45 protein-coding genes are annotated in these 57,671 nt (G+C 44.9%); 34 read left to right on the top strand and 11 right to left on the bottom strand.

Features of this window, described 5'->3' with window-relative positions; translation table 11 throughout:
- Positions 1–218 precede the first annotated feature (218 nt).
- A complete protein-coding gene (gene queF / locus ACRD7A_RS16565) occupies positions 219–659 on the top strand; it encodes a preQ(1) synthase (RefSeq protein ID WP_430812321.1) in 441 nt (146 codons plus the stop codon).
- 358 nt (positions 660–1,017) lie between these two features.
- On the opposite strand, the gene ACRD7A_RS16560 is transcribed toward queF, so the two are convergent.
- The 4 genes from ACRD7A_RS16560 to ACRD7A_RS16545 all read right to left on the bottom strand — a co-directional run bounded on the left by ACRD7A_RS16560 (position 1,018) and on the right by ACRD7A_RS16545 (position 6,560).
- On the bottom strand, positions 1,018–3,315 hold the full coding sequence (locus ACRD7A_RS16560; RefSeq protein WP_430812320.1) for a DUF8693 domain-containing protein: 2,298 nt from the start codon (positions 3,313–3,315) through the stop codon (positions 1,018–1,020).
- Positions 3,316–3,496: 181 nt separating this feature from the next.
- The gene (locus ACRD7A_RS16555; protein WP_430812319.1) at positions 3,497–4,222 is read right to left on the bottom strand and encodes a class I SAM-dependent methyltransferase; all 726 of its coding nucleotides are present in this window, start codon (positions 4,220–4,222) and stop codon (positions 3,497–3,499) included.
- Between the two features lie 726 nt (positions 4,223–4,948).
- Positions 4,949–5,605, bottom strand: a complete 657-nt coding sequence (rpe, locus tag ACRD7A_RS16550; protein WP_430812318.1) for a ribulose-phosphate 3-epimerase — start codon at positions 5,603–5,605, stop codon at positions 4,949–4,951.
- 88 nt (positions 5,606–5,693) lie between these two features.
- Complete coding sequence (locus ACRD7A_RS16545; protein ID WP_430812317.1) at positions 5,694–6,560, bottom strand: sigma-70 family RNA polymerase sigma factor; 867 nt, start codon at positions 6,558–6,560, stop codon at positions 5,694–5,696.
- A 302-nt stretch (positions 6,561–6,862) separates the two neighbouring features.
- On the opposite strand from ACRD7A_RS16545, the gene rho reads away from it, so the two are divergent.
- The 5 genes from rho to ACRD7A_RS16520 all read left to right on the top strand — a co-directional run bounded on the left by rho (position 6,863) and on the right by ACRD7A_RS16520 (position 14,298).
- Positions 6,863–8,587 carry a transcription termination factor Rho gene (rho, locus tag ACRD7A_RS16540; RefSeq protein WP_430812316.1) on the top strand — a complete coding sequence of 575 codons (1,725 nt, stop codon included), beginning with the start codon at positions 6,863–6,865 and terminating at the stop codon, positions 8,585–8,587.
- Between the two features lie 363 nt (positions 8,588–8,950).
- Positions 8,951–9,502, top strand: coding sequence for a DJ-1 family glyoxalase III (locus ACRD7A_RS16535; protein ID WP_430812315.1), 552 nt, complete (start codon positions 8,951–8,953; stop codon positions 9,500–9,502).
- Between the two features lie 52 nt (positions 9,503–9,554).
- Positions 9,555–12,038 (top strand): ligand-binding sensor domain-containing protein, encoded by a 2,484-nt coding sequence (locus tag ACRD7A_RS16530; protein WP_430812314.1) that lies wholly within the window; start codon positions 9,555–9,557, stop codon positions 12,036–12,038.
- Between the two features lie 364 nt (positions 12,039–12,402).
- Positions 12,403–12,888: a hypothetical protein gene (locus tag ACRD7A_RS16525; RefSeq protein WP_430812313.1), complete on the top strand. Its 486-nt coding sequence runs from the start codon at positions 12,403–12,405 to the stop codon at positions 12,886–12,888.
- A gap of 447 nt (positions 12,889–13,335) precedes the next feature.
- Positions 13,336–14,298 carry an ornithine cyclodeaminase family protein gene (locus ACRD7A_RS16520; RefSeq protein WP_430812312.1) on the top strand — a complete coding sequence of 321 codons (963 nt, stop codon included), beginning with the start codon at positions 13,336–13,338 and terminating at the stop codon, positions 14,296–14,298.
- 269 nt (positions 14,299–14,567) lie between these two features.
- Here ACRD7A_RS16520 and bamJ (ACRD7A_RS16515) read toward each other — a convergent pair whose 3' ends face one another.
- Positions 14,568–15,389 (bottom strand): BamJ family beta-barrel-assembly machinery protein, encoded by an 822-nt coding sequence (bamJ, locus tag ACRD7A_RS16515; RefSeq protein ID WP_430812311.1) that lies wholly within the window; start codon positions 15,387–15,389, stop codon positions 14,568–14,570.
- A gap of 31 nt (positions 15,390–15,420) precedes the next feature.
- Positions 15,421–16,005, bottom strand: coding sequence for a BamJ family beta-barrel-assembly machinery protein (gene bamJ / locus ACRD7A_RS16510; RefSeq protein ID WP_430812310.1), 585 nt, complete (start codon positions 16,003–16,005; stop codon positions 15,421–15,423).
- A gap of 268 nt (positions 16,006–16,273) precedes the next feature.
- Here bamJ (ACRD7A_RS16510) and era point away from each other — a divergent pair, with 268 nt between their 5' ends.
- From era to ACRD7A_RS16490, 4 genes are all read left to right on the top strand, one after another.
- Entirely contained in the window at positions 16,274–17,158 is an 885-nt protein-coding gene (era, locus tag ACRD7A_RS16505; RefSeq protein WP_430812309.1) for a GTPase Era, read from the top strand.
- Between the two features lie 91 nt (positions 17,159–17,249).
- Positions 17,250–18,554, top strand: coding sequence for a ribosome biogenesis GTPase Der (der, locus tag ACRD7A_RS16500; protein WP_430812308.1), 1,305 nt, complete (start codon positions 17,250–17,252; stop codon positions 18,552–18,554).
- A gap of 217 nt (positions 18,555–18,771) precedes the next feature.
- Positions 18,772–20,814 (top strand): putative porin, encoded by a 2,043-nt coding sequence (locus ACRD7A_RS16495; RefSeq protein ID WP_430812307.1) that lies wholly within the window; start codon positions 18,772–18,774, stop codon positions 20,812–20,814.
- 67 nt (positions 20,815–20,881) lie between these two features.
- On the top strand, positions 20,882–22,294 hold the full coding sequence (locus ACRD7A_RS16490) for an MltF family protein (protein ID WP_430812306.1): 1,413 nt from the start codon (positions 20,882–20,884) through the stop codon (positions 22,292–22,294).
- On the opposite strand, the gene ACRD7A_RS16485 is transcribed toward ACRD7A_RS16490, so the two are convergent.
- The 3 genes from ACRD7A_RS16485 to ACRD7A_RS16475 form a co-directional block, all read right to left on the bottom strand.
- Positions 22,242–22,922 (bottom strand): NUDIX hydrolase, encoded by a 681-nt coding sequence (locus ACRD7A_RS16485; RefSeq protein WP_430812305.1) that lies wholly within the window; start codon positions 22,920–22,922, stop codon positions 22,242–22,244. The two genes, ACRD7A_RS16490 and ACRD7A_RS16485, sit on opposite strands and share 53 nt — an antisense overlap.
- A gap of 384 nt (positions 22,923–23,306) precedes the next feature.
- Positions 23,307–24,551 (bottom strand): ABC transporter permease, encoded by a 1,245-nt coding sequence (locus ACRD7A_RS16480; RefSeq protein WP_430812304.1) that lies wholly within the window; start codon positions 24,549–24,551, stop codon positions 23,307–23,309.
- A 121-nt stretch (positions 24,552–24,672) separates the two neighbouring features.
- Entirely contained in the window at positions 24,673–25,872 is a 1,200-nt protein-coding gene (locus ACRD7A_RS16475; protein WP_430812303.1) for a pyridoxal phosphate-dependent aminotransferase, read from the bottom strand.
- Positions 25,873–26,039: 167 nt separating this feature from the next.
- On the opposite strand from ACRD7A_RS16475, the gene ACRD7A_RS16470 reads away from it, so the two are divergent.
- The 4 genes from ACRD7A_RS16470 to pgl all read left to right on the top strand — a co-directional run bounded on the left by ACRD7A_RS16470 (position 26,040) and on the right by pgl (position 31,965).
- Positions 26,040–26,801 (top strand): DUF481 domain-containing protein, encoded by a 762-nt coding sequence (locus ACRD7A_RS16470; RefSeq protein WP_430812302.1) that lies wholly within the window; start codon positions 26,040–26,042, stop codon positions 26,799–26,801.
- A 177-nt stretch (positions 26,802–26,978) separates the two neighbouring features.
- Positions 26,979–29,612 (top strand): DUF5686 and carboxypeptidase regulatory-like domain-containing protein, encoded by a 2,634-nt coding sequence (locus tag ACRD7A_RS16465; RefSeq protein WP_430812301.1) that lies wholly within the window; start codon positions 26,979–26,981, stop codon positions 29,610–29,612.
- An 88-nt stretch (positions 29,613–29,700) separates the two neighbouring features.
- A complete protein-coding gene (gene zwf / locus ACRD7A_RS16460; RefSeq protein ID WP_430812300.1) occupies positions 29,701–31,230 on the top strand; it encodes a glucose-6-phosphate dehydrogenase in 1,530 nt (509 codons plus the stop codon).
- A gap of 27 nt (positions 31,231–31,257) precedes the next feature.
- Entirely contained in the window at positions 31,258–31,965 is a 708-nt protein-coding gene (gene pgl, locus ACRD7A_RS16455) for a 6-phosphogluconolactonase (RefSeq protein WP_430812299.1), read from the top strand.
- A gap of 8 nt (positions 31,966–31,973) precedes the next feature.
- Here the strand turns inward: pgl and ACRD7A_RS16450 are convergent, their stop codons facing one another.
- The gene (locus ACRD7A_RS16450; protein ID WP_430812298.1) at positions 31,974–32,300 is read right to left on the bottom strand and encodes a DMT family transporter; all 327 of its coding nucleotides are present in this window, start codon (positions 32,298–32,300) and stop codon (positions 31,974–31,976) included.
- 69 nt (positions 32,301–32,369) lie between these two features.
- Positions 32,370–33,317, bottom strand: a complete 948-nt coding sequence (locus ACRD7A_RS16445) for a ketopantoate reductase family protein (RefSeq protein ID WP_430812297.1) — start codon at positions 33,315–33,317, stop codon at positions 32,370–32,372.
- 225 nt (positions 33,318–33,542) lie between these two features.
- Here ACRD7A_RS16445 and ACRD7A_RS16440 point away from each other — a divergent pair, with 225 nt between their 5' ends.
- The 20 genes from ACRD7A_RS16440 to ACRD7A_RS16345 all read left to right on the top strand — a co-directional run bounded on the left by ACRD7A_RS16440 (position 33,543) and on the right by ACRD7A_RS16345 (position 57,365).
- Positions 33,543–34,256 (top strand): hypothetical protein, encoded by a 714-nt coding sequence (locus ACRD7A_RS16440; RefSeq protein ID WP_430812296.1) that lies wholly within the window; start codon positions 33,543–33,545, stop codon positions 34,254–34,256.
- Positions 34,257–34,354: 98 nt separating this feature from the next.
- Complete coding sequence (locus ACRD7A_RS16435) at positions 34,355–35,776, top strand: PQQ-dependent sugar dehydrogenase (RefSeq protein ID WP_430812295.1); 1,422 nt, start codon at positions 34,355–34,357, stop codon at positions 35,774–35,776.
- 8 nt (positions 35,777–35,784) lie between these two features.
- The gene (locus ACRD7A_RS16430) at positions 35,785–37,821 is read left to right on the top strand and encodes a TonB-dependent receptor (RefSeq protein WP_430812294.1); all 2,037 of its coding nucleotides are present in this window, start codon (positions 35,785–35,787) and stop codon (positions 37,819–37,821) included.
- Positions 37,822–38,066: 245 nt separating this feature from the next.
- Positions 38,067–38,498 carry a SoxR reducing system RseC family protein gene (locus tag ACRD7A_RS16425; RefSeq protein WP_430812293.1) on the top strand — a complete coding sequence of 144 codons (432 nt, stop codon included), beginning with the start codon at positions 38,067–38,069 and terminating at the stop codon, positions 38,496–38,498.
- Positions 38,495–39,355 carry a Fe-S cluster domain-containing protein gene (locus tag ACRD7A_RS16420; protein ID WP_430812292.1) on the top strand — a complete coding sequence of 287 codons (861 nt, stop codon included), beginning with the start codon at positions 38,495–38,497 and terminating at the stop codon, positions 39,353–39,355. Before ACRD7A_RS16425 ends, ACRD7A_RS16420 begins: the two co-directional genes overlap by 4 nt.
- A 110-nt stretch (positions 39,356–39,465) precedes the next feature.
- A complete protein-coding gene (gene rsxC / locus ACRD7A_RS16415; protein ID WP_430812291.1) occupies positions 39,466–40,797 on the top strand; it encodes an electron transport complex subunit RsxC in 1,332 nt (443 codons plus the stop codon).
- An 84-nt stretch (positions 40,798–40,881) separates the two neighbouring features.
- On the top strand, positions 40,882–41,886 hold the full coding sequence (locus ACRD7A_RS16410; protein WP_430812290.1) for an RnfABCDGE type electron transport complex subunit D: 1,005 nt from the start codon (positions 40,882–40,884) through the stop codon (positions 41,884–41,886).
- A gap of 18 nt (positions 41,887–41,904) precedes the next feature.
- Positions 41,905–42,537: an RnfABCDGE type electron transport complex subunit G gene (locus ACRD7A_RS16405; RefSeq protein ID WP_430812289.1), complete on the top strand. Its 633-nt coding sequence runs from the start codon at positions 41,905–41,907 to the stop codon at positions 42,535–42,537.
- The gene (locus tag ACRD7A_RS16400; RefSeq protein ID WP_430812288.1) at positions 42,534–43,121 is read left to right on the top strand and encodes an RnfABCDGE type electron transport complex subunit E; all 588 of its coding nucleotides are present in this window, start codon (positions 42,534–42,536) and stop codon (positions 43,119–43,121) included. Before ACRD7A_RS16405 ends, ACRD7A_RS16400 begins: the two co-directional genes overlap by 4 nt.
- Positions 43,122–43,124: 3 nt before the next feature.
- Positions 43,125–43,697 carry an electron transport complex subunit RsxA gene (rsxA, locus tag ACRD7A_RS16395; RefSeq protein WP_430812287.1) on the top strand — a complete coding sequence of 191 codons (573 nt, stop codon included), beginning with the start codon at positions 43,125–43,127 and terminating at the stop codon, positions 43,695–43,697.
- 268 nt (positions 43,698–43,965) lie between these two features.
- A complete protein-coding gene (locus ACRD7A_RS16390) occupies positions 43,966–44,952 on the top strand; it encodes a lytic transglycosylase domain-containing protein (RefSeq protein WP_430812286.1) in 987 nt (328 codons plus the stop codon).
- Positions 44,953–45,207: 255 nt separating this feature from the next.
- Positions 45,208–48,066 carry an excinuclease ABC subunit UvrA gene (gene uvrA, locus ACRD7A_RS16385; protein ID WP_430812285.1) on the top strand — a complete coding sequence of 953 codons (2,859 nt, stop codon included), beginning with the start codon at positions 45,208–45,210 and terminating at the stop codon, positions 48,064–48,066.
- Between the two features lie 271 nt (positions 48,067–48,337).
- Positions 48,338–48,919 (top strand): TetR/AcrR family transcriptional regulator, encoded by a 582-nt coding sequence (locus tag ACRD7A_RS16380; protein WP_430812284.1) that lies wholly within the window; start codon positions 48,338–48,340, stop codon positions 48,917–48,919.
- Positions 48,920–49,095: 176 nt separating this feature from the next.
- Positions 49,096–50,163 carry a hypothetical protein gene (locus ACRD7A_RS16375; RefSeq protein WP_430812283.1) on the top strand — a complete coding sequence of 356 codons (1,068 nt, stop codon included), beginning with the start codon at positions 49,096–49,098 and terminating at the stop codon, positions 50,161–50,163.
- Complete coding sequence (locus tag ACRD7A_RS16370; RefSeq protein WP_430812282.1) at positions 50,163–51,335, top strand: BamA/TamA family outer membrane protein; 1,173 nt, start codon at positions 50,163–50,165, stop codon at positions 51,333–51,335. Before ACRD7A_RS16375 ends, ACRD7A_RS16370 begins: the two co-directional genes overlap by 1 nt.
- A gap of 31 nt (positions 51,336–51,366) precedes the next feature.
- Entirely contained in the window at positions 51,367–53,760 is a 2,394-nt protein-coding gene (locus ACRD7A_RS16365) for an arylsulfatase (protein ID WP_430812281.1), read from the top strand.
- Between the two features lie 140 nt (positions 53,761–53,900).
- Positions 53,901–54,359 (top strand): hypothetical protein, encoded by a 459-nt coding sequence (locus ACRD7A_RS16360; protein WP_430812280.1) that lies wholly within the window; start codon positions 53,901–53,903, stop codon positions 54,357–54,359.
- A 22-nt stretch (positions 54,360–54,381) separates the two neighbouring features.
- Positions 54,382–55,782, top strand: coding sequence for a DUF1254 domain-containing protein (locus ACRD7A_RS16355; protein ID WP_430812279.1), 1,401 nt, complete (start codon positions 54,382–54,384; stop codon positions 55,780–55,782).
- Between the two features lie 342 nt (positions 55,783–56,124).
- Positions 56,125–56,589: a hypothetical protein gene (locus ACRD7A_RS16350; protein WP_430812278.1), complete on the top strand. Its 465-nt coding sequence runs from the start codon at positions 56,125–56,127 to the stop codon at positions 56,587–56,589.
- Between the two features lie 74 nt (positions 56,590–56,663).
- Complete coding sequence (locus ACRD7A_RS16345) at positions 56,664–57,365, top strand: porin family protein (RefSeq protein WP_430812277.1); 702 nt, start codon at positions 56,664–56,666, stop codon at positions 57,363–57,365.
- Positions 57,366–57,671: the final 306 nt, after the last annotated feature.

Raw genomic sequence — 57,671 nt, 5'->3', positions numbered from 1 at the left:
TTGGGGGGATTGAGGCTTACAAAATTGACTCTATACCTCTCCTGTTTTGTTGCTATAACACTCCCTCTGCGGGTTAAAAATCAACCTTAATATGTGGACAGAACAACTTAGCTTGCAGAGTAAGCTTGAATAAACATCCCACATGCAAAGGTCATTTTCTCAGGATAATCACTATTTTTGTTGTTCATAGCAAAACAAGAAACCAAAATTACATTTTAATGGAACAAAAAGTATTGACGTACAAAGACATTGATGCATCCATCCTAAAGTCTTTGCCCAACCCGACAGGACAGGCCTACGAGATTAAAATTAAAATACCTGAATTTACCTTCCTGGGGGTGAAGAATCAACCCGATTTTGCCGATGTGTTTATCACCTTCTACCCCAAGAAGCGCATCATAGAGCTTAAATCGCTGAAGGAATATGTGTATCACCTGCGTAACATCACCGTATCTTACGAACGCCTGATTAATGTGTTTTACGACCACTTGGTGGAAGCTTACGATCCCGAGCGCATCCGCCTGACCATGGTATGTAACCCGCGTGGTGGCATCAGCTCAAAGCTAACTGTTGACTCAGACTGGAAGGTACGTGGTGGCGATGAGAAATTCAGCGACTGGAAAAATAACCTGGAAGACACCTGGAGCGTGACGATGTAGATGATTAGACTGTTAGAAAATAGACGAGTAGTCGTATAGATCTTAGACTAATAGACGATTAGATAAGAGAGGGTTAGATTATTTGAAAGAAGAATAAAAAAGCTTGAGCAGAATGATAAAGGCGACCCTGGGGTCGCCTTTATTGTTATTGATTGAAAGTATTTTCTTCGAAAGGATTATCCTGAAGGGATTGAGCTGCAGTTGGTTTCGGTGGCGGTGGTGGTGGTTTAGTTTCATCACCATAGGACATCAGCACCAACGAGATATCTGCATCAATTGTGTAATATTCAATTACCGGTTTACTATATGGTCGTTTCTTTAGTCTCATTATCAATGTACGAAGTAAACAATAATTCGTTTAGTTTACAAATACTTTTCGCGTTGTTACCATTCCATTCGCATCTTTAACTTGCACAAGATAAATACCAGAAGTTGTTAGTGCACAAGAATAACTAGATGATGCAGTTGAAGTTTCAACAAGCTTATTGCCCGAAAGCGTATAAACGCTAATAACATTCTCTAACAAAGGCAAGTTCTCAATTAGCAAAGTATTATTAATGCTGCGAATAACAATTGATGAACTTTCATTTAATTCATCTTCTATTCCTGTAGCTTCGGCGGGGGCAAATCGAATTTGAAAACGCCCCTGACAATCACCCTTATCAGCTGAGAATGAATAGGAAGCCTCTTTTTTAAGATCAACAATTACGGGTACATCTCCGGCACCCCTATCCTCAAGATAAACATCCGTAGTTTCATCTATATTCGTTAATTCAATGCGTCTTAAGGTAAAAGTACCGGTAGATGGAACTTGTAGAGAAAGAGGAACGATTACATCACTTTGCTCAATGGGACTCAAACCATAAATGCAATACTTCGCCTCGTCTTCAGCAATATAAGGCTGAACAAAGTTATCCGATGTAGTAAAGTATTTAGTTGTTTTAAACTCGGTAGGGTCAACAAGACCATCTCCAAAAGCAATAACAAGTTCATCCTTGTACACACCGTTAATTGCCGACAACCTAAGACGTGGAAACAAGCGCGACTCAGTAGACTTTAAATAGGAATTATTCACATAGTTTTTACAGTCATCGTCAAATGACACACTCTCGGTACCGGTAACTGATGAAGGAGCTACTTTTACCCAAAAAGCGTGATTAGAGGGAATAAGCGGAGACTCAATATTGGTGCCCGCACCCAAAGGGGCATTATAGGCGCCGTAGTTATCATTTTGATTGTCATAGATCCAGAAAGCATTTTCGACGGCGCCGGATGATCGACCAACATACCGCCAATCAATAGCACAAGTGTAAGGGTTACCTATCAAATTCCACCCTACACTTTTACCTCGCTTAATTTCAATACTTTTGGGTGCCGAATGAATAAGTCCTTTAAAACTCAGTGTCTGTGCATCTCCCGCATAAATATATCCCTTTCCGACCTCCAAGGCAGCGTTTCCCGATTCAGTCAGCCAATCACCGGTCGCATTATCCCAATAATACAATAGAAAACTATTAGGAATTTGATCAAGCGACATACCATTAACCGGAACTGCAGTATAATACAAACGGTTACCACTACTTATTACCTGTTTAACACATACATCTTCTGAAGTAACAGCGCCACTGCCTAAAATGATAAGGTCGGCATTACTATTTAGATCAGAATTTAAGTTCAAACTTCCTGTGATATCAAGCTGTGCATTGTCATTAACAATTAACCGTCCTCCATATTCTATAGTAAGATCGTTAACCACGGCTGTACCACTTAAAGTGGCTGAAAAGGAAACGTTAGAGGGTATAATTACATTCGCATTGGGCTCAAAGGGTTTATCCCAGTTAGCAGGATCACTCCAACTGCTTGAGTTAGTCCCCTTCCACGTACACTGCTGCACCGTAGTAAAGTTCCAGGTGGTTGCATCGCTAAAGCCCGGAAATGACACACTGTCAGTTGCAGACTTTACAAAACCATCATTCATTGTAACATAGTAATCTGTCTTTGCTTCGAATTTCTTATGATCAAGAACAGTTAAAGTGTTCCCTGATACCATAACTTCAACAGGTAAAAAAGACTCAACACTACCATTTGCTCCTTCAACAATTAGACTACCCGTTCCCAACACGATATCCTGATCAAAAGTAATACTCAAAGGCGCATTCATATCCACACCCTGCGAATCATCTGGCGGAGAAAGTGCAGTGATGCTTGGTGGGGGGATAATCGCATCAGTTGTGAAAGCAATCTCCGAAGGTTCTGTTTGCTCAATAGCACTTCCCACATACCCTAAATCTACCGTAACCAAATAGGCTACATAACTAGTATTTTGAGTTAAATTTTCAGCATACAAAAAATAGTCATTTCCTGCTCCTCCACGACCAGGAACTGTGACCTCACCATAAAAACCAACTGGCAATGTTGTCGATTCTGGATCCGTTAAATTAATTACTTCCTGTATTGTTGGCTTAACATCTGTAGCTTCTTTTATAATAAACAATGTCACATATCCTCCCTGCGTCAAATTCGTAGCAAAAGTCGCTGTTGAGGTGCTTTTTTCTACCAAAGAAGGATAATTTGGTGTATATTGAACCTGCCCAAACCCCAAATGACTGAAGAGGCAAAAGACGATGATTATTGTTAATTTGTAAAAGTACTTCATGGTTTTAGGTTTAATCAAGTTAAGCATTTGTGCGCCCCAGGAGATGCACAAGGCATCGAATGAGACCCCAAATAAGTCGAAAGATAATCATTTCGATTGGTTTAACACCTTTTATACCTTATTAGACACCAGCCGTTTTAGCTTGTTTGATGAATACGGCCATTCTTTAGGTAACTTAATCTTATTTTTCGATAAGAGTAAGTCGTGCCAGATAGTCATAATGATCACCTTCGGCTAATACCTCACAAGCAAAGCCATTCTCCCGAGCAACACGTGTCAGCAATACCGGATCGATAAACAGCCACTCGAAGGCCGGTGTTTTATGCTTTCCATATTGCATGGTGTACATCACCTCACCGTAGTACTGTTCCTCATCGGGTGCACAGTAGCTATCCTCATCAATGTATAGGTAACGCAGGTCCGAACTATCTAACAGTATTTGTCCGTTTGTGTTCAATAGAGCGCGTGCCTTGGCAAAGAACACAGGCAGATGATCGATGGCAGCGACAATACCTATCCCATTCATCATCAACAGCAAGGTATCGTATTTCCTATCGGCCGGCAGCTGATAAAAATCTTCGTTAATAACGTTTATGAGTCCCCGTTGCTGTGCCACCTGACAACAGCCCCGCGAGGTATCGAGCAGGGTAACCGCATGTCCTCGCTGCTTCAGTTCCAGGGTATGCGAACCAACGCCTCCGCCGACATCCAGCACGCTTCCTCTGCAATGAAGTAAAGCTTTCTGCTCCAGGGGCGGCATTTCAGCAAAGCTCCTGAACAAATAATCAACAGGCAACACATCGTCCTCCACAATATTAGACTGCACGGTAATTTTCAGATTGCGCTTACCGTTCAAATAATCCAAGGCCGCCTGCCCCAATGGATCCACTAAATTCTTCTCTCCCATAATTCAATTCCTGTGGCACAAAAATAACATAGATAATGATGACGTCCAAGATGTTCGGTTAAAGAGCAAGTATTTTTGTGCAATGTCCGATGATGCAGGCTCCCTGCTCCGTGCTTGCTTCGGGTCCACTGCGGGAATTGTTCGGGACTTATTCGGCTCTGCGACTCTCCTTCGGCTCCTATGGAATCGACAAAATACCGAAGAAGCATCGTTCAAGCAAGCTATTAGCCACGTTTGGGCCCCATCGAAGATCCATTTAAGCCACCTTCAACTCATTAAGTTGCCTGAAATTCCGAAACACTAAGAAACAATCCCCCGAATCGATAAACACCGTAAAATCTAACAAACAGGCCCCCTTCGCCAAGGGGGAACGGTTAATTTATCATCCCTATCATTGATTACTAGCTTATTGCAACTGCAAGTCACATCCTCAACTCACCAGTTTACCAATTTTTCGACTCACCAGTTCTTCAACTTTTAAACTCCTCAACAAACTTTACAGTTCGGCAATTTTTCCGATTTGTCAATTCTGCAAGACCCAATCCCCCGAATCTATAAGCACTGAAAAAAACTTATGGTCCAGCCCCCTTCGCCAAGGGGGAAAGGTTGGTTTATTATTTCAATCATTGACTACTAGTTTGTTATAGTCACATGTCATATCCCCAACTTATCAGTTCCTCAGTTCCCCAATTTTTCAGCTCTTCAACTCATAAACTCTTCAACTAGCTAAAATTCTAGCTCTTTGAGTCCTTTAATCGTGTCTTGTGGATTGGGTGATTTGAATACATAACTACCTGCCACTAACACGTCGGCACCTTTTTTTACCAGTTCTGCAGCATTGGTGTTATCTACACCGCCATCCACCTGAATAAGTGCACGACTGTTCTTTCTTAGCACCAGTTCTTTTAACTGCTCCACTTTATTGAAGGTATTCTTAATAAACTTCTGTCCGCCAAAGCCAGGGTTAACCGACATAAGTAGTACCAAGTCCAATTCTGCAATGATATCTTCCAATACCGACACCGGGGTATGCGGATTCAAGGTCACACCGGCCTTCATATCAGCCGCATGCACGCTTTGCACGGTACGATGCAGGTGGGGACTGGCCTCATAATGTACATTGAATAAATCGGCTCCCGCCTTCTTAAAAGGCTCGATATAGCGCTCGGGCTGCACAATCATCAGGTGCACATCAAAAGGCTTTTGTGCCAGTGGCTTAATAGACTCTAAAACAGGAATACCAAAGGATATATTGGGTACAAAAACACCATCCATAATATCCAGGTGAAACCAATCAGCCTCACTGTTATTAATCATCTCTACATCCTTTTTAAGGTTGCTAAAATCGGCCGCCAACAGCGATGGTGCTATAAAATGTTTCATTTTACTATGCTTCTTGTATGAATAAAAAAATGCGTTGCAAAAATACAACACATTACAGAAACCCTGTGTGATATTTTACACATTTTAATTATTGCCCCAGGAAAGAACGCAGTATCTTACTGCGGTATGTATTCTTTAAACGCTTAATGGCCTTCTCTTTAATCTGTCGTACGCGCTCCCGTGTCAGGTTAAATAATTTACCGATCTCCTCCAGTGAATAGGGCGGTTCACCACTTAAACCATAATACAGCTTAATAATATCCGACTCGCGCGTTGACAAAGTAGCCAGCGAGCGATCAATCTCCTGACGCAGAGAGTCATCAAGCAGATGCGTATCGGGACTCAGCGAGTCATTGGACAGCAACACATCATAAAGGGTATTATCCTCGTCCTTCCTAAGGGGCGCATCCATGGACAGGTGACGCGATGACACTTTCAAAGCCTCTTTCACCTCCTTGGGTGCAATCTCTAAGATACTGGCAATCTCCTCGGCTGTGGGCTCACGCTGAAAATCCTGCTCCAGCCGCGCAAAAGCATTGTTCACTTTATTTATGGAACCAATTTTATTAAGGGGCAAACGCACGATGCGCGCCTGCTCAGCTAAAGCCTGCAAGATGGACTGACGAATCCACCACACGGCATAACTGATAAATTTAAACCCACGTGTTTCATCAAAACGTTGGGCGGCTTTGATCAAGCCCAAGTTACCTTCATTAATTAAATCAGGCAGACTCAGACCCTGATTCTGATACTGCTTCGACACCGACACCACAAAACGCAGATTCGCATTAATTAAGCGCTCCAGCGCCTTATTATCTCCCTTCCGTATCTTCTTTGCCAACAACACTTCCTCCTCGGCCGTCAGCAACTTCACTTTTCCTATCTCATGCAAGTATTTATCAAGGGAGGGCGTTTCACGATTAGTTACCTGTTTGGTAATTTTAAGTTGTCTCATATCGAATCAGTTATGTTTGGTTCTGATTTATTATATCAACGCGGGTGCTAAGTTTTTTGTTCTTAAGGATAATTAAAATTGCCTTTTTTTTTTGTAATGACAAAGTGATTGACAATTAAAAAAATACAGACATTTCATATATTTAATAAAAAAATTTTGCATGTAGGCAAACTTTCCATAGATTTGCAACAACTAATGTTGACACCTGTCAGGTGCTCAATCCTTATTATAACTTTCGAACAGGATCATTCAAAGACAAAATTAATCCAGAAGATATTTCTTAAAATATTGTTGATATAGTTATGTACGATATACTCGAACTGAACAAGAAGCTATTGACCGAGTTGCGTCAAATAGCCAAAGAACTCAATGTAAAACGCGTTGAGTCCTACAAAAAGCAAGACTTGGTATACAAGATTCTTGACGAACAAGCCATCCAGGTATCGGGCGATAAGAAGCCCAAAAAAGAAAAACCAGCCGAAAAGAAACCCCGCAGCAAACGACCACGTACCCAACGCAATGAAGGCCCTGTTGCCTCATCCGTAAAATCAAAGATTGCCGAAGCTGCTGATGCCATCTCCCCCAAAGAAGAGGCTCCGGCAAAAGCCGAAAAGTCACCCGAGACTAAGGAAACACCTAAAAAAGACAAGCAGGAAGCTCGTATAGAAAAAGCGGTGGAAAAACCAACCGTTGAAAAGACAGAGACACCTGTCGCTAAAGAAGAGAAAACAGAGACTCCACGTGAGCAACGTGAACCCCGCCGCCGCGAAGAAAAAGAGAAAGAAAAAGAAAATCAGCCACGCGATAACCGTCAGCAGGATGATAGTAGTAAGCGCCGCTACCAGAATGATAAGGGACGTGACCATAATCGCCGCCAGCAGGATCGCAATGACAAGCAATATGAGTTTGAAGGTATTATCTCTGCATCTGGCGTACTGGAGATTATGCCTGACGGCTATGGCTTCCTGCGTTCATCGGATTACAACTACTTGAATTCACCCGACGATATTTATGTGTCGGCCTCGCAAATTAAGCTTTTCGGCCTGAAGACAGGCGACAGCGTATTGGGCACCATCCGTCCGCCTAAAGAAGGCGAGAAATATTTCCCACTGATTAAGGTGGAGCAGATCAATGGACGTCAGCCTGCCTATGTGCGCGATCGGGTGCCTTTCGATCACCTCACGCCCATCTTCCCCGATGAGAAATTTGACCTGACAACAGGCCCCAAAGCCAACCTGTCATCGCGTGTGGTGGATATGTTTTCGCCCATTGGTAAAGGACAGCGCGGACTGATTGTGGCACAGCCCAAGACCGGTAAAACGGTATTACTAAAAGATGTGGCCAACGCCATTGCCGCCAACCACCCCGAGGTTTATATGATCATTCTGCTGATCGACGAGCGCCCCGAGGAAGTAACTGACATGGCACGCAGCGTTAATGCCGAAGTGGTATCATCAACCTTTGATGAGCCGGCCGAGCGTCATGTGAAAGTGGCCAATATTGTGCTAGAAAAAGCCAAGCGCATGGTAGAATGCGGACATGATGTAGTGGTACTGTTAGACTCTATTACGCGCCTGGCACGTGCCTATAACACTGTATCACCTGCATCGGGCAAGGTACTGTCGGGTGGTGTTGATGCCAATGCCCTGCACCGTCCAAAGCGTTTCTTTGGTGCGGCCCGTAATATCGAGAAAGGTGGATCATTAACCATCATTGCCACAGCATTGACTGAGACGGGATCGAAAATGGACGAGGTGATCTTCGAAGAATTTAAGGGAACGGGTAACATGGAGCTGCAGCTCGACCGTCGCCTGTCTAACAAGCGTATCTTCCCTGCAGTGGATGTCAATCTGTCAAGCACACGTCGTGAAGACCTGTTGATGGATCAGGAGATGATGAACCGCATTTGGATACTGCGTAACTACCTGTCAGATATGACGGCCGTTGAAGCCATGGAATTTCTGCATGACAGAATGCGTAAGACCAAGTCAAACGAAGAATTCCTGATTTCGATGAATGACGGATAAGAATTAATCTAAGATACCACAGAGGCCGCAAGTTACCGGGTTTAATCTCCCGTAGCTTTGCGGCCTTTGTCGTTTTCTTACCCCATAATATTCAATTGCGTTGCAGTTGTTTTTTTTGTTTATTACTCTCATCCTCAATTCATCATGTAATTCCCCTGCAGAGAAAATCTGCGGCTTTCCGGATGACAATGACACCAACGTCCAAGCCCGAAGGGGCGACAGTTGTATAAACATGGCTGACAAGCCGGAAGCGGCTTTAACAATCCGATTACCAATACCTTTTTTTTGCAAGATGAACGATAATTGATTAAGCACCCCATTTTTTATTTCATTAGATTTGTGATTATCAAGTAACACGATATTATGAAGCAAGTTGCCGTATTTTTAGCCGAGGGCTTTGAAGAAGTAGAAGCCCTTACCCCCGTTGATGTATTAAGAAGAGCCGGTATTGAGGTCACCACCGTATCCATTACAGGACAGGCCACTGTGAAGGGTGCCCATGATATACCCGTCGTAGCCGATGCGCTTTTTGAATCCATAAACTTCAACACCTACGATGCCCTGATACTGCCCGGTGGCATGCCCGGCACCAATAATCTGAATGCACATGCAGCATTAAGACAATTAATTATTGACTTTGCCGATCGTAATAAAATATTGGGAGCAATCTGTGCAGCTCCACTCATACTGGGAGAGTTAGGCCTGTTGCAAAATAAAAAAGCAGTTTGCTATCCCGGATTTGAAAAACACCTTAAAGGCGCCACCATCACCAACGATGCTTCTATAATCGACGGCCACATTATAACAGCCAATGGTATTGGTTCAGCCATGCCCTTCGCCCTCAACCTGATCCGTACCCTGTGCTCCCCTGAGCTCGCCAATGAGTTAGCAAAAAAGATGTTAGTAAAAACATAATCCCTACAACGCCATGCGCTACCGCCCTTTATGTCTGCTAATACTGCTTGTGATGCAGTACCCCTTAAACGGTGTTCCCCGGATGAAGTTTCAATCCTACAACCTTAACCATGGCCTATCGGACGGCACCATACACTGCTTTCATCGTACCTCCGATGGCATGATATGGATTGGTACCAATGGCGGCATGGATCTGTTTACGGGACATGAGTTCATTCCCCTCAGCCATTTTGTGAATGATTCGCTTTTTAGCCTTAACACACCGGTAAAATCCATTATCGAAGGGCAAAACCAAACCATATGGCTCGGCACCTGGGGTCAGGGACTCATTCAGGTAGATATAAAAACAGGTACACACAGGAGAATTAAAACATCACAAAACAAAACAGACATCAGTAAGACCTACATCAACATCCTGTCGTCCATTAATAAACAGCTTTGGGCAGGCAGCACAAAGGGTCTTGTGCAAGTGGTCGATACGAGCCTCATCCACTATACCTTTGAAGAGGTGTTAACCAGAGGTGCGCCAGACATACGGGCTATCTTCTCACTGGAGAACCACCTACTTTGCCTCTTTACCCATGCCGGCGAAATTGTGGAGCTAAACGAGCAGAGTGGTACTTATGATAAAAGGGGGGAGATCCCTCTGCCTATTCAAGACATTAACAAAGTGCTCAAAGTCGATAATGCTTACTGGGTGGCCACCCAACAAAACGGACTTCTACGGCTGGATGAAAACTATCAGCTTCAGAAACTTCCCGAGGAACTAACGCTCCTCTCTAGTGCGCAGATCACAGGCATCAGCCATCACCCCGACTATGGTCTCTTCATCGCTACCGAAAGCCAGGGCCTGCACATTATTAACAACACCAATGAATATATCCATATCAAGTCTCCACACCTAGATAACACGTTTAAGAATAAGCTGAAAAGCCTGGTGATTGATCGGGAGGGCATGCTGTGGATAGGTTATTACAAAACTGGCTTTAGCATGGCCAGCTACAAGCACGATGGCATAGAGCACATCCCTGGCGGTGAACTACTGCCCAGCTCCTTTATTACAGGCTTCTGCGAAGATGAATATCATAATATCTGGGTAGGCACTGAAGCGGGCATGGCTCTGTTAAATGAGCAGTATCACAAAGTGGACCCCACGCCCTTTCAAAAGCGAATTCTAAAACTTTTTGAACAGACATCCATCACCACACTCACCGGCAACAAAAAGCTAAACCAAGTGTATGTAGGCACAAAAGGCAAAGGCTTCTACTCCATAGATTTTGCCAAAAACCACATTTTGAACACTAATAGCACAAAAAGTAATCTAAACAGTAACTTTATTCGTCACATACATTGTGTCAGCGACACACTATTGTATATCGCCGCACATAGAGACGGTCTTTATAAATTTAGCAATAATAACTTAGAGAAAATACACTTGTACCATGACAGTGAATATGACCAGCAAGACTTTCTGCATATTCAATCCATCGACGCCAATAGCGTATGGCTGGCCAGCTCCAATAAGGGAATGTGGCGCATCAACACTACAGAAGGAACAGGCGAAATTTTTCCATTGCCTATGGCGGGCAAGTGTTATTATACCTGCTTAACAAGTGATTCAAGCACCTACGTTGCCAGCGACCGGGGGCTTTGGCGCTTTAATGAGGAGCAGGCCACTTTTGAACTTGCCCATTCGATTCTCTCTAAAGCGTCCATATTGAGTATTATTGAAGCCGGACATCACCTGTGGCTCAGCAGCAACCAGGGTCTTTATCGCTATGCTGCCAATGGACACAACCCGGAAAGTGTCAACAGCAGAAATGTACAAGGCAAAGCATTTCAACCAGCTGCAGCCTGCCGGCTGAGCAATGGCCAACTTCTTTTCGGTGGCACCCATGGCTTTAATGTCATTACCCCATCGGACTACCTTACCCAAACTAACAGCCCTCTACTCTTCCTCCATGATCTTAAAGTGGATAATACATCTATCAAGCCGGGCATGGATATTAGTGATAATGATCCGTTAGTGCAACACATTAACTTTACGGATGAACTGATTATTCCTCATCACATTGAACTATTTAGCCTGCGTGTAAACCCTATTGATTACAGCAGTAATGAACCCCCACAAGTGGCTTACCAACTTGAGGATGCGAATGGCAAAGGCAAAATGCATTATACAAATGGTGACATCACCTTTGTAAAGCTGACACCCGGCCACTACCGCCTCAGCATTTATCCACTTGACAGCAGCCTGCAACCAATCGAAACAGCTGGCAGGAATCTGACGATCATTAAACGGGCTAAATGGGATAACAGTCAATGGTTTTATATTCTTCTAATCAGCAGCTTGATCATGCTCATCCTAAGCATCATGGGCATACGTATCCGTCAATTGCTTAAAACACGAAATCTATTGCAGCGCAAAATAACACAGCGAACAGCCATTTTGCTCAGTCAAAAACAGGAACTACAAAGGCGGGATGAAGAACTGGAAAAAACGCTTCAACAAAACAGGCCGCCAGGCGAAAGGTGATGATCCTAGGTTGAATGAACCAGAGCCAAGCAGCTTATAATTTAGAAACAACCTTAAATAGCAATATCCGGCATCACTAAGACAAAAAAATATTACTTTTGTCCGTCTGAATAAAGCGCTGAGTATGCACAGGCAAAATTGACTGACATACTTGCCCAATTGCAATCAATTGACTTTAACAAACTGAACCACATCAAGTCAACAGAGCCGGCTTAGGGTTTTTGTAACATAGCCATGGATGCACACCTTATTAAAACAAAGGTGAATCCACAAAAACATTGAATCACAAGGTTTTATGATTAATCACCCCAGGGCGCAATAAGAAATTTATAATGTAAATCTTACACTTTAACGTATATTACAAATGAAAAAGCACTTTGTAACATTAGCACTATGCGTTGTGGCATTACTAAGCCACGCACAAGGTAATACCCCACATGCCATTGGTATTCGACTGGGAGCAGGCAACACCTTTGGCTCCCAGGTTAGCTATCAGTATAAACTCTCCAACTACAACCGCCTGGAGATTGATTTTGGCTTTAACAGTGCCAATGATGGAAATGGTTTCATCCTTTCGGGTGCCTATCAGTGGTTGTGGGATATCGAGAGTGGTTTTAACTGGTATGCAGGGCCGGCCGTATCTCTAGGCTCCTGGAATTACGACAATGATTATGACGGCAAAGGCGATTCTGGTGCATACTTTGGCCTGGGTGGTCAAATAGGTATTGAATACAACTTTGTGGAAGTACCCATTAACCTGAGTTTGGACACCATGCCCCAGTTTGGATTTGGTCCAACAAACCACAACTTCAACATGGGTTTATCGATTAGTGCACGATACAAATTTTAGACTACACCCCAATTAACCTTAAAACTCGGCAATTCGTCGAGCTTTTTTTTTATATTTTTGATCATTAAAAATGGAGAGATTGTTTATTACAAAACTGGTTATAGTGAAGAAAACATTCAACTATTAGAAGAAACAATCAGAGATTGTATCAAAAGCTAAGTTTGCCTATTCAATTCTAATGTATTCCACCGGGGTTTAAATAACTTAAGGCAGCAGAGACGCTGATATAAGATAAATTAATAAATTGCTCTTTACAAAGTTAAAAAAGCATTTGCGAGATTTCTTAAATTTCAATAAACTTGAAGATTACAAAAGACCTTGATGGTTGCCGTAACGAGGAAGATCTTTTTAATCCACAGAAAACAATTGTTGATTACTGAGTAAACCGCTACCAAAAACCGTTGAAGACATTGAAAAAGAACGATCAATAGCATTTTAACCAGAATTATGCGAATTCTCTCTGCACCAATAATTGAGCAAATAGCCGAACCCACTTTGTGGATTGACATCATGGAATTAGCCCTGAAAGCCTCCTGCGACCGGGACTATTTCACTCCCAAACGAACCCACCACGACATCAACGGCAACAGTCTGCTATTAATGCCATCTGTTGGCCCCGACATATTTACCACCAAGCTACTGACCGTTTTTCCCGGCAATGAGCAACATGGAAAAAATGCCATTAATGGAACAGTGATGCTCAATGATGGAGCCACTGGTGAAGTCATTGCGTTGCTGAATGGTGCCAAGCTAACAGCCATGCGAACTGCCGCTGTTGCCTGTGTGGGCATTCGTCACCTGTCCGATCCATTGGCAACCACACTGGGCATAATTGGTGGTGGTGAGCAAGGCCAACACATTGCCTGGATGGCCTGCCATGAACGCGATCTGGAACGCGTGTATGTATATGACCAATCACCGCAGACCATCAGTAACTTTATAAGTTTCATGGGCGATAAATGCCCCAATGTAGATGTGGCACTGTGTGAAGATGCTCAACAAGTAGTGGTTAACAGCGAGATAGTAGCCACTGCCACAGGTGCTACCGAGCCCATTATTCCAAACCTGGAGGATCTGATACTGGGCAAGTGCTTTATCAGTGTGGGCTCCTACCGCCCTGAAATGAGAGAGCTTCCTGATTCTCTATTTCGCCTGATAGACAGTATATGGATTGATGCCGAGCATGGCATTGACGAGAGCGGCGACCTTATTTATCCACTGAAGAACGAGCTTGTAAAACCGGAGCAGGTAAAACATCTGGCAACACTTATTGAACAGCCCAACGAGTTAGGTTTTCGTGAAACACGATTATTCAAAACCGTGGGTCAGGGTATCTTTGATTTATTTGCGGCCAAGCTGGTTTATGAAAAAGCCCGTGACGAGCATTTGGGAGAAGAAATAGAACTATAGCAAAAGAGCTGAACCGAGTAGGGCAAATACAATTTAGCACATTAGAGCTCCCCATCTATCGATAACCTCCCTGAAGATCATGAGGGTAGGAAGTTGAGCGATCACCCTCCGCTAAAGATAGAAAACCACGAAGTGCGCTCACCGTGCACCACTATGAACGAGAAGGCATCAACCGCAGCCATCAGGAAGCTAACAGCCATAAGCATAAATAAGAAAAGGGATTTGTAATATTTACAAATCCCTTTTCCTTATTTTTATACGCTAAAGCATTACTTTTTCTTCACCACCTCAATTAAATCCAGGTCGAAGATAAGTGTTGAATTAGGGCCAATCTTAGCACCTGATCCACGCTCACCATAGGCCAGGTCGGCAGGAATGTACAAACGCCATTTACTACCTTCAGGCATCAGCTGCAAAGCCTCAGTCCAACCCTTGATAACGCCGGTTACAGCAAACTGCGCCGTATCCTTACGCTCCACCGAGCTGTCAAACACCGTACCATCAATCAATGTGCCGTGGTACTGACACTTCACACGATCGCTTTTGGTAGCCACAGCGCCCTTGCCTTCTTTCAGTACCTCGTACTGAAGACCTGAGGCCGTTGTTTTTACCTCGGCACGCTTGGCATTGTCCTCAAGAAATTTCTGCCCCTCGGCCAGGTTAGCAGCCGCTTTCTCAGCACGCTCTGCCTCTTTTACCTTGCGGTTCTCTTCCATCACCTTGCGCAAGTACATATCGGCATTCATCTCAGTGAAATACGACTTACTATAGGCAAACTCATTCATAAAACCTTTCATAAAAGTGGCTTCATCAATTTCGTTAAACATGCCTTCAAGGTGTTCAAGGTTGGCTTTTTTTACTTCCGCCTTACCCAGGGTTTTTGCTAACTGCACACGCGTTGCGGAGTCTACCTCTAAAGGCCAGTGCTGAAACTGCTTCTTCAGGTTGGCAGCCTGCAAATAACCCAATGCGTAACTCACACTGTCTGTTTGATTGCTAAACTCCATTTTTCCCGTGTTGGGAACTTTTGTGCACGATGCCATTACCAATAAACCTAAGGCAAAAGCAGTTAGTAGATTTGTCACTTTCATTTTTAAACAGTTTTGAATTTATATGTTAGTCTTACTTAATCGCTAACAGCTCCACTTCAAAGATTAGGGTTGTGTGGGGACCGATGTGCTGTCCGGCACCGCGCTCACCATAAGCCAGATCAGAAGGCACAGTAAGGCGCCATTTACTGCCCACCGGCATCATTTGCAAGGCTTCCACCCATCCTTGTATAACACCATTCACAGGGAAAGTAGCAGGCTCGCCCCGCTGCACTGAACTATCAAAAACGCTGCCATCGATAAGCGTACCGTGGTAGTGACACTCTACCTGGTCGGTAGCTGTTGGCTTCTCACCTGTTCCTTCCTTAATTACTTCGTACTGCAAGCCGCTTTCCAGGGTTACAACACCTTCCTTCTTAGCATTCTCAGCTAAAAACTCTTTACCGGCCTGAATAGCTGCCTCGGCCTGCTTGGCTTGTAACTCACCAAAAAACTGCTGCAAGGTTTGGTTCGCTTCGTCGGCTGACATCTGCGTTTCCTTACCTTCAAAAGCAGCCTCCAGCCCTTTTGTAAATTCTGAAAATTCAATTGTTGCGATACCTGAGGCTTTAAGATTTTGCGCCAGGTTCATTCCAAGGGCATAACTAACTTTGTTCATCTAATAATTTTTAATGTAGAATTCTAACTTAAATCAGCTGCGAAAATACATTATTCATATAAAATAGAAAAACAACTACTACAAAGCCTGGGGCAAACGCATTAAGCGACTTCATCATCCTCCCTACTGCCTCATTGCTTTCGTTTAAAAGAAACAATATACCCACTCCATGCCCACCATAATTTTAGGCAGTAAACGAGTGCACTCATGGAGATTTATAAGTTGTTCAATTTATCGTATCTTCGCAGCCAGAAACATAAGAAAAGAAATGACACATAAAGCAGGCTTTGTAAATATTGTTGGAAACCCCAATGTTGGCAAATCAACATTGTCCAACGAATTGGTTGGCGAACGTTTATCGATTATCACCTCCAAGGCTCAAACAACCCGACACCGTATATTCGGCATCGTTAATAAACCCGAGTATCAAATTGTTTTCTCGGATACTCCCGGGGTACTAAAACCCAACTATAAGCTGCAAGAATCGATGCTTAAGTTTTCCAAATCGGCCTTGACAGACGCGGACATTATTTTGTATGTGACCGACACCTTTGAAAAGCCCGATAAGAATGATGATTTCCTAAGCTCGGTACAAAAAACCGACATACCGGTTTTACTGGTGGTTAATAAAATTGATTTAATTGATCAGGCCAAGCTGGACGATCTGATGGACTTCTGGAAGCAACAATTACCCAATGCAGAAGTATTCCCCATGTCGGCCTTGCATAAGTTTAATGTGCAAAACCTAATGGATCGTATCATTGAGCTTTTACCCGACTCTCCCCCCTACTTTGACAAAGAATCATTGACAGATAAATCAGAGCGCTTTTTTGTGGCCGAAATTATTCGTGAGAAGATATTGGTGCAATACAAGAAAGAGATACCCTACTCGGTAGAAGTAGAAGTGGAAGAATTTAAGGAAGAGGGTGATCGCATTGAGATACGTGCCATTATTCATGTGGCCCGCGAATCACAAAAAGGCATCATCATTGGACACAAGGGCGTTAAGTTGAAGTGGGTGGGCATTGAGGCTCGCAAGGATCTGGAAGGATTCTTTAAGAAGAAAGTTCACCTAAGCACCTATGTAAAAGTAAGTAAAGACTGGCGCGACAAGGATAACTTCCTACGGGGGCATGGCTACGAACTGAAATAGATAAATCGGCGCAAGTCGCAAAATAAAGATTGGTGTAAAGCAGGAGTTTAACTACCTTTGCAGCCCCGAAAAAATAAAAAGTAAAATCAACATGGGAAATATCGTTGCAATTGTTGGCCGTCCGAATGTGGGTAAGTCAACACTCTTTAACCGTTTAACAGGTACTCGTCAGGCCATTGTCAATGAGGAGGCCGGTGTTACACGCGACCGCCTGTATGGAAAGGCTTTCTGGAATGGCGTTGATTTTTCGGTGATCGACACCGGGGGCTATGCAACCAACTCCGATGATATATTTGAAGAGGCCATACGCCGACAAGTGCTAATTGCCATTGAAGAGGCAGACATCATCGTGTTTGTGGTGGATGTAACCACAGGCATTACGGATTATGATGAAGGGGTGGCCGATGTACTGCGCCGCTCACAAAAACCCGTTCTACTGGTAGTTAACAAGGTGGATAACAATGAACGCATCACCGAATCGAGCTATTTCTATGCGCTCGGTCTCGAGCATCTGTATCCCATCTCTGCTGTGAATGGAGCCGGCACCGGCGATTTTCTGGATAAATTGGTTGACTTGTTTCCCAAAAAGGAAAACGAGGAGATGCTGGAATTGCCTAAATTTACCATCGTGGGGCGTCCCAACGCCGGTAAATCCTCCATTATCAATGCTTTTATTGGTGAAGAACGCAATATTGTAACACCCATATCAGGCACCACGCGCGATTCCATTTTTACACGTTACAATAAGTTTGGACACGATTTTTATCTGGTTGATACAGCTGGCCTTCGCAAGAAATCACGCGTACATGAAGACCTGGAGTTTTATTCTGTAATGCGCGCCATCCGTGCCATTGAAAACGCTGATGTATGTATGCTGATGATTGATGCTACACGCGGCTTTGAAACACAGGATCAAAAGATATTTAACCTTATTCAACGCAATAAAAAAGGCATTGTAGTGCTGGTTAATAAGTGGGATCTGATTGAGAAAGATACACACACGGTGAAGAAATTTGAAGCAATGGTGCGCGATGCCATGGCGCCTTACACCGATTTCCCAATCATATTTACATCGGCCATTACCAAGCAACGCATTCACAAAGCCATTGAAGCAGCGCTGCAAGTGTACGAAAACAAAGAGACGAAGATTACCACCTCAAAGCTGAACGAAACACTATTGCCTCTTATCGAGAAGTACCCACCCCCATCAACAAAGGGAAAGTACATCAAGATAAAATACATAACGCAGCTACCTACGCAATCGCCCACTTTTGCGTTCTTCTGTAACCTGCCCCAATACATCAAAGATCCCTACAAGCGTTTTCTGGAAAATAAAATCCGCGAAAACTGGAACTTTAATGGTGTGCAGGTGAATATTGTTCTGCGAAAAAAATAAAGAGAAAGGGTGTCTCACAACGCAGTTTGATGCACAAAGTCATACACGATCAAAAGCGGTAACCAACGGTCACCGCTTTTGATTCTTTGACAATGGCGCTGAGCGTTGCAAGACACCCGCGTCTTTTTAGTCCCAAAGCACTTTCACTCATTTGAAAACTTTTTATCTATATTTGCCTTTGGTTTAAAAAGGACCTGTCTGTGTACAATTATCGTAAATGAATTGCTCCTACAATATGGAATTTAAGCTCAATAAAAGCCTTCTACTACTCGTTCTTAATTTACTGATTGCAGCATCAGGACTTGCCCAGCGTACCATTAGCGCCGGCCCAGGTCAGATGAACAGAGGCGGACAGACAGCCAATAATACAGGTGAGACATCGGACGCAGGAGAATTTATAGCCCCCGACGTGCGTACCTGGCGCCTCAAGGACGACTTTACTTTTAGCGATACAGTAGCCGTAGACACCCTTAGTAATGGTTACCAGGTCTACAACCCCATCTTTAAAAAGAGCATTGCACAGGTATGGCTGGGAAATATGAACACGGCTCATCAGTCCATGATTTTTGACGAACAACAGCGTCATTATGGATATATGTTCTACAACTCCTTTTTAGCCTATCTGCCCCAACCTCAAACACTCAACTTTTACAACACCAAAACTCCCTACGTTAACCTAAGCTATCATTTTGGTGGCCCCAAACGGTTTTCAGAAGAAGCTGTAAGCGCCCTTTTTACCCAAAATATTAATCGTAAAACCAACGTAGGTATACAATATCAACTTCGCTCATCAGTGGGCCTGTATCAGGGACAAAAGGCCGAGAACCAGAATTTCAAGTTCTGGAGTAGCTACAACGGACAGCGCTACAATATGCAAATGGCCTTTATCTACGCCTCCATTAACAACCAGGAAAATGGCGGTATTAACCTGAATGTTGACAACACCGACTGGACACAGCTGGATCCCAAGGAAGTGCCCATGCATTTTGCAAAAAACACCAGCCATAAGATCAATAACATACAACTTTTTTACAATCACTCGCTATCCATCGGCAACATCAGTGTGAGAGAAACAGATTCTACCACCACCAAATTGCCGGTAAGCACCGTGTTTCACACCCTGCAATACGATCAGGCAAACCGTCGATATAACATTGATGAGCTGGAGAGTTTTTACATTACCGACACTCCCTTTTACCCAAATATCTACCGCGACTCTTTGCAAACGCGCGACAGCGCTACCTACCGCAACCTTCGCAATACCTTTCAAATAAAATTTAATGAGGAAGCCAACTCTTTGTTGCGTTTTGGCCTGCGTGCCTACCTGGTCAACGATGTGATGATGTATAAGTTTCCGGGGCAAACAAGCTGGCGTGAAGATGAAAACGGGAATGACGTGCCCCATTACCAAACGCGCGACACCACGCTGGTTACCTCAGCCATTGGCGGACAAATATTCAAGAACCTGGGTAAGAACTTCTGGTGGAATGCCGGCGTAAAATTATATTTCCAAGGCTACCGCGCCGGCGACTCAGAAATTACCGGACAGCTCAACTCATCCTTCAGAATAGCCCGTGACACGGCCGGTTTTTTTGCCAATGGCGGCATTTACCTTCGTCAGCCCGAGCTATTTGAAAACCAATACTATTCCAACCACCTGCAATGGTCGGAGGATTTCAAACAGGTGAAAAACGTACGTGTGCAGGCCGGCTTTCGCATCCCCTCACGCCGCTTTGAGCTGAGCGGAGGTGCTAACCTGGTTACTCAGCACATCTACTGGCAGGAAGATGGTACTCCCAACCAAACTAACACGGTATTACAAGTACTAAACGCACGCCTGAAAAAGCATTTTATCTGGGGGCGTGTGCATTGCGTCAATGATGTAATTGCACAATACACAAGCGATGAAACCTATATACCCGTGCCACTATTAGCGCTTTATAACTCCACCTACTACCAGAATACGCTATTTAAAGTATTGCACTTTCAAATAGGCTTTGATGTGCGCTATAATACTGAATATTACGCACCCAAATACATGCCGGCAAACGCTATGTTTGTAAATCAGCTCAATGAAAAAGTAGGTAATTACCCCTTTGTGGATGCCTTTCTTAACCTACAGCTGAAACGGGCTCGTATCTACGTTAAATTCGACCATGTGAATCAGGGTTATCCCCAGGCACCTTATTACACCACTTATCAATATCCGGGCAACCCACGTAGCCTTAAATTTGGCGTATCCTGGAATTTCTATGACTAACAAAACAAGCTAAGTTGTTATTTATCAACATAAAGCATTACCTTTACAGCAAATTAAAACCGGTGTTATGCAACGATTTACTCTGCTATTAATGGTGCTTATTGGCGTTTGGGGATGTCAGCCCAAGGACAAAAAAAAGAGCGCCAAAGCACCCGTGGAAATCGCATCCATCGATTTGGATGACATTATAAAGCGCGGTAAAATACGCGTGGTAACCGATTACAACTCCACCAATTACTTTGTGTACAGAGGACGTCCATTGGGCTATCAGCTGGAACTGCTTCAGGCCTTTAGCAACACTTTAGGGCTGAAATTAGAGATTGTGGTATCGAACAATGTGGATGAGAACTTTAAAGACCTGTTGCAAGGTGAAGTAGATCTGATAGCCACCAACCTTACAATTACGCGCGACAGGAGCCATCGGGTAGCTTTCACCGAGCCCCATTGCGAAACCCGCCAGGTATTGGTGCAACAGACGCATGATAAAAATGGAAACCCTTCAACGACGCCACTCATTCGCAATCAGCTCGATTTGGCTGGAAAAACCATTTATGTGCAGGAAAATTCAGCCTATGTAACCCGATTGAAGAGTCTGGCCAATGAGATTGGAGACACCATTCATGTTGTTGAAATACCCAAGTACGAGGTAGAGCAGCTTATATCCCTGGTGGCAAGTGGTGAAATTCCGTATACGGTGTGCGACGAAAACCTGGCACGTATCAACCTCAATTTCTATAAAAATATTGATGTCGAAACAGCGGTAAGTTTCCCCCAAAAAATAGCCTGGGCAGTGCGTCCCAATGCTACCAACCTAAAAGATGTGGTGGACAACTGGCTCATCAGTTTCAAAAAAACCAATCAATATCAACGTATTTATCGCAAATATTATATTAACAGACGCACTAACTACCTCACCAATTCGCGCTTCCACTCCATTAAAAGTGGTCGTGTATCGGCCTTTGATGCCCTTATTAAGGAGGAGAGTGCCAAGCATAACTTTGATTGGCGTCTGGTGGCCGCACTCATTTATCAGGAGTCACGCTTTTTACCGGAAGTAGAAAGTTGGGCCGGCGCGGTGGGACTCATGCAGCTTATGCCACAAACAGCCGCAACATTTGGTGTAGAAGAGATCACATCGCCCCAGGATAATATACAGGGAGGCCTCAAATTCCTGATATGGCTCGATAAGCGTTTTGCCGATGAGATAACAGACCCTGAAGAGCGCCTTAAATTTGTACTCGCCTCCTACAATGTAGGTCCCGGCCACGTGGAAGATGCTATGCGCCTGGCTCGTAAAAACAATAAAAACCCGTATATATGGGACGATAATGTGGACTACTATCTGCTTAACAAATCAAAGCCCGCATTTTATAACGATCCGGTGGTAAGACATGGCTATTGTCGTGGCGAGGAACCTTATCATTACGTCAATGACATTCTGGAACGTTATACGCATTACAAGAATGTGATTGCCGATTAGCAAAGAGCGGACAAGGCTGCATAAGGGTCAGAAATTCACTGAGCATCATTGCTGTGGCACCCCACACAACGTAATCATCTACCGGATAGAAGGGAGCCTCTACCCGTGTACCGTTGATGGTACGTGTAAAATGACGCACAGTGCCCGGCGACAGCAGATAACGCACCGGGGCTTCTATAACAGCCTCCACTTCGCGCCGGTCGGGAATAAAAGAAGGCACAGTGTGAGTGACACACACCTGTGGATAAACCAAAAAGTTTGAGTTGGGTATATAAAGGGTACTTAACTGACGAACAAAACGCAGGTGATGACGATTCACCCCCACCTCTTCATAGGCTTCCCGCAGGGCCGTATCAAGCATTGAACGATCTCCCTGTTCGAATTTCCCCCCCGGGAAACTCACCTGCCCGCTATGCGCCCCATTGTACTGCGGTCGCTGAATAAGAGGAATCATCCACTCCCCTTCTTTTTTATACAGCAAAATAAGCACACTACTTTTGCGTGCCCCTGATCCATCATACTTCATATTGCCGGTAAAACGTACCGAGGGCGACATAAGCTTTTGCGCAGCTAATCCGGGAAGCGGCTGCTCCAATGCAGCTGCCAGTTGTTCAATCTCCAGCTTCATACATACATTTTTTAAAAGAAACCCGAGGAATCAATTGTTTGTTCCCTAATAATATAAGTATTTCCGACCATTTATACCAGCCAGACTCCCATAAAAAATTGAGCACTAAAAAAGCCGGGCGTTCCCGGCTATTTGTCCCATTTATTAACTTAAACCTTTTTTTAAGTATAGCTTTCCAGAACACAACGATCATGCCAATATCCATAAATCATTAACCAATAGATAACACAGAGAATTACAAGAATGGTATAAATCACAGATACAGTGAATTACCATCACATAGAAGCGACTATTAAAAAATGTATTCTTAACATTAGACAATTTTGAGAAATTTATTAGTGTACGTTTTCGAACATATGGAGTTCTTTATCGAACAATACGCATTTAGTTAAACCGAATGGCCTTAACAGGTAGTATGCGCGACACCAGATATGAAGGCCCAAGCATCATACTCATGGTCACCAGTAATACGCCGGCATTGAGCAAGAGGAGGTGCCAGAAATTAATAGCAATAGGAACTGTAGTAAGATAGTAGTTCTCTGGGTCGAGACTAATCAGTCCGGTGTATTTCTGCACTACACACAGCAGCACACCTATTACATTGCCCCACAGCAAACCCCGACCAATAATAAAACCCGATAAATAGATAAATACCTTGCGCAGCTTCCAGTCTTCAGCGCCAATAGCTTTGAGGATACCAATCATATTGGTACGTTCAAGAATAAGGATCAACAGCCCGGAAATCATGTTAAAACTGGCCACCAGCATAATCAGCACGAGAATAACATAAACGTTGGTATCCAAAAGGTTGAGCCAGCCGAAAATTTGTGGTTGCACCTGTTCGATGGTTCGATTACGAAGCATGGTACCATCGTCCTCTATGCGGGCACTGGTGAGGTAGTAAATTTCATCGTTTACCGCCTGCATCTTATCAAAATCATCCAAGCCTATTTCGTAACCCGATATCTGCTGCTCATCCCATCCATTCAAACGCTGAATATGTTGAATATCAACAAAGGCATACACCTTATCGTATTCGGGAAAATGGGAATTATAAATGCCGGTAATGGTAAACAGACGCTGCCGTATATTATTCTGCACAAAATACATTCGAATCCGATCGCCCACTCCAACATCAAGCATATTGGCCAGTGTGGCCGATAGCAATGCCTCATCCGAACGAGTTGAATCACTGAACTGTGGAAGTCGACCTTCAACCAGGATAGAGCGGATAAACGACCAGTTATAATGGGCATCAACACCCTTTAGCACCACCCCCTGAATGGCCGCTTCTGCCTTGATTATGCCCGGTTTGGTAGCAAACCGCTGAATATATTCGACTCCTTTCAGCGCACTTACCTGCTGTTCAAGCTCCTCATCGGCATGTATTGGGTTAGTATCGGGCGAGTAGTTATAATCATAGCTCATGATTTGAATATGAGAGGCAAACCCGCTTATCTTTTGGCGTATTTCGCGCTTAAAGCCAAAGCCAACAGCCAGAGACAATATCATCACCACCATACCCAGGACAATGCCCAGGGTAGCCACTTTAATCACAGGTCCGGCAAGCTTTTTTCCGGCCAATCCGCCGCTCGCTATTTTTCTTGCTACAAAAAGTTCGAAATTCAATGTGCTGAGTTTTATGCAAAGTTAGAAAAAGTGAGCACATTACCCGCTAAAAATAAAATGGGCAATAAGCAGCTTGTAACTGCCTATTACCCATTTGTAAAATATTTTATATTGTAAACACCTAACAGGTGCGCCCCGGATAAGCTTTCAGGGCAGCCTCGAGTGTTTCAAGGGCATTTGCCAGGTCTTCCTTATTCAACACATAGGCGATGCGTACCTCATCTTTACCGGCACCGGGCGTACTATAAAAACCCGAGGCTGGCGCCATCATCACCGATTGTCCTTTGTAGGAAAAATCGCTTAAAATCCACTGACAAAAAACATCAGAATCATCGATGGGCAGCTTGGCCACCGTATAAAAAGCACCTTTGGGCATAGGGGTGTAAACACCCTCTATTCTATTGAGCCCTTCCACCAGAAAATTACGACGATCGATATACTCCTGATAAACTTCCTCGAAATACTCCCGGGGAGTGTCGAGCGAGGCCTCAGCTGCAATCTGACCAAAGCCCGGAGGACTCAGACGCGCCTGCCCAAACTTAAGCGCTGTTTCCACAATGGCTTTATTTTTGGTTACCAGAGCACCAATGCGCACACCACACTCACTATAACGCTTTGAAACAGAGTCGAACATAACCACGTTATCTTCAATTCCCTTGAGATGCATGGCCGAGATATGCTTCTCTCCATCATAGCAAAACTCACGATATACCTCATCGGAAAAGAGATATAAATCATGCTTTAACACAAGCTGCTTCAGCTGATCCATCTCGTCCTGGGAATAAAGATAGCCGGTTGGATTATTGGGATTACAAATAACAATACCCTTTGTTTTAGGACCTATCAACCTTTCAAACTCTTCGATGGCGGGTAGGGCAAAACCTTCATCAATATATGAACGAATGGGTTTTACCACAAGGCCGGCAGATACAGCAAAACCATTATAGTTGGCATAGAAAGGTTCTGGTATAATTACCTCATCACCAGGGTTAAGGCAGCTTAAAAAGGCAAAGGTAATGGCTTCTGATCCACCCGCTGTTATTAATATCTCATTTTCATCAACCGGTATATCAATGCTACGATACATGCCGGCCAATTTTTTACGATAAGTTTCAATACCAGCCGAATGACTATATTCAACCACCTTCAGATCGATATTACGAATGGCATCAAGCGCCACTTCCGGTGTTTTAATATCGGGCTGGCCAATATTTAAGTGATACACCTTTGTTCCCCTGCTCTTTGCGGCTTCCGCGAAAGGTACGAGCTTGCGAATGGGCGAAGCAGGCATCTGTTGTCCTCTTGTAGAAATATTAGGCATTGTGTAGGTTTTTTTTCGATTGATAAAATTAACTACTCACAAATGTAAATTTTAAGCGGTAGAAAATTCATGATTTTATGCATTTTTAATAATCCACTTACGGGCAAGTATAGGCCATATTTTCTTATGTCAGGAGAAAACCTATTTTTGTGCAAAAATTGCTTTGTATGTACAAAAAACTACTTACGCTTTTGCTTGTTTCCTGTATCAGCACACTTGCGATGACACAAATTGTAAGCATTGACAAGCGCCGCACCAAAAATCCCAACAAGGGCTTTCAGGGGGATGTTAATGTAGGCCTTAATTTTGTGCATACTACTACTGATATGACTCAACTCATGTCGCGCCTTAAGCTGCAGTATAACGACAACGATAATACTTACTTATTTTCAACCGATGTAAGCTTTAGTAAGGTCGATGACAAACGCAACATGAACAATGGCGGCCTTATGTTTAAATATAACTATTGGGTGCCCGACAAAATTATTATTGCCGAGGCCTTTTACCAATATCAGTACAACCGGGTAAAACAACTAAAGCACCGTCACGTATTTGGCGGTGGACCACGTTTTAACATAGCCGATAAAGATAAATTCTCATTATTTATAGTAGCCTACACCATTTACCTAAATGAACTGTTTGAGACCAGTGATTACCAACGTCGCAAAAGCCTGGTTAAATTTAGCTCCATGCTCTCAACCGATTGGAAAATGGCTCCCAATGCCTCTATATCGCACAGCACCTATTACGAACCGGACTATTCCGATCCGGCTGATTTCCGCATCTGGAGCGAGACACGCTTCAATGTAAAGATTACGAAGAAGTTTGCTTTTGCGCTTTACGTGCGGCTGGACTATGATAATTTGGTACCGCCCGAGGTGGATCCCTTGTTTTACACCATCAACAATTCATTCAGCCTGAGCTTCTAAAAAAACTTCACGCCCTTCTGTAACCTTTATTGACTTCAGTTCGCCTTACAATGAAATTATTATTCATTGGGTGCTATTTTATTAATAGCGTTCGATAAAATATATAATTTAGTTAAACCTATTAACTGAACATGTATTCAGTTATTCAACTTAAACCAAACCTGTAATGCTAATCCTATGAGCAAAAGTTATCTTGTTGGGCTCCTGTTAATGCTTCCGTCCTTAATATTTGCCCAAGGCGTAAAAGGAACCGTGACAGACGAAGCCGGAAATACCATACCCTTTGCTACCATCTACCTAAAAGAAACCACTAGCGGTACAACTACCAATGAACTGGGTGAATACGAAATTCAATTGCCCGCTGGCAAGTATACGATCATCTTTCAAGGTCTGGGTTTTCAAAAAACAGAGCTAATGGTTAATATTAACAACACATACATTACCAACAACATTATTCTTAAAAAACAAGCGTACCGAATTAAAGAAGTACGGGTCTATTCCGGCGGTGAGGATCCGGCCTATCCCATTATGCGAAAAGCAATAAGCCTTGCCCCTTATTACCAACGCCAAACGGAGCAATACAGTGCGGAAGTATACCTCAAGGGCAGTTTACTGATGAAGAAAATACCCAAACTGATTGAGAAAATGATGAATGCTGAGTTAGAAGATAACGAACTCATCATTGAGGAAGGCAAAACCTACACCATGGAATCGCTAAATGAGATCGCCTTTACAGCTCCCGACTCCTACAACCACACTGTCATTTCATCGCGTTCTACCTTCCCGGATCCTGAAGAAGAACATGTGATAGCTTACATCACCTACAGCTTTTACGAACCCCATCAGGATATGGCCATTTCACCGCTGGCACCCAATGCCTTTTCGCATTACAAATATGTTTATGAAGGCTTTTTCTATGAAGGCGATGTGGCTGTCAACAAAATTAAGGTTGTGCCCAAACGCAAGAGTCAGCAAACCTACAGCGGGTATATTTACATCGTTGATAAGCTGTGGAACATTCATTCTATTGATGTAACTAACAAGGCTTTTTTCGGCACTATAAACATTAAGCAAGTATATGCACCGGTCAAAGAGCGCTCGTGGCTGCCCATCAGTCACCATTTCCATCTAAAAGCATCAATAATGGGTGTGAAGGCTGATTTTCGCTATGCCGGATCAGTCAAGTACGATGATATAAAACTCAATACGCAACTACCCGTACCATCCTCCCTTATGAAGCAATATGCAGCGGAAGAAGCCGCTGAACAACAGGCCAGGCAGCACGAAGAAATGACCCGCCAGCAAAAGAAGATGGAAGAGCTATTGGCTAAGGAAGAGTTATCGAACCGCGATATGATAAAACTCTCGCGCCTGATCGAAAAAGAATCGCGCAAAGAAGAAGCGGCTAAAGAGGAAACACTTGAAATAAAAAACACCTACAAGGTAACACACAAGAAAGATAGCATTAAGCGAGATTCGAGCTACTGGGAAAGCATGCGCCCCATCCCTCTTACCCGTGATGAATTGCGTAGCTTTGAAATAAAAGACTCTATTAAACTGGCCACAATTGAAACTGACACAATTGGGAGCGTAAAAAAAGGAAGATCTCTGTTTAGCAAAGTCTCTGGTGGCTTCCTTAGTGGACATACTTTTTATGCGAAAGACTCGGCCACCCGCATCTCCTATGATGGCTTAATAGGCCTGAGTCAGATTGATTTTAATGCCGTTGACGGCTGGAGTTATGCGCAAGGTTTAACACTGCGTCACCAAGTGGACTCATTTCGCTCCCTGAACCTTGAACCTAAGATATCGTATGCCTTTGCCCGTAAAAAGGTATTGTGGAAAGCCAAGGCACGGTATAACTTTGGTAAGAAAAGCCGTGCTAACATTGGATTATCCGGCGGTCAGCAAAGCCAAGACTTCAATGGCCAATATGGCATCGACCGTACCTTAAACATGTTCTCGTCTTTGCTTTTTAAAGATCATTATATGAAATTATATCAGAAGGATTATGCAGCCATCAATGGTTCTTTTGAACCTGTACATGGTATGCGCGTCCGTCTAAGGGCTTCCTACAGTTCATACAAGCCCCTGAAAAACCACACCAACTGGTCAATTATTAATAATGATAAAGATTATGCGCTTAACATTCCTCCCAATGATGAACTAAGACCCGAGCACTTAGTAGGTCAGGCAGATCTTTTCACTTCCGCTGAAATAAGCTACACGCCCCGGATGCGCTATCGTATTTACAAAGGACGAAAATACAACGTGGGCTCCAGGTACCCTACAATCAGGCTAAAGTATCAACGCGGCATAAATAATTTATTAGGCAGCGATGCCGACTATGAACAAATCAGTGGTGAGGTATCACAGAAAAAAGAATGGGGCATATCCAACGCCTTCAACTGGCAGGTAGGTGCCGGTTATTTCACACGAAACAGACAGATGCATTTTTCGCGTTTCAGGCATTTTAACACATCGGAGATACCGGTTAATTTTAAATCGTGGGAAAACGCTTATATGCTGCTAGACGACTATCGCCATAGCACCAACGAATGGTATGCCCAGGCTCATGCATCCTACACAACACCCTATCTGCTGCTTAAATTTTTACCTGTACTCAGCAACCGCCTGTGGACCGAAAACTTATATGCAAGTTACCTGACACAGCCTCACTATAAAAACTATGCTGAAGTGGGTTACAGTCTGAACCAAATCTTCCTGATTGGCAGCACCGGTGTATTTGCCGGTTTTGAAGACGGCCGTTATGCACGATGGGGCTTCAGAGTAGGCATCAACATCAATTAAAGCAAACAATACCAACGCAGCACTTGTTAAAATGAAGGCCTGTTTACTATCTTGCAGGTGATTTTCATTGATTATAACACCACAGAATATGCATCAAGCAAAAAATCATATACTTGTCATCTTTGGCGCTTCGGGCGACCTTACCTACCGCAAGCTGGTACCCGCCGTTTTTGATCTCTTTAACCAAGGGCTGTTACCCGAAAAATTCGCCATACTGGGACTTGGACGAACCGAACTTGGCAACCGGGCTTTTAGAAAAAAAATGAAGGAGGGCATACAACAGTTTGCACTCAATAAGCCGTCGGATGATGGAAAGCTCAATCAATATTTGGAGAAATTGCACTATTTCTCATTCGACACCAAGGAACCGGATGAATATTGCCTGCTGAAAGGAAAACTGCGCGAACTGGATGAAGCCTGTCAGACTGACAACAACATTATCTTTTACATGGCTACCCCACCCAGTATGTATGAAATAATACCGGCGCAACTGGCCAAGCAAGGGCTCACCGACGAATCACAGGGCTTCAGGCGCCTTATTGTTGAAAAACCCTTCGGCTACGACCTTGAAACTGCGCAGAAACTCAATGCAGATTTACTCAACAGCTTTCATGAGGAGCAGATTTACCGCATCGACCACTACCTGGGTAAAGAAACGGTTCAGAACCTCTTGGTCACCCGCTTCTCTAACGGTATCTTCGAACCACTCTGGAACCGCAATTACATCCACCATGTAGAAATAACCGGTGCTGAAAATATTGGCGTGGGCATGCGTGGCGGTTATTACGAAGGATCGGGTGCCCTGCGCGATATGATTCAAAATCACTTGCTGCTGCTGGTGGGATTAGTCGCCATGGAGCCCCCTACCCTTATTGACTCATACAATATCCGCAATGAAATAGCCAAAGTATTTCACTCGCTACGCCCAATAAAGGAAGAAGAAGTGAGTAAATATGCCATTCGTGGACAGTACACGGCATCACACATTAAAGGCGAAGCGGTAAAGGGATATCGCGATGAAACCGGTGTGGCACCTGATTCACGCACTGAAACTTTCGCCGCCATCAAGCTGTTTATTGACAACTGGCGCTGGGCCGATGTACCTTTTTACATCCGCAGTGGCAAGATGCTGCCTACCCGTGTTACTGAAATTGTGATACACTTTAAATCAACGCCGCATCACCTGTTTGTCAACGATGCCAATATCAGTAAGAACTACAACCAGCTGGTCATCCGCATTCAGCCCGACGAAGGCGTGTTATTGAAATTTGGTATGAAGGTGCCGGGTGCCGGCTTTAAGGTACAGAACGTAAACATGGACTTTCATTACAGCGACCTTTCTGATACTTATCTACCCAGTGCCTACGAGCGTTTGCTGCTGGACTGTATGCTGGGCGACAGCACCTTGTATCACCGTGGCGATGCCGTAGAGGCTGCCTGGCGCTTCGTAGACCCCATCCTAAAGGCTTGGAAAAAAGACGATAGCATACCGGTTCACGGCTATCCGGCCGGCACCTGGGGCCCCGATGTATCTGATAATCTAATTGAAGAAGAAGATATAACCTGGCGCTACCCCTGTAAAAACCTGGCCAATGACGGCAATTATTGTGAGTTGTAACAAGGATAGAAGTAAATTAAGGTAAAGATGATAAAGATATTTGACACCAAACAACAACTGGCCCAATATTTCGGGGAGTTCTTACTTGAAGCCACACGCCAAAAGCCCGATCTATGCATTGCACTGTCGGGCGGCAGCACGCCCAAAGCCATCTTCGATGTGCTGGCTCACCGTTATGCCAAGGCCATTGACTGGACCCGATTAAAATTCTTTTGGGGCGATGAGCGCTGCGTGGCCCCCCATCATCCGGAAAGTAATTTTGGCATGATACGCGAGCATCTCTTCGATCATGTAAAAACACGCGCAGTTAACATCTTCAGGGTCAAAGGAGAACTATCTTTGCAGGATGCCCTGGTGGACTACACCAATGCCATTGAGGAATATGTACCCACAGTAAACGGTTGGCCTCAATTTGACATTATGATGCTGGGCATGGGCGACGACGGACATACAGCCTCTATCTTTCCGCATCAGATACACTTATGGGACAGCAACAGCATTGCGGTACTGGCGCAACATCCCGTAAGCGGTCAAAACAGGGTGAGCCTGACCGGTTCCGTCATCAACAATAGTAAAAATATTTTCTTTTTGGTAACCGGTGCCAACAAGGCCGAAAAGGCAGATGAAATCATCAATCAGAGAGGCGATTACAGACACTACCCAGCCGCCTTGGTAGATTCCAACAAAACAATTTGGCTTATGGATAAAGAAGCGGCTGCGAAAATAAGGCCCTGACAAGTTGATTATTGCGATACTACTTTCAAACCAATAATTGAGACGATCAAAGTAGTAATAAAAAAAAGACGCCAAAATGTAGCCGGTTCATTGAAAAGCAAAATACCAAGCAAAACTGTTCCTACGGCGCCAATTCCTGTCCAAACCGCATAAGCTGTTCCAATGGCCAGATGCTGCGTTACTTTTACAAGTAAAAGCATACTTATTGCCAGACAAATAAGAAAACCAATGTACCAATAAACTGCATCGATGCCAGTGGCTTCCTTGGCTTTTCCAAGACAAGCCGCAAAGGCCACTTCAAATAATCCGGCAATAATTAATAGTATCCAATTCATTTAGATTATTATCAAAACATAAAGACTCACAACACAAACCTTACAGGCAAAAGTTGCCACCTCTGATAGTTATTGTTTGTTAGAACGGCGCTCAAATTCCCCTCTCGCCTTCAATTCCATGGGCAATATACAATTATAGATAAAGCGGTTGAGCGGCACATCCACTCCATATCGCTCTGCCAGTTTAACAACCGTTCCATTCTGATATTCAATTTCCGATGGTTTACCCGCCCACACGTCTCGTGTTAAGGAAGAGGTTGCATCATAGTCCACAGCGTCAATCACCGCTATCGTCTTCTCAATAAAATCGGCTTTGATGGACACCCCTTTTTTCTGCGACACGGCATAGATTTCATTCAACAAACTCACCATCATCTCTCGAGTCTCTTTCAAATCGCGCAGTTCACCATAACTGGTTTTTGTAACAGCCAACAAGGCGCTGGTGCAAATAAAAATAAACTTCTTCCATACATCGGCTTCAATGTCGTGCGATGCCTTATGGGCTATGCCTGCCTGCTCAAAAAGGCGGCTTAATGTATCCATACGCGATGAGTGCACACCACTGCGTTCGCCAAATACAATCTCGGGCTTAAAACCAACATGATGGACCACCCCCGGTGCTTCTATCAGGCTAAAAATGCGACACAAGCCACCCATAACATGTTTACCGGGTATCACTTCGGCCAACTCATCGGCAGCCATAACACCATTTTGCAGCGGTAATACGATACTGCTATCATGCAGTATTTGCTTTACCTCATCCCTAATATCTTTCACCTGCCAGGCCTTAACAGCCGTCAAAACCAAATCGGCCTTGTCAATATCCCAGATGCGCTCAGTGGCCTGTGCATCGGCAATGTGTATATCTCCTTTAATACTCTTTACCAACAATCCCTTATCCCGGATGGCTTTTAAATGCGCTCCCCGAGCCACGAAAGTAACGTCATTACCCGCTTGCGCCAACTTAGCACCAAAGTATCCACCTACACCCCCGCTTCCTATAATTGCAATCTTCATAGCTTTCCGATAAATATGTATTACTCATTAATTTTAAGGTCTTCGCACTAATAATAAACCCTATCGTAAAATTACACGAATTAGTTAAAGCTACAAACACGCACACCCTTGTTTACAATTAAAATAATGTTTATATTTATAAGGGTTCGAACTCAGGTACAGCGCTCACACCTTTATCGCCAGCTTGCTATTTGTTTTCTATTTTTTCCACGAATATTAAAATAGATGATGATGAACCTCAGGTACTTTTTACCCATCACATTTATCGCAATCATCTACAATGGTTGCGCCAACGATTATGTGAAGCCGTCCTCAAAAACATATGCCCCTGATCTTGCCTTAACGAAAAACATTAGCATTAATTATTTGGAAGAAGACACCCTGGAGGCTTCTATTGGGCTGTGGATGTTCAAAAAGAAAGCCTTGAAAGAAAATGCCATCGCCAACTGGCTCAACTGGTATAATCCGGATATACTGGAGCCCATTAATATTATCTGGATCGACTTGCGCGCCAATGACGAATTGGAAGCCTCAAAAAATATAGAGCAATTTCTCATAAGCAATGGCTGGAACGTGCGATCAGGCTCCTCAACACGATACTTTGCGTATGTTGATGGCAAATGGTTATTCCGCTATTCAGGCACTTGGTCCGATCATCCTAATCCCAATCTACCCAATAATCACGCAAGAGTATTTACAGGACACCGACTAAGCAGTCAAAAGCAAGTTGTACACCTATCAACTGGCGCCTTTAGCCGCGAGGATGGCCCTGTGCATCACTACATTTCCTTCAACGAAGCACGCAACGCCCTGAGGCCCTTGGGTGGATGGAAGCTGGCTGAAGAAGAGCTTGATCTGGGCAACAGAATTTGGCACAGCCAATGTACTACCATGGATCACACAGGTGCAAGGGTCTTTGTGTTGCATCCCCAGAAATAAGGAAAGACCTTCCCCCAACAATGCTATTTCACACATGCACCAGCGCCATAACAATATCAACAGATGTTTGTTAAAACATCAGCACCAACAATCTCCATATGAAACGATATTTGATAATACCAATCACCATTCTTCCATTTTTAATCAGCAGCATAATAGGTAGCACGATAGGCTGCACTGCTAAGGCTGACAAGCAAGCCACCACTAGTGATAAAACAGCACAGTTATACAAAACCTACTGTATTAGCTGTCATAACGATAAAAAATCATCATTCATCAACCGCCAATGGCTTTTTGGCAATTCAAAGGAGGAAATATTCAAGAGCATAAAACACGGAAGAAATGCCTTTGGCATGCCCCCGTTTGGCAATGGTCTCAGCGATGAGCAGATTAATGAGCTGAGCGACTATGTTATTACGTTGGCCAATCAGCATAAAGATGAAGTGGCTGATCGAAGTGATAAAGGTGAAGTACATGAAAGCGAGGAGCAAAAATTTCGCCTTGAATTAGTGCTTGATGGACTGGATGTCCCCTGGGGTCTTGAATTTATGCCGGATGGGAGCCTACTCATTTCAGAGCGCAACGGCCAACTGTTGCACTACAGGCAAGGCCACCAAGCCATTATTATTGACAATACACCGGAGGTAATAGCGCGGGGGCAGGGCGGTTTACTCGATCTGGAACTGCACCCCCAATACGAAGACAACGGCTGGATTTACCTGGCTTACTCGGCACCCGATGCTAAGGATAAAAGCAAGGGTAACACAGCCATCATGCGGGCTCAGTTGATCGACAATCAATTGACCAACAAGGAGGTAATCTTTCAGGCCTTACCCCTGACGGATAAGAGGCACCACTACGGCTGTAAGCTGGAATTTGACAAGGAGGGCTACCTCTATTTCTCGGTGGGCGATCGTGGCGAACGCGACCGTTACCCGCAGGCACTGGATAACGACTGTGGTAAAGTCCATCGCATACACGACGATGGCCGCATACCCAGCGACAACCCTTTCGTAGCTACCAAAGATGCACAACCCAGCATCTACTCCTATGGCCATCGCAACCCTCAGGGCTTGTGCATGCATCCTGTTACGGGTCGCATCTGGACCGATGAGCATGGCCCCAAAGGTGGCGATGAAATTAACATTATTGAGGCCGGCAAAAACTACGGATGGCCGCTCATTTCATTTGGCATCAATTATAACGGCACTATTTTCACCAACGACACCGCACGCGCCGGCATGGAGCAACCCTTGCACTATTGGGTGCCCAGCATTGCCCCCTGTGGGATGACCTTTGTGAAAGGAGATCGATATCCCAACTGGAAAAATAATATCTTAACCGGATCACTGCGCTTCGAATACCTGCACCGTGTGGTGCTGGAAGGCGACAAAGTGGTGCACGAAGAAAAACTACTGGAAGGAATTGGTCGTGTGCGCAATGTGGAGATGAGTCCGGATGGCTACATCTACATTGCCGTGGAAAAACCGGGAAAAATATACCGACTCGTCCCCTTGTAAATTTGCCTATGCGCTTATACTTATTAGTCATTGCTGTATTCAGTGCCATTCAGGGGCTGTCGCAGAACCCTGCTACAAGCGATAATTCAGGCGACACCATCCATCACAGTCTGGATGAAGTAAGCATTCGTGCCAGCTCCCTTGTAGGCTCCCCTGAAGATTGGCCGGGTAGTATTTCATCCCTCGACTCGTTAAGCTTGCAATCAGCTAACAGCTTTAACATAGCCGAATACATTAACCAAATGCCGGGTGTGTTAATGCAACAGGGTACCTTAAGCACCAATCGCATTACCATCCGTGGCATTGGCTCCAGAACACCTTATAATAGTAATCGTATTAAGGCCTACTGGGGCAATGTACCCATGACCGACGGCGATGGTGTTACGGCCATTGAAGACATCGCCCTCAACGATATCAATGCAATACAAGTACTGAAAGGTCCATCTTCAGCACTTTACGGCGCAGGCCTTGGAGGCGTCATTCTTATACATCCCTGGCCGTCCCCTAACACCAGGCAGCAACTTATGGTGAATAGTGAAATTGGACGGTTCTCAACACTCACCAACCAACTGTCCCTCAACTTCAACTCGCCCAAAAGCAGAACTCTTATTACCGCTCAGCAATTATCCACCCGTGGCTATCGCCAAAACAGTGAATACAGACGATACAACATCACCCTAAAGGGAAAATACTTAATGGGCAAAAGCCAAGTGAACTACCTATATAGCTACCGGCATCTGTATGGTCAAATACCCAGCTCACTGGACAGCATCGACTTTAACGAAAGACCCGAAAAGGCAGCTGATGCATGGCAGGCCATTGGCGGATACGAAAAGTCAGGCCGTCACCTTGTAAGCACCGGCTTATCCACCCAGTTTTCATCCTCGCTCTATCATTCAGCAAATATCTTCTTCTCAGCATCTGACCTGGATGAACTCCGCCCCTTCAATCAACTGAGCGACACAAGGCACACCATCGGCCTTCGTGATCAGTTGAGCTTTGAAAAGGGTTCGTTCAAACTCAAAGGGGGTGTGGAAGCTATGCTCGAGTACAACACCCTCGCACTATTCAGTACCGATGATGAAGACTTTGGCAATCAGCTGAGCAGGCTAGAGCTAAAACGCAGTTATGTGAATCTCTTTCTGCTTGCTGAACAAAGCATAAGGGATAAACTGATTTTACAAATGGCCTTTAATCTCAATAAAACGCAGTATCGCATTGAGCATTCCAAAACCGGCGATTTTATCCGACACCAATATCCGCTGATTGCCTCTCCGCGCATTGGACTTAACTATCAATTACGGCCTGTGATGAATATCTATCTTGCGGCCGGACATGGTTTTTCAGCACCTTCGGTGGAAGAGGCACAGATGCCCGATGGCAGCTTCAATGCCACTGTAAAACCGGAGGAAGGATATCATCTGGACATCGGCTGGCGTTACGCATCACCCAATAAAAATACCCAATTAGAACTGACCGCCTATGGAATGTGGATGCGCAATTTACTGGTTACAAAACGGGAGAGCGAAGCCATCTTTTATGGTGTCAATGCCGGCAAAACAAAGCACAGAGGCATTGAGATGCTGGCGCAACACCGCTTAGAATTATCCCACGGCCACGAGCTATTACTATCCAGCTCCTTTACACATTCGGTCAACACCTTTGTCACTTTTACTGACGCTGGAAATGATTATGCAGGCAGGCACCTGCCCGGCATTCCCACCTACGATGTGTTTGGACGTGCCCGCTATGCGATTAATAACACCAGCCTTAACGTTGACTACCGACACCGGGGCAGCCAGTTTCTGAACGACAGCAACAACCTCCGCTACGAAGATTACGGCGTGCTGAACGCAAAAATCAATCAGTCCTTTAAATTCCCCTCCGCAAGGCTACATGTGTACCTCGGGCTCAACAACGCCCTAAACAAACACTACGCCTCCATGGTACTTATCAATGCTCCTTCCTTTGGTAATAAGCTACCCCGCTATTATTATCCGGCATCGCCCTTACATTGGTATCTGGGTCTGCACCTGACCCTATGATAGTAGTAATCATCTCTCCCCAGGTCATCTCATTCTGTGTTTAGCAACAAGGCTTCTTGATTACAGATTTTTTTCTTTATAATGCTTTTACGGCCAACTATTTACAGACTATAACTCATCAATACAACTTAGCAATAGGGTATTAAAGCCAGTATCCGTATGTTATTTTAATTCATTCTAAATACAAATACCAAAGCGTAGCATTGACAATTCTAATACTTCGTTACTTTTGTCAGCCTACGCGTATGGCAGATATAGATTACATAGAGCACGAGGGCGTTGTAGAAGCAGTATCTTCACAACTGATCAAAGTCAGGATCGTCAATGAATCGGCATGTGCATCGTGCCATGCAAAAGGTTCATGCACCGCGGCCGACTTGCAAGATAAACTCATCGACATTTACGAGGTAAAGGGTAATTTTACGGTAGGGCAAAAAGTCATTCTTATGGGCAGAAAATCGCTGGCTCCAAAGGCAGTGTTACTGGCTTACATCTATCCCATTATCCTCATGCTGCTTACACTAAGTGGTACCTACTTTACTACTAACAATGAGTTACTGGCCGGTGGTCTTGCCCTTTTTATTCTACTTCCGTATTACGCCGTCATTTATCTTTTAAAAGATAAGCTTACACGAACTTTTTCATTTACTATAAAACATCAAATCAACGAATCATGAATGTTGTTCTGATAACTATAATCTCGTTAGGTGTTTTGGGGGCATTGGCCGCCATCATACTTTATTTTGTAGCGCAAAAATTTAAGGTTTTTGAAGATCCGCGCATCGATCAGGTGGAGGAAGTACTTCCGGCTGCCAACTGCGGTGGTTGTGGTTTTCCAGGCTGTCGTGCCTTCGCCGAAGCCATGGTTAAGTCGGATGACATCAGCGCGCTAAACTGTCCGGTAGGTGGTGCTGACACCATGAAGGCCGCTGCCGAAATCCTTGGTAAGGAGGTAAAAGCTGCCGACCCCATGGTTGCTGTCGTGCGCTGTAATGGAACCTGTGAAAACCGTCCGCGCATTGCCGAGTACGATGGCGCTACATCCTGTACCATCGCTTCATCCTTATATGGCGGCGATACAGGCTGTTCAAACGGATGCCTGGGGTTGGGCGAATGTGTGGATGCCTGTGCCTTTAATGCCATGTATATGGACAAAGAAACCGGACTGCCGGTAATTATTGAAGACAACTGTGTATCGTGTGGCGCCTGTGTGGATGCCTGCCCGAAAAACATCATTGAGTTGCGCAAGAAAGGACCTAAGAACCGTCGCATCTTTGTATCGTGCGTGAACACCGACAAAGGCGCTGCCGCTAAAAAAGCATGTTCGGCGGCTTGTATTGGCTGTAAGAAGTGTCAGAAGATTTGTCCTTTCGATGCCATCACGGTAGAAAACAACCTGGCTTACATCGATTACAACAAGTGTAAGCTATGCCGCAAATGCGTTGCAGAATGTCCGACAAATGCCATCCACATCGTTAACTTTCCACCCCCAAAACCCAAGGTGGAAAAACCTGCGGAAGCCAAAGCGGAGTAAACAGCAAGTCCGGCGTACGAAGTCAGAAGACACAATAACCAAAAGCTATCAGCGAATAGTCTTGAAAGAATTAAAGGAATTAAAAACATTATAAAATAGGAGGACCAATCGTGTTAAAAACATTCTCATTAGGAGGGGTTCACCCGGCAGAAAACAAATTCTCGGCCGGTCAGAAGATTGCAGTCTTGCCCGTTCCCGAGCAAGTTTCGGTTCCTATTGCCCAACATATTGGAGCACCATCAGAACCCATCGTAAAAAAGGGCGATGAAGTAAAAGTGGGTCAGTTAATTGCCAAGTCAAGCGGATTCGTATCCGCCAATATCCACTCACCTGTATCTGGTAAAGTCTTTAAAATAGATGATATACTGGATGCCAGTGGCTATAAGCGCAAAGCTATCATCATTAAGACTGAAGGCGATGAGTGGGATGCTAGCATTGATCGCTCAGAAGACTTAAAAACGGAAATAACAGCAAGCCCCGAAGAAATCATTAAAAAGATAGGCGACGCCGGTATTGTGGGTTTGGGAGGTGCTACCTTCCCCGCCCATGTTAAGCTATCAGTGCCTCCGGGTAAAACCTGCGAAGTACTCATACTAAACGGCGTTGAGTGTGAGCCTTACCTAACAGCCGATCATCAGCTGATGATAGAAAAGGGCGATGAGATAATGGTGGGCACGCAAATTCTTATGAAAGCCCTGAAGGTGGATCGCGCCATCATTGGAATTGAAAATAACAAGCCCGATGCCATTAAGCAGATGAGCGAACTGGCCAAAAACTATGCAGGCATCAGCATTCAGCCCCTAAAAGTACAATACCCACAAGGCGGTGAAAAGCAACTGATCGACGCCTGTATAGGTCGCCAAATCCCATCGGGTAAGCTACCCATTGAAGTGGGTGCCGTAGTACAAAACATAGGCACTACCCTGGCTGTGTATGAGGCGGTGCAAAAGAACAAGCCCTTGTTTGAGCGCGTAGTAACCGTTACGGGTAAATCGGTGACCAAACCCTCTAACTTCATGGCTCGCATTGGCACGCCCATGAATCAGCTGATTGAAGCTGCCGGCGGCCTGCCCCAGGATACTGGGAAAGTAATTGGCGGTGGCCCAATGATGGGTAAAGCCCTTGTTTCCACTGAGGTGCCCATTACCAAAGGCAGTTCCGGTATTCTCATCATGCCTAAAGAAATAGCCAAACGCGCAAAGATGGAGGCCTGTATCCGCTGCTCTAAGTGCGTATCGGTATGCCCCATGGGCTTATCACCCTACTTGCTGATGACCGTTTCGGACAAAGCCGTTTGGGATCGCGCCGAAGAAGAGAAGATAATGGATTGTATCGAGTGTGGCTCATGCAGCTTTACCTGCCCGGCCAACCGTCCGCTGCTGGATTATATCCGCCTTGGAAAAGGTAAAGTAGGACAAATTATGCGCAGCAGAACAAAATAGCTGTTGGCTGACAGCATTTACAAGGTGCTTGTAAAGTCAAAACAGACTTAAAGAAAAGATAAAGAAATAAGAAAATTAATAAAGATGAATAGGTTAATCGTATCACCATCCCCGCATGTGCACAGTGGCGACTCTGTGAAGAAAAACATGTATGGGGTGATTATAGCCCTTCTTCCCGCGCTGGCAGCCTCGCTTTATTACTTCGGACTGGGTGCCGTAGTGGTAACCCTTACGGCCGTTGTTTCATGCGTATTTTTTGAATGGGCCATACAGAAATTTCTGTTAAAAAATGAATCGACCATCCTGGATGGATCTGCCGCTTTAACAGGGCTATTATTGGCATTTAACATCCCCAGCAACCTACCGATATGGATCATCATTATAGGTAGCCTTGTGGCCATTGGCATTGGTAAAATGTCGTTTGGCGGATTGGGTAACAATCCCTTTAACCCAGCCTTGGTAGGCCGTGTATTTATGCTGATCAGCTTCCCGGTTCAGATGACCCTGTGGCCCAAACCCCAAACCATACAGCTGGAGTATTTGGATGCCACCACGGGCGCCACACCCCTATCGATCATGAAAGAAGGGCTAGCCAATGGTGAGAGTGTGAGCGCCATCATGGATAAGCTGCCCTCCTACACCGAACTGTTCTTTGGTAACTCGGGTGGCTCGGCCGGTGAAATAGCGGCTGCCGCACTGTTGATGGGTCTGGCCTATATGCTCATCCGCAAAATAATCACCTGGCACATACCGGCTTCCATCATCGTTACAATAGCAGCTTTTACCGGACTACTGCACCTGAGCAGCCCCGATCAGTATGCCGGCCCCTTGTTTCACCTCCTAACGGGTGGTGTAATGCTAGGTGCCATCTTTATGGCCACTGACTATGTGAGCTCGCCCATGTCGAAAAAAGGCATGATTATATATGGTGTGGGCATTGGTATCATCACGGTGGTTATAAGGGTATTTGGAGCCTACCCCGAAGGAATCTCGTTTGCCATCCTGATTATGAATGGCTTCGTTCCGCTAATTGATAAATATGTGAAACCAAAGCGTTTTGGCGAGCTTGTGAAAACCGCTAAAGCCTAAGCAGGAAAAAGATAAATCATGGCAAAAACAGAATCGACGCTTAAAAATATGGTTTTAACCCTGCTGGTCATCACCGGCATAGCAGGTACATCCCTGGGCTTTATGTACGAGCTCACAAAGGGACCCATAGCCGCGGCCAAAGCCGCTAAGCAACAAGCCGCCATCAAAGAGGTGGTACCGGGCTTTGACAATAACCCGGGCGATGAAATGTATGAACTCACCTCCAAAGAAGGCTTTGCTTTAAAAGTATTTCCCGCCAAAAAAGGCGATGAACTAATGGGTGTAGCCATTGAATCCATGACCAATAAAGGTTTTGGTGGTAACATAAAAATTATGGTGGGTCTTAAGCCCGACGGTACACTGATTAACTATCAGGTGCTCGAACACAAGGAAACACCTGGATTGGGTACCAAAATGGACGATTGGTTTAAAGCGGATAAAGGACAGCAAAATATTCTTGGGAAACATCCGAAAACCAACAACCTGACCATTACCAAAGATGGCGGTGAGGTAGATGCCATTACTGCGGCCACCATTAGCTCACGGGCCTTTTTAGATGCCGTGCGTGTGGCCTACGAAACCTATAGCGAAAACCAGAGCAGCCCAAAGGCTGACAATAATACCTCAGTTGAGGAAGGAGGTACAGAATGAATCAGTGGAGTAATTTTTCAAAAGGATTTTTCAAAGAGAATGCGGTTTTTACCCTTCTCTTAGGTATGTGTCCCACATTGGGGGTTACCTCATCGGCCATTGATGGCTTGGGCATGGGACTGGCCACCACCTTTGTATTAGTAATGTCGAACCTGGTAGTGGCTGTCATCAAGGATTTTATACCCGATAAGGTGCGTATCCCATCATTTATTGTAGTGATAGCCACCTTTGTAACCATCGTTGAAATGACCATGCAAGCCTACGTGCCGGCACTGTTCGATTCATTGGGATTATTTATTCCCCTGATCGTAGTAAACTGCCTGGTATTGGGCCGTGCCGAAGCCTTTGCTTCGAAAAACAAGCTGGGTGCTTCTGTCATCGACGGATTGGGCATGGGACTGGGCTTTGCCATGGCACTGACCATCCTGGGGTCAGTACGTGAGTTACTGGGTAGTGGTAAGCTGTTTGGCACCATCATCTATCCCGAAAATTACGGCATGCTGGTATTTGTGCTGGCACCGGGCGCATTTATCGCACTGGGTTACCTTATCGCATTTATTAATCAGGTAAAAAAGGAGGCCTAAGCTATGGAATATGTATTAATCGTTATATCGGCCATCTTTGTTAACAACATTGTACTGAGCCAGTTTTTAGGAATTTGCCCCTTCCTGGGGGTCTCTAAAAAGATATCCACAGGTATTGGCATGACCGGCGCTGTGACCTTTGTAATGGTCATCGCCACCATTGTTACCTTCTTCCTTCAGAAAGCGGTGCTGGAGCCTTTTGGTGTGGGGTATCTGCAAACCATCTCATTCATCCTGGTGATCGCCTCGCTGGTGCAGCTGGTAGAGATTATCCTCAAGAAGGTGAGTCCTCCCCTTTATCAGGCCTTAGGTGTATTCCTGCCATTGATCACCACCAACTGCGCCATTCTGGGTGTGGCCATTATGACCATTCAGAAGGACTTTAACATTGTGGAATCGGTTGTTTTTGCGGCTGCTAATGCCATAGGGTTCGGACTGGCCCTAATCACCTTTGCCGGTATCCGCGAGCAGTTGGATCTGATGGATATACCCAAAGGCATGAAAGGCACTCCAATCGCTTTGGTGGTAGCCGGCCTCTTGGCTTTAGCCTTTATGGGCTTTGCCGGTATCGTGTAAAATTCATAAGGAAATAATATTTAGATAGAGGAGAAGTCGAAAGACTTCTCCTTTTTTAGCTTAAGATGCAAACATTTTCACTTACTTCGCGTAGTACTAAAAAGCGTGTGTCTAAGAACTTAATTCCTGCCGCTTAGCGTGCAAAAACAGGTGTTTAGACACAATAAAAAAAGGATGAGACAGAATAACTAATGCGGCACGTTTTTTGGTTTCCTAAACTGAAAAATTAATTTTGGTGTCCTTAGAAAAGTGGGTAATGAAAGAGGCTATGAAAACAAACATTTACACAAAACTACTATCGGTTTCACTTGCAATAATTGCAGTAACCTTGGTTTCACAACTATTTATACAATCATCGGATCCGGCACCGCTCAACAAAGAGGCAGCCCGCCCCCTTGAAAGTACCTATGCCATTTCATCGCTCGACATACCCGGCACGATGAATTTTGCCGGTGAGGAAGTGCCCATCATGCGCACCGATGTAAAAGAAAGCTTCGATCGCGAGTTGCTGGTAAACACCTACTGGCAGTCGCAAACCATATTATTTATCAAACGTGCCAACCGTTATTTCCCCATCATCGAGCCCATATTGGCCGAGCAGGGCGTACCCGACGACTTTAAATATCTTTCACTGATTGAGAGCAGTTTTATGCCGCGTGCCAAATCACCTGCAGGAGCAGTGGGCTTGTGGCAATTTATGCGTGCTACAGCGCGCGAATATGGACTGGAAGTGAATGGTGAGGTGGATGAACGCTATCACATCGAGAAATCGACAGAGGCGGCCTGCAAATACCTCAAAAAAATGCATGATCACTATGGTAGCTGGACCCTCTCGGCCGCTGCATATAATGCCGGCCGTTCGGGTATCAATCGTCAGCTAAGCCGCCAAAAAGTAAACTCCTACTACGACCTACTGCTGGGCGAAGAAACAGGCCGTTATGTCTATCGTATCCTGGCCATTAAAGAAATTCTTAGTCATGCCGAAGATTATGGTTTCTTTGTAAAGCAGGCCGATCGTTACCCGGCCATCGAAACAATCGAAATAGAAATTAAAGAAGGGGTTAAAAATTTTGCTGATTTTGCCCTTGATCACGGCACCAACTACAAGGAATTGAAAAACATGAACCCATGGTTGCGTGAGGCTTACCTGAGTAACACTCATAAGAAAACCTACACTATCAAACTGCCCAAAAGCTCGGCACAACACCTGAATAAATCAGTGAAAGCAGAAGCAGATAGCACAGCAGGAAAATAGCCAATGACCGATGATTAATCGCAGGCAGCCATTTACTTGTCCGGTATTTATCAAAGCATATGTATACCCTGATCATCAACTTATTATCAAGGATCGCATCTTCCTAACAGTCTAGCAAATGAAGATGCGATCCTTTCACTTAACACGCAGTCCTGGCTTCACACCTACTCCCTCAGCATTGAAATCTTTGGAACTCTCATCATTCCCTCCCCTCCGAACTAATGACTATATTTGTGTGTTCATAAGGTGATGAAAGTGAAAGAAGCAAATACAGTTACTCCGGATACAATAGATGAGACGGCACAAATTGATGTCTATGGCGCACGCGTGCACAATCTGCAAAACATTGATATTACCATTCCCCGCAATAAGTTGGTAGTAGTTACCGGCCTGAGTGGCAGTGGTAAATCATCGCTGGCATTTGACACCATTTATGCGGAGGGACAACGGCGATACATCGAAACCTTCTCGGCCTATGCCCGGCAGTTTTTAGGCAACATGGAGCGGCCCGATGTGGATAAAATAACTGGACTGAGCCCCGTCATCGCCATCGAGCAAAAAACAACGGGCAAAAACCCACGCTCTACAGTGGGTACCATCACCGAAATATATGACTTCCTGCGCCTATTCTTCGCACGTGCAGGAGAAGCCTACTCCTATAAAACGGGTGAAAAAATGGTGAAATACACCGATGATCAAATCCTCCACTTCATACTGGAGCAGTTTGAGGGTCGCAAGGTTTATATCGCCGCTCCACTGGTAAAAGGACGTAAAGGCCATTACAAAGAGCTGTTTGAGCAGATACGAAAAAAAGGTTTTCTGCATGTGCGTGTGAACGGTGAAATAAAAGAGGTGGTACACGGCATGAAGCTGGATCGCTACAAAACGCACTTTATTGAAGTGGTAGTGGATCGTGTTGCCGTGGCGAAAAAAGACATTAAACGCCTGAAAGAAAGTATAGGACTGGCCATGCAGCAAGGCAAAGGCATTATGATGCTGATTGATAAGGACACGGATGAACAGCGTTTTTACAGCCGTCAGCTGATGTGCCCCTCAACCGGCCTGTCTTATAACGAGCCAGCTCCTCACTCCTTCTCCTTCAACTCACCACAGGGAGCCTGCCCTAAATGTAAAGGACTGGGCACGGTGGATGAAGTGGACTTTGATAAGATAGTACCCGATGCCAACCTGACCATTAAAAAAGGGGGAATAACACCCTTGGGTAAATACAAAAACAATCTTATTTTCTGGCAGATAGAGGCCATTGCTGAAAAGTATGGTTTCACATTGAATACCGCCATTAAAAATATACCCGACGAAGCCATGGACACCATACTGCATGGCTCAAGCGAAACCTTAACACTTAAGAATACCCCCCTCGGCTCATCCTCCAACTATTATTTAAGCTTCGAGGGTGTTATTAAGTACATTCTTGATCAACAGGATAACGACACCTCTATGAAGGCTCGCAAATGGGCCAACCAGTTTATTAAAAATACACAATGTACCGAATGCGGTGGTCAACGCCTCAACAAGGAAGCCCTGCATTTTAAGATAGACAATAAAAATATTGCCGAACTGGCCGAGATGGATCTGGGACTGCTGTACGAATGGTTTCAGGGGCTGGAAGATCGCATGACCGAGAAGCAAAAAACCATCGGCTACGAAGTGCTGAAAGAGATACGCAACCGCCTGGGTTTCCTTATGAATGTGGGCTTGGAGTACCTGTCGCTCAACCGCAGTGCCATGACGCTATCCGGCGGTGAAAGTCAGCGCATTCGTTTGGCCACACAAATTGGGTCGCAGCTGGTGAATGTACTCTATATACTGGATGAACCCAGCATTGGCCTGCATCAGCGCGATAACCACCGCCTGATTAACTCGCTGTGTCAGCTGCGCGATACGGGGAACAGTGTGCTGGTGGTGGAGCACGACCATGACATGATGATGGCGGCCGACTTCGTGGTGGATATGGGCCCGCATGCCGGACGCCATGGTGGCGAAGTAGTGGCACAGGGCACACCCATGCAAATTCTGCAGAGCAACTCCCTAACCGCCGACTACCTGACGGGCAAAAAAAAGATTGCAATTCCTGAAGAACGCCGTAAAGGCAACGGAAAAGTACTAAGCATAAAAGGAGCCAGTGGCCATAACCTGCAGAAAGTGAATGTGGATTTCCCGCTGGGTAAACTAATCTGTGTAACCGGCGTTTCGGGCAGTGGCAAATCCACCCTCATCAACGAAACCCTCTACCCCATTCTCAACCAGCATTTTTACAAGGCGGTAAAGGATCCGCTACCCTTTCAATCGGTAGAAGGCCTCGAGCATCTGGATAAAGTGGTGGATGTAGACCAAAAACCGCTGGGTCGCACCCCGCGATCGAACCCGGCCACCTACACCAAGATATTTGATGAGATAAGAAAACTGTTTGCCGAACTGCCCGAATCGAAAATACGCGCCTACAAACCCGGCCGTTTCTCCTTTAACGTGGCAGGCGGGCGCTGCGAAACCTGCAAGGGTGGCGGCGTACAGGTGATTGAGATGAACTTTTTGCCCGATGTGATGGTGGAGTGCCCCGACTGTGGAGGTCGCCGTTACAACCGCGAAACCTGCGAGGTACGCTATAAAGGCAAATCCATCAGCGACGTGCTAGACATGACCATCAACCAGTCGGTTGAGTTTTTCCAACACATCCCCAAGCTATCGAAAATACTAAAAACGCTGCAGGATGTGGGACTGGGCTACATCACCCTGGGGCAGCCATCCACCACTCTGTCGGGGGGCGAAAGTCAGCGCGTGAAGCTGGCAGCCGAACTGGCCAAACGCGATACCGGCCAAACCATGTACATATTGGATGAGCCAACCACCGGCCTCCATTTTGAGGACATACGGGTACTGCTGGATGTGCTGCACCGCTTGGTGGCTAAAGGCAATACCGTGGTGGTGATTGAACACAACCTGGATGTAATTAAGGTAGCCGACCATGTAATTGACATTGGTCCGGATGGTGGACGATTTGGTGGAAAACTCTTGTGTGCCGGTACACCCGAACAGGTGGCTAAAAACAAGAAAAGCTATACGGCAAAGTACCTGAGGGAGGAGTTGAAGAAGTAATTTAAGTCGGAGCTCGAAGTTCATAGTCATAAGTCCGATCTTAGTGCAAAGTACTCGGTGCATAGTGCACAAAAGGATCGCAGCTTTGATAACACGTATAACAATCAAGATGCGAGCCTGTGCATTAACTCCCAAACCCTATGAGATGCAATCCGTAGCCTGCAATCGCTATTAATTATCATTTTTTCATCCTCTTCTCTAAACTTTAGTGAATAACAGCACATTTGTCGTATTTCTGTTTTATCTTAGTGGTAACCAAACAAACCTACTCGTGAAAAGCAGAAATACACACAATAAATGGCTGGAAGCCGGCTACCGGGCCTTTGCTGAATACGGCCCTGACTTTAGCCTGAAAGCCCTGGCTGAGAAGACACAGCTCCCCCGCGCCACCTTCTATTATCATTTCGATGACAAAGACCATCTGCTAACAGCCCTGCTTAAGCACCACGAATATCAGATTAACTCATATCACAATACACTGAGGAAAGAAGTCACAACCCTGATTCCTGATTTATACAGAATCATGTATCGCTACAAAACCAGTGTTTTATTTCATCAGCAGCTATTCAGGCATTGCGAGATAGAAACCTATTACCACTTATACAGCGATACAAACGAAACATCTATCCGGTTACTGCTGCCGTTAATTAAAGCACATTTTGAAACGGATAAACCCGATATGGAAATCATACAATTTTACAAGATACTAACTGATGTGTGGTATATCCGCTTAAATACCTCTCAGCTCTCTGTGGAATCCATGATAAACCTGGCCACTGAGATCATGGAAAACACCTTGGGCTTATGCAGTATTTATACTACCACTGCAGCATGCTCTACCACGAGCGAATAAAAATAATTTATTTTTTCGAATTCACTACCAGTTGATTAACCAAAAACCTGACACCCCTGTCTAAGTTTCTCTAAGGTCTATTAGGTACATTTGTTTATAACCTTGTTCAGTTCGCCATTCAGATAAGCAGCTGCTTTGATTAAGGATAGTATTGACTAACTTAAACCAAATTGACCATGAGAGTATCTGTGTTATTTTTGCTTTTGATAGCCATTTTAAGCGCCGAGGCAAAGGCCCAAAATGCACCAACCGTTTTTAGCAAAAAGGACTCGGCCTATTTCCAGCGCAGCTATCCTTTTATCCTACCCATTCTGGGAGATAAAGTACATCAGGCCAATATTCGGCTTCCCTTTCCCGTGGGCATCATGTTCAACGCACTGGTGGGCGAACAGCAACTATCGATTAGTGATATAGCCCTTGGGTTTGGCAAGTATTCGGGCTCAGCACCCAACATGATTGACGTGAGCGACCTCATTGTATTTGATGATATCAAAGCACAAACCAGCACCTTTAATATGCGGGTGGATGCCTGGGTATTACCCTTCCTGAATGTGTATGGCATTGTTGGCCAAACAAAAAAAGCTGACATCAATGTAAACCTTCAGGAACCCTTCCCGCTTAGTGTAACCACCGAGGTGAGCGGTACCTATATAGGTTACGGAGCCATGGTTGCCGGAGCCGTTGGGCCATTATTCGCTTCACTGGATGTAAATCGCACCTATAACTATAACCCCAGATTAGACGATCCGGCAAAAGTACTGATAAGCGGCTTACGCACAGGACCGGTATTTAGATTTAAAAAAAAGCCCGAAATGAATATTTCCATCTGGACGGGAGCCATGTACAGCCATTTCAATGGCGAAACTGACGGTTCCATTGGCGCACTGGAACTGGCACCCAATGCACCGGCTAAAATTATTGAAATGCAGCATGAACTCAACAGCTGGTACGATGACCTGACTCCTGCTGATAAACTAAAATACTACCTACCTTATACCAAACTGAACGATGGCTTAACGCAACTGGGCGAAAATATTGACGATGCGTACATCCGCTACTCGTTTAATAAAAAAATTGAAAACCCATGGAACATGCTGGTGGGGGCCCAGTGGCAAATTAATTACCGCTGGCAGCTGCGTGCCGAAGCTCAATTTTTCGGGGATCGCACGGCCGGCCTCTTCTCTCTCAACTACCGTTTTGGCATACGTGGTAAAAACTGGTTCTCCAAGCAAACAAACGAGTAATGATACAGCTCAAAACCATACTTTCAACCATTGTAATTACTTTCACCTTGAGCTGCTTTGCACAAAGTGATTCACTCTCCTCTAAAAAAGCACTGCGACAGCTCAAAAAGCAGGAACGCATCGAATCCGGCAAATTGCTGATTACCCCTTTGGCAGGGCCGGGCTACACGCCCGAATTGCAATTAACCCTGGGCGCCGGAGGTATTCTCAGCTGGCGAAACAGTAAAACCAACCTTAATTTACCACGCTCCAGCATGCCTTTTATGATGGCCGTGAGTACAACCGGAGCCATGACCTTCAACCTTCGGCCCACCACCTACTGGAACCATGATAAACTGCGCATCAATGGGGACTTCTGGTACAAGACCATGCCCGACCATTATTGGGGAATTGGCTATCAAAAAGCCTATTCAACGCTGCAATCCGATTCAACCACTAAGTATTTTCGCAATTGGTTTCAGTTTAAAACAGACGTGCTTTTTCAAGTAAAGGAGGACGTATACACTGGTCTATTCATTGATGCCAATTATACGCAGGGAAGCGAAGAAACCGACTTAATCCGGCAAGATGAGAACTATAGCAGGTACAACGAGCGACCTTTTAATTTTGGTTTTGGTCCCGAATTTATTTATGACAGTCGGGATGTACCGGTTAACGCCTACGAAGGCATGTACCTGAATGCCATTGCCGCCTTCTACAGCCGCAGCTGGGGCAGCGATAATAATTACCAGCAATACATCCTCGACTACCGGCAATACCAGGCCGTGAATCACACCAAAGGACGCACCATTGCCTGGCAACTTAAAGGCCGGTTTACCTTTGGAGAGGTGCCGTATGGCGAAATGTCCCAACTGGGCACACCAATGGATTTAAGAGGCTATACCTGGGGCCGTTACCGCGATAAGAGCCTGTTTTATTTTTTAGCCGAATACCGACATAAATTTATAAAGACCGATGGCACCCCAAGTAAAAGTGGGATGGTAGGATGGATTGGCTCGGGCACCATCTTTGATTTTGAACAATCGGCTGATTACAACCAGCAAGCCAAATGGTTGCCTAATTTCGGAGTAGGTTACCGCCTGGAAGTGCAACCCCGCATGAACCTGCGCATTGATGTGGGTATTGGCCGGGAGACCACCGGGTTCTATTTTAATTTTAACGAAGCTTTTTAGTATTTATTTACTCATACTTAACCGATAAAACATGAAAAACACATTATTATTTATCACAGGATTAATGATGGTCTTCACCATGCTATCCTGCGCACAAGCTCAAAAAAACACCTCACAAGAGGCTGGCAACGCTATCCCCTACCCTAAAAAAGAGTGGAAGGGTGTGCAAGGTAAAACACTGGCCGAATCCACCCCGGACTTTATTGGGCAGCCCCAGGCACCCAAAGGGGCACCCAACGTATTGATTGTTATGCTGGATGATGCCGGCTATTCCAATGCATCATCTTATGGAGGCGTGATGAAGACCCCCACTTTCGACCGCATTGGTGACGAAGGCATACGTTATACCCATATGTCTGTCGCTGCCGTTTGTTCCCCCACGCGTGGCTCACTACTAACGGGTTATAATATTCATCAAATTGGTACCGGCATTATTTCTGAGTTTGCGACTGGTTATCCGGGCTATAACTCACAAATTGATTACACTACACCCTCCATCGCCAAAATTTTAACCGACAATGGTTATGCCACAGCCGCATTCGGTAAATGGCACAATACCCCTATGGAGGAAGCCTCACCGGCCGGTCCGTTCGAAAGCTGGCCAACAGGTATCTGGGGCTTTGAGTATTTCTGGGGCTTCCTGGGTGGCGAAACCAACCAGTTTCACCCCTTATTGTATGAAAATACCACGGCTATTGAAACGCCCAAGACCAATGTGGATGGCTCCACCTTCCACCTGTCTCACGGCATGGCTGACCAAGCTATTAAGTGGCTGGACAACTGGAAAGGCTTGCGCGATGCCCCCTTCTTTATGTACTACACACCAGGCGCTGTGCATGCCCCCATACAAGTACCTAAGGAGTGGCGCGATAAGTACAAAGGCCAGTTCGATGAGGGATGGCACGCTTACCGGGCACAACAACTGGAACGCCAAAAAAAACTGGGACTGGTACCCCAAGATGCTGAGATGGTGGAATGGCCGGAGTCGATTCCCGAATGGGACTCTTTTAACGAAGAAGGTAAAGCATATCTGGCCCGGCAGATGGAGGTTAATGCAGCTTTCTTAGAGCATGTTGATCACCATGTGGGCCGTGTGGTGGACCATATTGAAAAAATGGGTGAATTAGACAACACCCTCGTCATTTACCTGACAGCTGACAATGGCTGCACGGCAGAAGGAAGCCCCACAGGAACATTTTCTGAACTGCTGATGCAAAATGGATTTCCGCCATTGACCATGGAGCAGCAACTGGAAAAATTGGAAGAATTCGGTGGACTGGAAGCCTGGGGCGGACCGCACATGGCCAACCACTATTCGGTAGCCTGGGCCTATGCCTCATCTACCCCATTCCAGTGGACGAAACAAATGGCTTCACACTTTGGGGGCACCATGTCGGCAACAGCCATCCGCTACCCTAAAGCCATTAAAGCTAAAGGCGAGTGGCGCCGACAATTTCAGAACGTCACCGATCTGGTACCAACCATATTGGAAGTGACCGGTGTGCCGGCACCTGACTATGTAAATGGACAAAAACGAATTGAGTATCCCGGAAAATCGTTGACCTATGCCTGGAACAATGCCGATGCTAAAACCAATCATCCCACCCAGTATTTTGAAATGTTAGGATTTGTTGGCTTGTACCACGAGGGATGGAGTCTTTGTGGTAAACCCTATCGCATTCCCTGGTCGATGGATCCAGCAGCTATGGCGAATTTCGATCCACTAAATACCGAATGGGAATTGTACAACATTAAAGAAGATCCGATTCAGCAAGTAAATGTGGCTGATCAGTATCCTGAAAAAGTCAAAGAGTTGGAAAAACTATTCTGGGCTGAAGCTGATAAGTACGATGTTTATCCTGTTGGCGGTTCACTAGGTAGACCGCTGCAACCGGAGTCGAACCCTCAACGGGTGGCAAAAAAACATTGGGAGTTAACCCCGAATGTGTATAGAGTACCAGAACTGGCCGGCCCTGAAATCAAATCGACTAATTATGAAATAAATGCTTACATAACGGCGGATAATACTACCCAGGGTGTGATTTATGCGGTCGGAGAACATATTGGTGGCCAGGCACTGTTTATTAAGGATGAAAAACTCCGGTACAGCTATTCAACGCTGGGATTGTACTGGCACGATTTCGACGGAAATGTCAACATCCCCTATGGCGATGTGAAAATCACACTAAAGCACACCATGAAGGAACCTAAACTCAATGGCCCATCGCTGGTTGAATTCTTTATCAACGACCAGAAAGTAGGTGAAATGGATATTACCGCAACGGTATATGGTTCATATACTGCTCACGAAACTTTTGATATTGGCCGGGACGAAGGTATGCCGGTTAATGAAGAGTATGCCGATATGGACAAATTCAAATTCACCAAAGGGCAGTTGCATAAGGTGGTATTTGATATTGAATAATAAGTAGATACCAGATAATTATTAGACATTGACAAGATAGGTCAGCATATTTTCATTACCATGTGCTGACCTATTTATCAATGACAACATCCACTCATTCAGGTTTGTTATTATATACAAAGCTCTTAAGACTCATCACTATGAAAACAAAGTTATTACTTCTACCTATTCTATTACTTCTCAAATTGTCTGTCTCAGCCCAGTCCAACTGGGAGATTGGCGGTCGCTTTGGCGATGATTTTGCACTGGATGTGACCATCCCGCTATCTAAAGCCCCCCGCCTACATGGCGCTCTATACTTTGACAACAATATTTCAATGGGGGCCTATTTCGACTTGCTGTTTGCATTAAACAGCGGACCAAGCGGACTGAAGTTCTATCCCGGTGTGGGCCCCGAACTGTATTTCTACGATGGCTTAGACATTGCGGCTGCCGGTGATTTTGGCGTTGAATATTCGTTCGACTTTCCATTGACCATTGGTCTGGACTGGCGGCCTCACTTTATGCTATCTGATAACATGAAATTCAATTCAGGCAACTGGGGACTTATTGCCCGCTTCCGCTTTGGCGAAGGCGTTAAATTCGTGAAAGCCCATTGACACACCACATTATCAACTAAACATGAAAAAAGTAGTACATTTGAGTCTGCTCGGCCTGTTATTCCTTTCGGCCACCTGCCAGTCACAAACCGAAAAATTAAGCCCGCAAGAAGCCAAACAAATTGCCAAAGAGGCCTACATCTATGCCTACCCCATGCTGGAGCATTACAAAATGATGTTTGCCATGGCCATGTACCCAGAGTCAGGAGCCTACATGGCGCCATTTAATGTACTCACCAACAACTCTGAGTTGAATGGCCCAAAGGACACCATAATTGTGCGGCCCAACAACGACACATTCTACTCGGCTGTTTGGTTCGATTTATCAAAGCAACCGCAAATATTATCAGTGCCTGCCATTACCGATGGCCGCTATTATTCGTTTCAAATCATTGATATGTACACCCACAACATCGACTATGTAGGCACGCGTAAAACAGGCTTTGATGCCGGAGCCTATATGTTTGTTGGGCCCAATTGGAAAGGCGAAACACCGGAAGGCATTAATAAGGTGATTCAATCGGAAGGCAACTATCTGCTGGCACTTGCCAGAACACAGGTATTTGGCCCCGATGATATTGAAAGTGCCAAAGCACTTATTAATCAATACAGCGTACAATCGCTCAATACCTATCTGGGCATGGCCGAAGCTACAGTTATACCTGAAAACCCTGACATTCCGCCATACGATCCCAATGCTGTAAAAAACGAAAACTTCATTAGCTATGTTAATGCCTTAATGGCTACAGCTAAGATGCATCCTTCGGAAGAAGCGCTTTTTAAGCGATTTGCCAGAATAGGCATCCAACCAGGCCAACCATTCAATACAGATGATTTTTCATCTGAAATAATCACGGCCATCAGGGAAGGCATCGATGCAGGCCGCAAGGAGTTGATAGACGCATCAATGCAATTGGGTATGCGCAAGAATGGTTGGCAACAAATAGCCGGTGCTTTCGGTAACCGTGAGGCCATGAAAGAGAAGTACCTGACCCGGGCGGCGGCCGCCTACTTCGGGCTTTGGGGCAACGATTTGGAGGAGGCCTTTTATCCAGAAACGACTTTGGATATCGACAGTGAAGAACTGGATGGTTCAAAACACGCTTATAAACTGCATTTTGAGGCCGATGAACTACCGCCGACAAAAGCATTTTGGTCTTTAACCATGTATAAGCTGCCTGAGCAACTGCTGATAGACAATGAAATTGATCGCTATGTGATTGGCAGTGCCACCAAAGGATTACAGTTCAACGAGGATGGCTCATTGGATGTGTATATCCAAAAGGAAAATCCGGGCAGAGACAAGGTTTCCAACTGGTTGCCGGCTTACGATGGAACATTCTCGTTACAAACGCGCATTTACTGGCCCGAGCCAACGGCATTAGATCCTTTGTACACCATGCCTGCAGTGCAAAAAAAGTAAGCTGATAAACTTGATCTAAATACTGCCATTTCAGGTTGAAGACCGTAATACTTTCAGACAAATATTTATCAAGACCTGCAGAATGGCACCATGTAAAAACAATCATTACAGGCCGATTAAAAATGTAAAAAACAATGAAGCGTCTATATAATATGCAATCCCGCTGGGATTGTTATTAATAGGGTAGGTTTATTATTTCTATAAACATTCAACTTCTCCGAAGTTATTTTATTATCTCCAGCGGAGATAAATATTTGTAGATAAGCGAAATGTAAATGACCAATCAACCTCAGCGAGGTTGAATATATATTTAATCGGTTATTAATGAATAAACGATAAACAATGAGAACAAGTCTTTTAATATTAGCACTGCTGCTATATTTAGGCAGTGTATCGGCCCAGTCGGCCAAAGAGGAAATGGATTACATTCAATCCATTTTTGGCATGGAGAAAAAAGCCCTGGTGGCCGAAGTGGTGCTACCAGATGAGGCAACAAAGAGTGCGTTTTGGACACTATACGACAGCTATGAAACCAAACGAAAAGAGCTAGGACAAAAACGCTTAGAACTACTGATGACTTATAGCGAAAAGTACGAAGACCTGACTGACAAACAGGCCGCTCATTTTTTAAAGCAGGCATTGACCATCAAACAGCAACACGATAAATTGCTAAACACCTATGTGAAGAAGGTGAATAAGGCTAGTGGTCCGGTGACCGCTATGCGCTTTCACCAGGTAGAAATGTATATTTTAAGTGAAATACGACTGGCGCTTGCAGGCGGCCTGCCCTTCCCCGATACCCATTAGCCCATCCGCCGGGTAGTCCCTTTGGCCACCCGGTGAATGGGCTTCTAAAGCTCAACAATAAAAAAAGTTATATCATGAAGAAACCCTTGCTGATCCTCCTGTTTGTTTTGCTAACCAATACCCTGTCGGCCCAGGTATTGATCGCTCTGTTTTTTGGCGATAAACTCACCAACGACCAGCTCGAATTTGGCTTAACAGTCGGCCTTAACCGCTCCTCCATCGTCAACCTGGATGCCCGTGGCCCCAATACCGGCCTGAATATTGGCATGTCGTTCCTGTATAAGTTTAACGAGCGCTGGCACCTCAACCCCATGCTGTATTATGCCTTTCCGATGGGCAGCAAAGGTATTCCGGTTTACGACACGCCCAACGAAGATTTGAATGCCGTGCTCGAAACCGCCACCGTTAAGCGCAAAATGGCCGGCTTTAGCCTGCCCATCACGGTGCGCCACCGGCTTTTTAACCTCACCTATGTTGAGCTGGGGCCACAGTTCAGCCTCATCACCAAAGCCGAAGATGTGTTTACGGTATCGCTGTTCGATGACGATGATTTATCCTACACAGCCGATGTATCGGACCATTACAAAAAGATAGATGTGGGACTGACGGTGGGCATTGCACAAAAACTTAAACAAACCAATGGCATCACCATCACCGCCCGTTACTTCAATAGCCTGATGAACATCTCTAAAGCAGCCGGGTCAACAAGCCAATACCATTCGGTCATCCATGTAGGGGTAATCATCCCCTTTGGCCAACCCAAGCAGGAAAATTAGTTTGTCCGTACTTATTATTTCTTACGCATAAGCATGGACGCACAGAGTTGTAAAGAGCCCTAAAGATAGTTTTTGAAGCAGAGTGCCGGAGATCCAAATCCATCGGTTCTGTTAATAACTTGCGAAATACCTTTATATTACTTGAAATAACTATTGTACTTTTAGGCCAAAGAGAGAAGGTGGCTCGGCTAGCAACTTGCTAGTCATAATTTCCCACGAATAGCTGCCGAATAAAGCATCGTTAGTTTGTGGTTTACTAAATACGTATCAAAGTAAATAGTTAAACATGATTATTTACTTTAGGTA

It is taken from the genome of Carboxylicivirga longa (assembly GCF_050589825.1).
GTDB lineage: Bacteria > Bacteroidota > Bacteroidia > Bacteroidales > Marinilabiliaceae > Carboxylicivirga > Carboxylicivirga longa.
This window is presented reverse-complemented; position numbering and strand designations above follow the sequence as displayed.

What these genes read in the sequence shown, in the direction of transcription:
- queF (WP_430812321.1), top strand. Translation starts at nt 219, where the DNA reads ATGGAACAAAAAGTATTGACGTACAAAGACATTGATGCATCCATCCTA.
- ACRD7A_RS16560 (WP_430812320.1), bottom strand. Translation starts at nt 3,315, where the DNA reads ATGAAGTACTTTTACAAATTAACAATAATCATCGTCTTTTGCCTCTTC.
- ACRD7A_RS16555 (WP_430812319.1), bottom strand. Translation starts at nt 4,222, where the DNA reads ATGGGAGAGAAGAATTTAGTGGATCCATTGGGGCAGGCGGCCTTGGAT.
- rpe (WP_430812318.1), bottom strand. Translation starts at nt 5,605, where the DNA reads ATGAAACATTTTATAGCACCATCGCTGTTGGCGGCCGATTTTAGCAAC.
- ACRD7A_RS16545 (WP_430812317.1), bottom strand. Translation starts at nt 6,560, where the DNA reads ATGAGACAACTTAAAATTACCAAACAGGTAACTAATCGTGAAACGCCC.
- rho (WP_430812316.1), top strand. Translation starts at nt 6,863, where the DNA reads ATGTACGATATACTCGAACTGAACAAGAAGCTATTGACCGAGTTGCGT.
- ACRD7A_RS16535 (WP_430812315.1), top strand. Translation starts at nt 8,951, where the DNA reads ATGAAGCAAGTTGCCGTATTTTTAGCCGAGGGCTTTGAAGAAGTAGAA.
- ACRD7A_RS16530 (WP_430812314.1), top strand. Translation starts at nt 9,555, where the DNA reads ATGCAGTACCCCTTAAACGGTGTTCCCCGGATGAAGTTTCAATCCTAC.
- ACRD7A_RS16525 (WP_430812313.1), top strand. Translation starts at nt 12,403, where the DNA reads ATGAAAAAGCACTTTGTAACATTAGCACTATGCGTTGTGGCATTACTA.
- ACRD7A_RS16520 (WP_430812312.1), top strand. Translation starts at nt 13,336, where the DNA reads ATGCGAATTCTCTCTGCACCAATAATTGAGCAAATAGCCGAACCCACT.
- bamJ (WP_430812311.1), bottom strand. Translation starts at nt 15,389, where the DNA reads ATGAAAGTGACAAATCTACTAACTGCTTTTGCCTTAGGTTTATTGGTA.
- bamJ (WP_430812310.1), bottom strand. Translation starts at nt 16,005, where the DNA reads ATGAACAAAGTTAGTTATGCCCTTGGAATGAACCTGGCGCAAAATCTT.
- era (WP_430812309.1), top strand. Translation starts at nt 16,274, where the DNA reads ATGACACATAAAGCAGGCTTTGTAAATATTGTTGGAAACCCCAATGTT.
- der (WP_430812308.1), top strand. Translation starts at nt 17,250, where the DNA reads ATGGGAAATATCGTTGCAATTGTTGGCCGTCCGAATGTGGGTAAGTCA.
- ACRD7A_RS16495 (WP_430812307.1), top strand. Translation starts at nt 18,772, where the DNA reads ATGAATTGCTCCTACAATATGGAATTTAAGCTCAATAAAAGCCTTCTA.
- ACRD7A_RS16490 (WP_430812306.1), top strand. Translation starts at nt 20,882, where the DNA reads ATGCAACGATTTACTCTGCTATTAATGGTGCTTATTGGCGTTTGGGGA.
- ACRD7A_RS16485 (WP_430812305.1), bottom strand. Translation starts at nt 22,922, where the DNA reads ATGAAGCTGGAGATTGAACAACTGGCAGCTGCATTGGAGCAGCCGCTT.
- ACRD7A_RS16475 (WP_430812303.1), bottom strand. Translation starts at nt 25,872, where the DNA reads ATGCCTAATATTTCTACAAGAGGACAACAGATGCCTGCTTCGCCCATT.
- ACRD7A_RS16470 (WP_430812302.1), top strand. Translation starts at nt 26,040, where the DNA reads ATGTACAAAAAACTACTTACGCTTTTGCTTGTTTCCTGTATCAGCACA.
- ACRD7A_RS16465 (WP_430812301.1), top strand. Translation starts at nt 26,979, where the DNA reads ATGAGCAAAAGTTATCTTGTTGGGCTCCTGTTAATGCTTCCGTCCTTA.
- zwf (WP_430812300.1), top strand. Translation starts at nt 29,701, where the DNA reads ATGCATCAAGCAAAAAATCATATACTTGTCATCTTTGGCGCTTCGGGC.
- pgl (WP_430812299.1), top strand. Translation starts at nt 31,258, where the DNA reads ATGATAAAGATATTTGACACCAAACAACAACTGGCCCAATATTTCGGG.
- ACRD7A_RS16450 (WP_430812298.1), bottom strand. Translation starts at nt 32,300, where the DNA reads ATGAATTGGATACTATTAATTATTGCCGGATTATTTGAAGTGGCCTTT.
- ACRD7A_RS16445 (WP_430812297.1), bottom strand. Translation starts at nt 33,317, where the DNA reads ATGAAGATTGCAATTATAGGAAGCGGGGGTGTAGGTGGATACTTTGGT.
- ACRD7A_RS16440 (WP_430812296.1), top strand. Translation starts at nt 33,543, where the DNA reads ATGATGATGAACCTCAGGTACTTTTTACCCATCACATTTATCGCAATC.
- ACRD7A_RS16435 (WP_430812295.1), top strand. Translation starts at nt 34,355, where the DNA reads ATGAAACGATATTTGATAATACCAATCACCATTCTTCCATTTTTAATC.
- ACRD7A_RS16430 (WP_430812294.1), top strand. Translation starts at nt 35,785, where the DNA reads ATGCGCTTATACTTATTAGTCATTGCTGTATTCAGTGCCATTCAGGGG.
- ACRD7A_RS16425 (WP_430812293.1), top strand. Translation starts at nt 38,067, where the DNA reads ATGGCAGATATAGATTACATAGAGCACGAGGGCGTTGTAGAAGCAGTA.
- ACRD7A_RS16420 (WP_430812292.1), top strand. Translation starts at nt 38,495, where the DNA reads ATGAATGTTGTTCTGATAACTATAATCTCGTTAGGTGTTTTGGGGGCA.
- ACRD7A_RS16410 (WP_430812290.1), top strand. Translation starts at nt 40,882, where the DNA reads ATGAATAGGTTAATCGTATCACCATCCCCGCATGTGCACAGTGGCGAC.
- ACRD7A_RS16405 (WP_430812289.1), top strand. Translation starts at nt 41,905, where the DNA reads ATGGCAAAAACAGAATCGACGCTTAAAAATATGGTTTTAACCCTGCTG.
- ACRD7A_RS16400 (WP_430812288.1), top strand. Translation starts at nt 42,534, where the DNA reads ATGAATCAGTGGAGTAATTTTTCAAAAGGATTTTTCAAAGAGAATGCG.
- rsxA (WP_430812287.1), top strand. Translation starts at nt 43,125, where the DNA reads ATGGAATATGTATTAATCGTTATATCGGCCATCTTTGTTAACAACATT.
- ACRD7A_RS16390 (WP_430812286.1), top strand. Translation starts at nt 43,966, where the DNA reads ATGAAAACAAACATTTACACAAAACTACTATCGGTTTCACTTGCAATA.
- ACRD7A_RS16375 (WP_430812283.1), top strand. Translation starts at nt 49,096, where the DNA reads ATGAGAGTATCTGTGTTATTTTTGCTTTTGATAGCCATTTTAAGCGCC.
- ACRD7A_RS16370 (WP_430812282.1), top strand. Translation starts at nt 50,163, where the DNA reads ATGATACAGCTCAAAACCATACTTTCAACCATTGTAATTACTTTCACC.
- ACRD7A_RS16365 (WP_430812281.1), top strand. Translation starts at nt 51,367, where the DNA reads ATGAAAAACACATTATTATTTATCACAGGATTAATGATGGTCTTCACC.
- ACRD7A_RS16360 (WP_430812280.1), top strand. Translation starts at nt 53,901, where the DNA reads ATGAAAACAAAGTTATTACTTCTACCTATTCTATTACTTCTCAAATTG.
- ACRD7A_RS16355 (WP_430812279.1), top strand. Translation starts at nt 54,382, where the DNA reads ATGAAAAAAGTAGTACATTTGAGTCTGCTCGGCCTGTTATTCCTTTCG.
- ACRD7A_RS16350 (WP_430812278.1), top strand. Translation starts at nt 56,125, where the DNA reads ATGAGAACAAGTCTTTTAATATTAGCACTGCTGCTATATTTAGGCAGT.
- ACRD7A_RS16345 (WP_430812277.1), top strand. Translation starts at nt 56,664, where the DNA reads ATGAAGAAACCCTTGCTGATCCTCCTGTTTGTTTTGCTAACCAATACC.